Here is a 56,667-nt window from a genome sequence, read left to right as displayed (position 1 = left end):
CGCGCGGAGGACGCCCGCAAGGCGGCCGCGGCCCAGGGACGGGCAGCGGTGGACACCCCCCGCTGGACCTTCGCCATGGTCACCCACTCGGGCGATGGCGACACCTTCTGGGACATCGTCCAGAACGGCGCCAAGCAGGCCGCCGTCAAGGACAACATCAACTTCCTCTACGCCCACAGCGACGAGGCGCAGCAGCAGGCCCAGCTGATCGACTCGTACGTCGCCAAGGGCGTCGACGGGCTCATCGTCACGCTGGCCAAGCCGGACGCGATGAAGACCGCGGTGGAGAAGGCCGTGAAGGCCGGCATCCCGGTGGTCACGGTGAACTCCGGCGCCGAGGCGTCCAAGGCCTTCGGCGCCCTCACCCACATCGGCCAGGACGAGAGCGTCGCGGGCGAGGCGGTCGGCGACGAGCTGGACAAGCGGGGCCGCAAGAAGGCCCTGTGCGTCCTGCACGAGCAGGGCAACGTGGGGCACGAGCAGCGCTGCGCCGGGGCGAAGAAGACCTTCGGCGGCGAGCTGACCAACCTCTACGTCGACGGCACCAACATGCCCGACGTCCAGGCGTCCATCCTCGCCAAGCTCCAGTCCGACCCGTCCATCGACGCCGTCGTGACGCTCGGCGCGCCGTTCGCCGACGCCGCCGTCCAGGCGAAGAAGAGCGCGGGCAGCAAGGCCGAGGTCGACACCTTCGACCTGAACGCCAAGGTCGCCGACGGGCTCTCCGCCGGCACCCTCGGCTTCGCCGTCGACCAGCAGCCGTACCTCCAGGGGTACGAGGCTGTGGACCTGCTGTGGCTGTACCGCTACAACGCCGACGTCCTCGGCGGCGGCAAGCCGGTGCTGACCGGCCCGCAGATCATCACCAAGGACCAGGCCGCCGCGCTCAAGGGCTACACGGAGCGGGGTACCCGATGACCGCCGCCGTCCCGCCACCGGCGCCCGCCGACGGCCTGGACCACGTCGACGAGCGGCTGCTGCGCACCTCGCCGCTGAAGAAGCTGCTGGCCCGGCCGGAGCTCGGCTCGGTGGTCGGCGCGATCGCCGTCTTCGTCTTCTTCTCGCTCGCCGCCGACAGCTTCCTGAAGGCCTCCAGCCTCGGCACCGTGCTGTACGCGGCCTCCACCATCGGCATCATGGCCGTACCGGTGGCGCTGCTCATGATCGGCGGCGAGTTCGACCTGTCCGCCGGCGTGCTGGTGACCAGCTCGGCGCTGATCTCCTCGATGTTCAGCTACCAGATGACGGCGAACGTCTGGGTCGGCGTCGGCGTCTCGCTGCTGGTGACGCTCGCGATCGGCGTGTTCAACGGCTTCATGCTGACCCGCACCAAGCTGCCCAGCTTCATCATCACGCTCGGCACCTTCCTCATGCTGACCGGTCTGAACCTCGGCTTCACCAAGCTGATCAGCGGCACGGTCTCCACCAAGTCGATCGCCGACATGGAGGGCTTCCCCTCGGCGCGGAAGGTCTTCGCCTCGACCTGGACGGTCGGCGGGGTCGAGCTGAAGGTCACCATCCTGTGGTGGTTCGCCCTGGTGGCCGTCGCCACCTGGATCCTGCTGCGCACCCGCTTCGGGAACTGGATCTTCGCGGTCGGCGGCGGCGCGGACGCGGCCCGCGCGGTCGGCGTCCCGGTCTACAAGACCAAGATCGGCCTCTACATGGGCGTGGCCTTCTGCGCCTGGATCGCCGGCCAGCACCTGCTCTTCTCGTTCGACGTCGTCCAGTCCGGCGAGGGCGTCGGCAACGAGCTGATCTACATCATCGCGGCCGTCATCGGCGGCTGTCTGATCACCGGCGGCTACGGCTCCGCGATCGGCTCGGCGGTCGGCGCCTTCATCTTCGGCATGACCGGCAAGGGCATCGTGTACGCCGAGTGGAACCCCGACTGGTTCAAGTTCTTCCTGGGCGCCATGCTGCTCCTCGCGACGCTCCTGAACGCCTGGATCCGCAAGCGCGTGGAGGCCGTGAAGTGACCACCGAAGCCCCGGCGACACAGGCCGCCCCGCTCGTGGAGCTGGACGACGTCAGCAAGTACTACGGCAACATCCGCGCCCTCGAAGGGGTCTCCCTGGAGGTCCGGGCGGGCGGGATCACCTGCGTCCTCGGCGACAACGGCGCCGGCAAGTCCACCCTCATCAAGATCGTCGCCGGGCTGCACCGGCACGACGGCGGGACCTTCCGCATCGAGGGCGAGGAGGTCGAGCTCGCCAACCCGCGCGACGCCCTGGACCGGGGCATCGCCACCGTCTACCAGGACCTCGCGGTCGTCCCGCTGATGCCGGTCTGGCGCAACTTCTTCCTCGGCTCCGAGCCCACGCGGGGCAAGGGCCCCTTCAAGCGGCTCGACGTCGAGCTGATGCGCGAGACCACCCGGACCGAGCTGCTGCGCATGGGCATCGACCTGCGGGACGTGGACCAGCCGATCGGCACCCTGTCCGGCGGCGAGCGGCAGTGCGTGGCGATCGCCCGCGCGGTGCACTTCGGCGCCAAGGTCCTCGTCCTGGACGAGCCGACCGCCGCGCTGGGTGTGAAGCAGTCCGGGGTGGTCCTGAAGTACGTGGCCGCCGCACGTGACCAGGGCCTCGGCGTGGTCCTCATCACCCACAACCCGCACCACGCCTATCTGGTCGGCGACCGCTTCGTGCTGCTGAAGCGCGGGGTCATGGCGGGCAGCCACACCAAGGACTCCGTCACCCTGGACGAGTTGACCCGCCAGATGGCCGGCGGCAGCGAGCTGGAGGACCTGCGCCACGAGCTGGAGCGCCCCTCCGGACCCGCGGGACCGGCCGCCGCTTCGTAACGCGTCCCACACACCCCTCCTGGCAGAATCGAGCCGATGAGTACCTACCGTGACCTCACGCACCGCGGCTCGGCTCGCGGCACGGTCCTGCGGACCGTCGGCACCCGAGAGCGGCGCTCGCACCTGACCGCCCCCCGGGTGCCGACCGTCGGCATCGACATCGGCGGTACGAAGGTGATGGCCGGCGTCGTGGACGCGGACGGCAACATCCTGGAGAAGATCAAGACCGAGACGCCCGACAAGTCGAAGAGCGCCAAGGTCGTCGAGGACACCATCACCGAGCTGGTCCTCGACCTCTCCGACCGGCACGACGTGCACGCCGTCGGCATCGGCGCGGCGGGCTGGGTGGACGCCGACCGGGCCAGGGTGCTCTTCGCCCCCCACCTCGCCTGGCGCAACGAGCCGCTGCGCGACGCCCTCCAGGACCGGCTGGCCGTCCCCGTCATGGTGGACAACGACGCCAACACCGCCGCCTGGGCCGAGTGGCGCTTCGGCGCCGGGCGCGGCGAGGACCACCTGGTCATGATCACCCTGGGCACCGGCATCGGCGGCGCCATCCTGGAGGACGGCCAGGTCAAGCGGGGCAAGTACGGGGTGGCCGGCGAGTTCGGGCACATGCAGGTCGTCCCCGGCGGCCACCGCTGCCCCTGCGGCAACCGAGGCTGCTGGGAGCAGTACAGCTCGGGCAACGCCCTGGTCCGCGAGGCCCGGGAGCTGGCCGCGGCCGACTCCCCGGTCGCGTACGGGATCGTCGAGCGGGTCAAGGGCCACGTCCCCGACATCACCGGCCCGCTCATCACCGAGCTGGCCCGCGAGGGCGACGCCATGTGCGTCGAGCTGCTCCAGGACATCGGCCAGTGGCTCGGCGTCGGCATCGCCAACCTGGCCGCCGCGCTCGACCCCTCCTGCTTCGTCATCGGCGGCGGCGTCTCGGCCGCCGACGACCTGCTCATCGGCCCCGCCCGGGAGGCCTTCCGGCGCCACCTCACCGGCCGCGGCTACCGCCCCGAGGCCCGGATCGCCCGCGCCCAGCTCGGCCCCGAGGCGGGCATGGTCGGCGCCGCCGACCTCGCCCGCCTCGTCGCCCGCCGCTTCCGCCGGGCCAACCGCCGCCGGGTCGAGCGCTACGAGCGCTACGGCCGTTACGCCCAGGTCCTGCGCGGGACGCCCGCCGCGGACCGGGACGCCCGCAACCCCCAGGACCCGCCTTCATGACCCTGCCCCACCCGACGGCCCCCCAGGACGGAAAGCTCCCCGAGGACCGGCGGCACATGCTGCGCCGCCGCTGGCTGACCGCGATCATCATCGTGCTCCTGGTCGGCATCCCGGCCGGCTATCTGGTCATCTCCGCGGGCCAGAGCCGCGACAGCGGACGCGACAAGGAGCGCGAGTCCTCGGCCGTCGGCCTCCAGAACAACTGGCCCTCCCAGATGAAGCGCCGGGTCTTCGAGATCCCGGTCCCGTCGAACGCCTGGGACGTCAGCTACTACGAGACCAGCAACTGGAAGACCAGCCGGCTCTACGTCCAGTTCCGCACCACCGCGCAAGGCCTCGACGGCTACCTTCACGACAGCGGCACCAGCCGCGCCGCCCTGACCCCCGGGGTCACCGTCGGCTCCCACGACATCGAGGTCGTCGGCTGGTCCTTCCCGGGCGACCGCGCCTGGAGCGGCACGACCGTCGCCCGCGAGAGCCCCCGCCCGACGAGCGACATCACGGTCGACCTGACGGACCCGGCGTTCCCGCGCGTGTACGTGGTGTCGGCGACCTCGCCCTGACGACGCCCGACGAGTCTTGTGGGCGCTCCCCGGACAAAGTAATGTCCGGCATGGCTAATCAACTCGTTGAGTAATCTCATAGTCTCACCATCTCGTTGAGTATCGAGGGGGTACGTGTCCATGCACCCGTTCCGCGCGGCCGTCGAGGCCCGTGACGTCGCCGCCATCGAAGCGCTGCTCGCCGCCGACGTCGTCTTCACCAGCCCCGTCGCCTTCGCCCCGTACCCCGGCAAGGCGATCACCGCCGCCATCCTGCGCGGGGTGCTGCGCGTCTTCGAGGACTTCGCCTACGTGCGCGAGATCGGCGAGCCCGGCGCGCGCGACCACGCCCTCGTCTTCACCGCCACCGTCGGCGGGCGCAGCATCCAGGGCTGCGACTTCCTCCACCTCGACGAGAACGGCCTCATCGACGACCTCACCGTCATGGTCCGCCCGCTGTCCGCCGCGCACGCGCTCGCCGAGGCCATGGGGGAGCAGTTCGAGCGGATCTCCCGGGAGGCCGCGGAGCTTTCCTGAGCTCCGGGGAAGGGCTTACCCGCCAGCGTTCCCTTCCCGCGCGAAAGAGGTCCGGTGCCATGGATCCGGTGACAGACGCCCTCGAAGAGATCCACCGCAGGCTCGGCGGGCTGCGCGAGGGGCGGGTCGCCGACTACATCCCCCAGCTCGCCCACGCCGACCCGGACGCCTTCGGCATCGCCCTGGTCAGCATGGGCGGCAACACCTACCGGGCCGGGCGGGCCGACACCCCCTTCACCATCCAGTCGGTCTCCAAGCCCTTCGTCTACGCCCTCGCGCTCGGCGACCTCGGCCCGGCCGAACTGCTGCGCCACGTCGGCGTCGAACCCAGCGGCAACGCCTTCAACGCCATCAGCCTGGAGCCCGGCACCGGCCGCCCGGCCAACCCGATGATCAACGCCGGTGCCCTCGCCACCACCGCGCTGGTGCGCGCCGACGGGCCGGCCGAGCGCTTCGCCCGCGTCCTCGGCTGCCTGTCGGCCTTCGCCGGCCGCCCGCTCGACGTCGACGAGGACGTCTACGCCAGCGAGGCGGCCACCGGCGACCGCAACCGCGCCCTCGCCTACCTGATGCGCTCGGCCGGCTCGCTGCGCGCCGACCCGGTCGAGACCGCCGACACGTACTTCCGCCAGTGCGCGGTCCGGGTCACCGCCGCCGACCTCGCGGTCATGGCCGCGACCCTCGCCAACGGCGGGCTCAACCCGGTCACCGGCGTCCGGGCCGTCGCCGAACCGGACGCCGTGCGCACCCTCGCCGTCATGGCCACCTGCGGCATGTACGACGGCGCCGGGCAGTGGCTGCTCGACGTCGGACTGCCCGCCAAGAGCGGCGTCTCCGGCGGCCTGATCGCCGCCAGCCCCGGCCGCTTCGGCGTCGCCGTCCACAGCCCCCCGCTCGACGCCTCCGGCAACCCGGTCCGCGCGGTGGCCGCCCTCGGCGAGATGGCCCGGCGCTTCGGGCTGCACATCATGCACAACTCGGGGCTGCACGCCGCGACCGTGACCGGCGCCGAGCGGGTCGAACGCGCGGGCCGGAGCGTCGCCGTCGTCACCGCCCAGGGCGGCCTGGAGTTCACCGAGACCGAGGCGCTCCTCTACGCGCTGCGCGACCTCACCCCGCCCGCGCCCGGCCGGCTGGTCCTCGACCTCACCGGCGTCTCCCGGGCGCTCCCCGGCGCGGCCACCGCCCTGGCCGCCGTCCTCGCCGACCTCGTCGCCCGGGGCCACAGGGTCGCCGTCGCCGAGACCCTGCGGCTGGAGCGGGCGGCGGCGCAGGGGCGCGCGCCGACCTGGGCGGTGTTCGGCACCCGGGAGGCCGCGCTGACCTGGGCGGCGGGCGAGGACGGGGCCTGAGCCGGGGCGGCGGCGGGGCCTGGGCCGGGTCCGGACCGGTGCGCGGCGCTTACGACAACGGCATTGACGTGTCCCCGGCGCGGCGGATTTCATGGCGCCCATCCGGAGCGCGCACACGTCAACCCGCCGTCCCCATCGGGCCGTACGTCACAAGGAACTGGCACATGACCGACACCACCGAGCTCGCCTACCTGCCCGCCACAGAGGCGCTGCGCCGCTTCCGGGACCGCACCCTGTCGCCCGTCGAGCTGATGGGCGCCGTCATCGCCCGCGCCGAGGCCGTCGAACCCACCGTCAACGCCCTGGCCGAGCGCACCTTCGACGCGGCGATGGCCGCCGCCCGCGAGGCCGAGGCCCGGTACGCGGGCAAGGGCGAGCCGCCGCGCCCCCTGGAGGGCCTGGCCGTCGCCGCCAAGGAGGAGCAGCCGATCGCCGGCCGCCTGGCCACCGACGGCTCCCTCGCCTTCAAGGACGAGGTCGCGGACGAGACCCACCCGGTCGTCGAGCGGGTGCTGGCCGCCGGCGGCATCGTGCACGCCCGCACCACCACCCCGGAGTTCAGCAGCGCCGCCTTCACCCAGTCGCGGCTGTGGGGCGTCACCCGCAACCCCTGGAACCCGGCCTACTCGCCCGGCGGCTCCTCCGGCGGCGCGGGCGCGGCCCTCGCGGCGGGCGAGACCACCCTCGCGACCGGCTCCGACATCGGCGGCTCCATCCGGATCCCCGCCTCCTCCACCGGCACGGTCGGCTTCAAGCCCCCGTACGGGCGAGTACCGGCCATGGCGCCGTTCAACCTCGACACGTACTGCCACGACGGCCCGATGGCCCGCACGGTCGCCGACTGCGCCCTCCTCCAGAACGTCATCGCGGGCCCGCACCCGCTCGACGCCGTCTCGCTGCGGCCCAAGCTGCTCCTCCCGGAGGTCCACGCGGGCGCCGCGGGCGCCGCCGGGCTCCGGGTCGCGCTCTCCGTCGGGCTCGGCGACTGGCCGGTGGACCCCGAGGTCGAGGCCAACACCCGGGCGGTCGCCGAGGCGCTGCGGGCGGCGGGGGCGCTGGTGGAGGAGGTCGAGGTGCCGGTCACCCGGGCCCAGGTGCGCAAGGCGGCGATGATCCACTTCGGTTCGGTCTTCGGCCCCTACGTGGCCTCGGTCGCCGCCGAGCACGCCGGGCTGCTCACCCCGTACGCGCTGGCCTTCGCGGAGGACACCGCGCGGTACGTGGCCGAGCCCGGCGCCTTCCTGGAGGGCCTGGTCGTCGAGGGCGAGGTGCAGGCGGCGCTCGGCACCCTGCTCGACCGGTACGACGTGCTGCTCTGCCCGACCCTCGCGATCCCCGCCTTCGACGCCGACGACGACTACACGGCGACGAAGGTAGTGGTCGACGGGGTCACCCTCGACCACTACATGGACGCGGCCCTCACCACGGTGTTCAACATCGCGAGCCGCTGCCCGGTGCTCAGCGTGCCCTCGGGCCACGCCTCGACGGGGGTGCCGACCGGGGTGCAGGTGGTCGGCCGCACGTACGACGACGCGACGGTCTTCCGCGCCGCCGCCGCGATCGAGGCGGTCCGCCCCTGGGGCGGGATCCCGGCGCTCTGACGGCCTGCCGGGGGCCCGAGCCGGGGACCCGGGGCGGGGACCGAGTGGGGCCGGGGCGGGGACCCGGGGCGGGGGCCGGGCGGGGCCGGGGCGGTTCGGGGGGTCCGATAGGCTCCGCGGCCATGACCGCGACCGGATCCACTCCCGCGGCGGCCGACTGGCCGCCCACCGCTCCGATACGCACCGCCCGCCTGGTGCTCCGCCCGTCCGAGGCCCGCGACCGGCCCGGCTTCGTCGAGCTGTTCTCCTCGCCGGAGGTCGGCGCCGGCATCGGCGGCGCCCGGCCCCGCGCGGAGGTCGAGGCGGCGATGCCCGAGGTGCCCGGCCGGCGCCCCGGCGCCCTCGTGGCCGAGCTCGACGGGGAGATGATCGGCCTGGTCACCCTCGAAGCGCGCGACCCCGCCCGCCCGGACCAGGTCCGCCCGGAGGCGGGCGGCAGCGAGCTCGGCTACCTCTTCCTGCCGGGCGCCTGGGGCCGGGGCTACGCCGCCGAGGCGTGCGCGGCGGCCCTGGACCGCTTCGCCGCCGCGCGCCCCGGCGAGCGGGTGGTGCTGTGTACCCGCGTGGACAACGCCCCCGCCCTGCGCCTCGCGCGGAAGCTGGGCTTCACGGAGCTGGAGCGCTTCGAGGCGTACGGGGCCGAGCAGTGGTTCGGCGTCCGCTGACGGCCCGTAGGGGCGCGCCCCGCGACGGGCCCCGGCCGGGCGGCGCGGCGGCGAACAGGGCCTCGACGGCCGCGCGTCCGGTGCGGAGCCGGGACCTGTGACCCCCCGCGGCACGGGACCGACGACCCCGTAGCCGCCCGTCCGGCCCAGGTCGGGTCCTTCAGCGGGGGCCAGGGGCCCAAAGGCCCGGCCGCACGCCCCCGGGCGGTAGTTAGTTTCGCCTCATGAGCACGAACACGGTGGAAACTACCGCCCACGCCGGTGACACCCCCCACGCGCTGACGGCCAAGGTCCGCACCCTGCTGCCGGGCCTGGCCCAGGCGCAGCGGCAGGTCGCCGAGGCCGTCGTCGCGGACCCGGCGGGATGCGCGCGGATGACCGTGACCGAGCTCGCCGACCACACGGCGACCAGCGAGACGACCGTGGTCCGCACCGCCCGCCTCCTCGGCTACAGCGGCTACCGCGAGCTGCGCACCGCGCTCGTCGAACTGGCCGCCAGGGAACGCTCCGACGAGCAGGACCCGGACCGGACCGTCGGCGGCGTCGGCCTCGACGACCCGCTCGACCAGGTCGTCGCCAAGCTCGCCGGGGAAGAGCGCCAGGTCCTCGCCGACACCGCCGTACAGCTGGACATCGCCGTCCTCGACGCGGTGATCACCGCGCTGACCGGCGCCCGCCGCATCGACGTGTACGGGGTCGGGACCTCCGGCATCGTCGGCGAGGACCTGGCGGCGAAGCTCATGCGGATCGGGCTGGTGGCCCACGCGTACGGCGACCCGCACCGGGCCATCGCCAGCGCCGTCCAGCTCACCCCCGCCGACGTGGCCCTCGCGATCTCCCACTCCGGCACCACCGCCGACGTCGTCGACCCGCTGCGCCGGGCCGAGGCCAACGGCGCCACGACCATCGCGATCACCAGCACGCCGCGCTCGCCCGTCGCCCACCACTCCGGCCTCGTCCTCACCACCGCCGCCGCCCAGGGCAGCGACCTGAGGTCGCCGTCCATGAGCAGCCGCACGGGCCAACTGCTCATCGTGGACTGTCTCTTCACCGGAGCCGCCCAGCGCACCTACCACACCACCGCGCGGCGCGGACTCGCCGCCTCCTACCGGGCGGTGAGCCACCGGCACGGCGCCACCGCCATCGCCACACCCCCCGATCCCCGCCCCCACTCCTGACCGCCCCCGCCCCCGTCCCTCCCCGACCGGCGCCCTGCCTCGTCCGGCCCACCCAGCCCCCGCACCCACACAGAAGCCGACTCCGAGAAGCGGAAGGCAGCACGCCATGACCCTCACCACCGACCCGCAGCCCGCCGGCGCCCCCTACGGAGAGCTCCGTGCCCGCCTCGACACGCTGTCCACGGAGGCGTACCGCCCCGAACTCGCCGAGATCGACCGGCTGTCCACCCTGGACATCATCCGCGCGATGAACACCGAGGACGCGCTGGTGCCGGCCGCCCTCGGCACCGTCGCCCCGCAGCTCGCGCGGGCCGTCGACGCCGTCGTCGAGCGGATGCGCCGCGGCGGCAGGCTCATCCACGTCGGCGCCGGGACCGCCGGCCGCATGGGCGTCCTCGACTCGGCCGAGTGCCCCCCGACCTTCAACACCGAGCCCGGCCAGGTCGTCGGCGTCATCGCGGGCGGACTCGACGCCATGCTCGCCGCGGTGGAGGGCGCCGAGGACGACCCGGCCGCCGCCGTCGCCGCGCTGCGCGAGCTGGACCTGACGCCCGACGACGTCGTGGTCGGCATCTCCGCCTCCGGCCGCACCCCCTTCGCGGTCGGCGCGGTCCGCCACGCCCGCGCACTCGGCGCCCTCACCATCGGCCTGGCGTGCAACGAGGGATCGGAGCTCGGCGAGGCCGCAGAGATCCCTCTCGAAGTCGTCGTAGGACCGGAGTTCCTCACCGGATCGACGCGTCTGAAGGCGGGCACGGCCCAGAAGCTCACCCTGAACACCCTCTCGACCGTCGTGATGATCCGGCTCGGCAAGACCTACGGGAACCTCATGGTCGACGTCCGGGCCTCCAACGAGAAGCTCAGGGCCCGCTCCCGGCGCATCGTGGCCCTCGCGACGGGCGCGGAACCCGACACGATCGAGGAGGCGCTGACCGCCGCCGGCGGCGAGGTGAAGAACGCCATCCTCGTCATCCTCGGCTCGGTCGACGCCCCCACCGCGGCCCGCCTGCTCGCCACCCATGACGGGCACCTCCGCGAAGCCCTGCGCGCCGCGCCGGCGGACCGCTGACCCCCCGCCCCCGGATCGCCCCCACGCCTTCCCCCGACGACGTACGGAACGGCAGCACATCATGGACAAGCACACCCAGACCGCCCAGGACCTGCTCCCGCTGGTCGGCGGCGCGCACAACGTCACCTCGGTCGCGAACTGCATCAGCAGACTCCGGCTCGGCATCGCGGACCCCTCGAAGATCCGCGCACAGGAGATCAAGGACCACCCGGCCGTGATGGGCGTCGTCGAGGACGACACGTACCAGATCGTCCTCGGCCCGGCGGCGGTCGGCCAGGTCGCGACCGCGTTCCAGCGGCTGGTGGAGGACGAGCGCGCCACGGACCCCCCGCCTCCCGGCACCGGGGCGGACAGCGGCGTCGGCGCCGACTCGCTCGCCGCCAAGGGCGCGGCGATGAAGGCGGACCAGAAGCGGAAGAACGCCACCAAGGGCAAGCTCTTCATCCGGAAGATCGCCAACATCTTCGTACCGCTGATCCCCGCCCTCATCGCCTGCGGTGTGATCGCGGGCGTCGGCGGCATCCTCAACTCCATAGCCCTGTCCAGCGGTTCCGACGCCCTGTCGGGCGTCATCCCCATCACCACCGCGCTCGCCCAGGGCTTCATGTCCCTGATCGCCGTCTTCGTCGGCTACAACGCGGCCAAGGAGTTCGGCGGCACCCCGATCCTCGGCGGAGCCGTCGCCGCGATCGTCGTCTACCCGGGCGTCGCCAACATCACCAGCACCTTCTTCGGCGAACTCAAGCCCTCCCAGGGCGGTGTGCTCGGCGCCCTCGCCGCCGCCGTCCTCTGCGCCTACCTCGAACGCTGGGCCCGGCGCTGGGTCCCCGAAGCCCTCCAGGTGCTCCTCGTCCCCACCATCGCCGTCTTCCTCTCCGGACTCGTCGCCCTCCTCCTGCTCATGCCGCTCGCGGGCACCATCGCCAACGGCATCGGCGACGGCGCCACCTGGCTGCTCACCCACGCGGGCGTCGGCGCGGGCGTCGTACTCGGCGGACTCTTCTCCTCGCTCGTCATGCTCGGCCTGCACCAGGCGCTCATCCCCATCCACACCACCCTCATCGAGCAGCAGGGCTACAGCGCCCTCTACCCGATCCTCGCCATGGCCGGCGGCGGCCAGGCCGGAGCGGCCCTCGCCGTCTACTTCCGGGCCCGCCGCAACAAGTCCCTGCGCCGCACCATCAAGTCCGCCCTCCCGACCTGCGCCCTGGGCGTCAGCGAACCGGTCATCTACGGCGTGACGCTCCCGCTGGTGCGCCCCTTCATCACCGCCGGCGTGGGCGCGGCGGTCGGCGGCGGCCTCGTCGGACTCTTCAGCCAGCTCGGCGTCACCACCGGTTCGACCGCGATCGGCCCGGCCGGCCTGGTCCTCGTCCCCCTGCTCGACGGCAGCAAGGGCATCGGCCCGGCGGCGCTCATCTACACCGGAGCGTGGCTGGTCGCCGCCGGTGTGGCCTGCGCGGTGACGTACTTCTTCGGCTTCTCGAAGTCGATGCTGGCGGACCTGAACACCGACCCGGAGCCCGCGGAGACCGGTCCGGCCGAGGCCGCGGACCGGCCCCAGGAGGAGCCCGCCCCGGACCGGGACCGCACCCCGGCCACCCTCTGACCCCACCAGGGCCCGCCCAGGCCGCGCGTCCGCCCCGCCCCCCGGCGGCGGGCGCGCGGCCGGCCCGCTCCACCGAACGCCGAGGAACCCCCCATGGGACCCACGACCACCCCACGCCGCCGGCGCCGCCCGGCCGACCCCTACGACACCGGCGAGGAACCGGACCCCCGCTTCACCCTCGCCAACGAACGCACCTTCCTCGCCTGGCAGCGCACCGCCCTCGCCCTGATCGCGGGCGGCGTCGGCATCGAGGCCCTCACCGCCCACTCGACGGAGCGCGACCTCCTCGCCGTCCTCCTCGTCCTGGCCGGCGTGGCCTGCGCCGTCACGGCCCTGCGCCGCTGGTCCGCCACCGAGCGGGCGATGCGCACGGGCCGCCCGCTGCCCCGCTTCCGCGCCGCCCTCGCCTTCCCCGCCGCGATCGCCTTCGCGGGGGTGCTGGTCGTCCTGATGGTCGTACGGTGAAGACCCCGCCCCCCGCCCCCTGGGACCCCGGCCTCCAGCCGGAGCGCACGGCCCTGGCCTGGAACCGTACGGCCCTGGCGGCGGCGGTCGCCGCACTCGTCCTGGCCCGGCTCCTCACCCACCACCACCCGGCGGCCGCCACGGTGGTCTTCCTCACCGTCCCGCCGTGCACGCTCGCCCTCCTCGCCCTCACCGCCCGCCGCGCCCGGCGCACGGACCACCGCCTCCGCACCGGCGCCCCCCTGCGCCCGGGCACGCTCCCGGCGGCGCTGACCGCGACGGTGTGCCTCGTGGGCGTCCAGGCCCTGGTCTGGATCCTCGCGAACTGACCGCCGCGGCCCGGCCGGAGCGCCCGGAGACCTCGCCGCTCCGTCAGGCGTAGGTCACCGTCACCTGTTCGAAGCCGAGTGCGCGCAGGAGGCCCTGGAGCATGGCGGTCGTGTTGCGTTCGGCCCGTGCGGTCAGGTCGGACTGGCGGGCGGCTTCGCCGATGCGCTGGGCGGCGAGGACGTTGACGGCCCGTTCGCTCGCGGGGTTGTCGGAGAAGAGGTCTCCGAGGCGGTCCAGCAGGCCGCGCTGTTTGGACACGGCGTAGGACCGCCCGGGGTCGAGCGCGGGCGCGGCCAGCCGGGCGTGGGGCAGGCGCAGGGTCGCCGTCGTCCGCTTCGCGTCCACGGTGACGGCGTCCTTCCCGAGCCCGCCGAGCTCCACGTACGCGGTCACGCCACCGGTCGCCACGTACAGCGTGCGGGTGCCGCGGATGGCGTCCGGCAGGAAGCGGGCGTCCTGTTCGAGGTCGACCACGATCTGGTAGGTCCCGGCCGCTCCTTCGTAACGGCGCATGTCCTGGACGGACTTCAGGACGGCCGGACCGGAGCGGTCCTTCACGTCGGTGCCGAACACGTCCAGTCCAGGCCACCGCATGGCTTGCCCCACCACCATCAGGACGACGGCGACGAGGAGCAGGGCGACCGCGGCCGCGGGCCAGCGCCGACGGCGGGTCGCCCCGGGCCGGCTCTCGCGGGACGGGTCTCTGTTCGCGGTGTCTTCATCCATGAGCCGCTGGTGCCCCCACCCTCCGCCGATCATGCGCAACTCGCTTGTGGAGTGGGGCTGTTGTGAAACACGGCGCAAGACGAGGCGGCTGTTGGGGCATCCGGCGGCACGTCGGCAGGGGGACGGCCACCCGTCCTTGAGCCCGCCCCGTCCCCCCGCTTTCGGTGCACCAACGATGCGACTGGCCGACGCGGTGGCGGGGAGGGAGATTGAAGGGGCGGGCGGAGCACCACCGCTCCGTCCTCCCCACGGGAGGTGCCATGGCCCACAGGCTCGTACCACCACAGGAGACACCGCCCGCCGAGGGCTCCACGTCGTCCGCGCACCAGGAACGTCCGGACGGCGGCATCTGGGACCACCCCATGGTCTGGGTCGGCCTCATCGGCTTCGGCGCGGTGCTGGGGGCCCTCTTCTTCGCCTTCCGCATCGCGGGCTTCTGACCGGCGGCCCGCCGCCCGGGTCGCGGGATCGACACAGCAACGAGGTGACCTCATGCACACGTACACCCAGGCGGTACCCGCCCTCGCGGCCGGAGTCTGGCAGTCCGGTCTGGGCCAGGTGATCGGCGGGCTGGTCGTGGTGGCGGTACTGATCGGCGCCTTCGCCCTCGGTATCCGCGTCAGGGACCGCGAGCTCCCGCCCCCGGACCCGGAGTCGCAGCCCCACCGGCCGTCCACGGACCAGCCGCCCGGTGAGGTGACCGAGTACCGCAAGCCCTCCGAGGTCCCCTTGACGGACGGCGAGCACCGGCTCATGCCGTACAACCTGACGAGCGCCGGCGAGGCCGACCCCGGTCCGCGGAGCGAGGAGAGCCGCAAGTGGCGCGGCATCTCCAGCGGCGGCTTCGGCAGCGGAGGCACGGGCCACGGCGACTGAGCCCCGGCCACCCGGCCGGAGCCCCGCCTGCGGCCGGCGCCTGGGCCCCTCGGGGGAGCCCCGCCATCCCTCAGTCGATGATCTCTCCCCGCCCGCTCACCCCCGCTCGGCCACCCCCGGCGAGTGGTCCGCCCGGACCGCCTGCAGCGGCTCGGCGTCCCCGGGTGCCACGGACGCGGTGAGGTCGGCGAAGACTCATCGCGGCATCCGTCCGGACGCGGCGCCGCGGCCCGGCGGATCCAGGGAATGGCCGAAAACACACCGAGGGTTCGCAATGCGGAGCCCGGCCCCGCGAAGGGCCTCCCTCGCTCGTGCTGAGGCGCGGACCGCGTGGTCCGGCCCTTCGGGGCGCCGGCCCGCGGCTCCGCCGCCCCGAAGGGGGTGCGCCGGTCGCCGAACCATGCCGGAATTCGTCTCGTGACCCCGGCCGCCGAAACCCCCAGAAGGGGACGCGACGGGCATGGGGGCTCCGCGTCGCCCTGGAGGAAGACGGGACACAGGCGTGAGGATCTGCTCCATGTCATCCGAGAACACGCCTCAGACCGCCTCCTCGACCACTCCCGAAACGGGGCGGTGGACCCCGATCCACGGTCGGCCGTACCGTTCCGCCCCGTACCGGCCCGAGCGGATGCCGCAGCCGGAGTCCCTCTCCCGCTCCGCCGAGCTGCGGGTGCGGATGGACGAGCGGCGCACCGTGCGCCACTTCTCTCCCGATCCCGTACCCGAGCAGGTGGTCCGTGACGCCATCGCCTGCGCGGCGACCGCTCCTTCCGGAGCGCACCAGCAGCCCTGGACCTTCGTGCTGGTCAAGGACCCGGCGGTGCGGCAGCGGATCCGTGCCGCCGCCGAGCAGGAGGAGCGGCTTTCCTACGACGGCCGGCTGGGGGACGAGTGGCTCGCGGCGCTCCGTCCCCTCGGCACGGACGCGGTGAAGACCCACCTCACGGATGCGCCGGCGCTGATCGTCGTCTTCCAGCAGCGCTACTGGCTCGGTCCGGACGGCACGAAGCACAAGCACTACTACGTCGACGAGTCGGTCGGCATCGCGGTCGGGATGCTGCTGTCCGCTCTCCACCTGTCCGGGCTGGCGGCACTGACCCACACCCCGAGCCCGATGCGCTTTCTCTCCCAGGTCCTCGGCCGCCCGGAGAACGAGAAGGCCTTCGCGGTGATCCCGGTCGGATACCCGGCGGACGACTGCGAGGTGCCGGACCTGGTCCGTAAGTCCCTGGACCAGGTCCTGATCGAGCTCTAGGCCCGGTGTGGCGCGGACACGGGCGCGGGGTCGGGCGACCCGCTCCCGGCCCCCGCGCGGCCGTGTCTCAGTGGGACGCCGTCGCCTTGAAGCCGCGTGGGACCAGGGCGACGACCAGGAGGGTGACGGTGATGACGATGGCGACCGAGATCCAGGCCGTGGTCGTCAGGGCGGTGTCGAAGGCGCGGCGGGCGACGGCCATGACGTTCGGGTCGTTCAACTCGTGGGCGCTTCCGATGGATTCGGCTGCCTGGGCGGGCTGGCCGCTCATCTCGCGGGCGTAGACGGCTCCGTGGATCGAGCCGAGGAGCGCCACACCGAGGCCGACGCCGACCTCGTACGACGTCTCGGAGACGGCGCCTGCCTGGCCGGCGCGTTCGGCGGGGACCGAGGAGACGAGCACGGAGGCCGCTGTCGTGATGGCGAGGCCGTCGCCGAGGCCGACCGTGATGAGGACCACCGCGGCGTACCCGTACGTGGTCGGCGTCGGGGAGAGCGCGAGCACGAGGAAGCCGAGCGAGAGCGTGCCGAGGCCCAGGCCCATGATGGACCGGACGCCGATCCTCTGCATCAGCCAGGGCGCGATGAGGGAGCCGGTGAGTGCGGCCAGCGCCGCGGGCAGGGTGCGCAGGCCCGCCTCGGAGGGGGTGTAGCCCTGGACGTACTGAAGCCACAGGGACATCAGGAACAGTGCGGCGCCGATGGCGAGCATGGCCATGAAGGTGGCGAGTGCGGCTCCGGTGAAGGCCCGGTTCCGGAAGAGCCGTACGTCGAGCAGGGGGTCCGGCAGCCGGAGCTGGCGGCGGGCGAAGACGGCGAGGACGAGGACGCCGAGGAGCAGCACGGCCACGTCCATGAACCGCAGGCTGCCCTTGGCGACGTGCTTGATGCCCCAGGCGAGGGCGACGATGCCGATGACGGAGAGGACGGCGCTGAGCCAGTCCAGCGGGGTGTCCCCGGGCTCCTTGAACTCGGGGAGCAGGAGGACGCCGGCGATGACGGCGGCCACGACGACGGGGACGTTGACCCAGAAGGCGGCCGCCCAGCCGTACTGTTCGACGAGGATGCCGCCGATCAGCGGGCCGATCGTGGCCCCGGCCCCGGCGACGGCGGCCCAGATGCCGATGGCGAGGGTGCGCTCGCGCGCGTCCTGGAAGATGTTGCGGATCAGCGACAGCGTGGACGGCATGACCATGGCGCCGCCGATGCCCAGGAGCACGCGCCCGGCGATGAGCTGGGCGGAGGTGGTGGAGGTCGCGGCGACGACCGAGGCGACCCCGAAGAGGACGAACCCCGCGAGGAAGAGGCGCTTGCGTCCGTAGCGGTCGCCGATGGCTCCGGTGGTGATGAGGAGACCGCCGAGGACCAGCCCGTAGATGTCGATGATCCACAGCTGGGCGAGCGCGCCCGGGCTGAGGTCGTCGATGAGGGAGGGAAGCGCGACGTTGAGGATGGTCGCGTCCATGGCCACGAGGAGCAGGCTCGTGCACAGGACGGCGAGCATCGCCCAGCGTCCGGCACCGGCCTTTCCTTTTTCGCCCTGCGGAACCGGGTGTTCCTGGGCCGGCCCCTGGGGGCCTACCGAACGAGGCACGACGTTTGCATCCTTCCGGCGCGAGTTCTTCTCCCCTGACGCGTGACGCGAGTGCTTACGCGAGTTCTTCGAGGTGTGTTCCTCGTCGTGGCTCTGCGGAGGTTCTTCGCGGTTTTCGCGTACGGGGGGGGTGGACGGGCAGCGGGGGCGTCACTGTGACGTCCGCTGTCAGTATTCAGGCTTGTCTGTGTTCGTGCGCGGGATGGAGGGCGGGCGGAGTGGGCGGGGCGCCCTGGGATCCGCCTCCGAATGCCCCGCATCACGGCGGGAGTCCTGCCGGGTGCGCTCGCACCCGGCAGGACTCCCCTTTTCCTGGCTTCTTCCCGTGGAATTCAGGCGACCGCCACCAGGGGGTTCGGGGCGCCTTCCACGGGCTGGATGACGTCCCAGTGCTCGGCGATCTGGCCCTTCTGCAGATAGAAGACGTCGGCGGCCATGTATCCGGGGTCCTCCGGGCTGGTCTTCCAGTGCACATGGGCGAAGACGTAGTTTCCCTCCCGCACCATCCGCAGGATCGTGAGGGACGTCTCCGGGTTCTCGGCGAGGACCTTCTCGGTGCCCGCCACGAACGCCTCGCGCCCCGTGGGGGCGTCGGGGCCCGGGGCGGTGAGGTCGGGGTTGTGTTCCACGAAGTCCCGGGTGACGAAGGTCGCCGCGCCGTGGGGGTCGTGATGGTTCCACAGCAGGTCGAAAAAGGTGCGGACTACTTCTTTCCTGTTCATGGTTCTCCAGCTCCGCTCACGGCGGTGGGGTGGGTGGCCGACGGGCCGCCGTCCCCTGTCGGTCAGGGGGACGGCGGCCCGCCGGCCGGTCGTGACTGCCCGGCGCGCGGACGGGGCATCCGGGCGCGAAAAGACGCGCCGGTTTTCCCGCTGTCATGCGGAGGCTTTTCTCTCCGCCCCTCGACCTTCGCGTCCACCTATGCAGTCTGCTCGGGATCTCCCCGGTTTCAAGGGTGCCCTTAAAGTGGCGCCTTGCCGGATGGCTAGAAGCTAGCCGAGTTGTTAAAGGATTGGCAATCTGTGCCGGAGTGGAACGCTACGAATATCGCGGTCGCCGCCGCTGTGCCGGTGAAAGATGCCGGCTCTTCGGGCGTGGGCCGGGTGCCGTGAACCCGTACGCCCGAGGGGTTTCTGACGCCTGTGCACCCGCTGGCCGACGTCTTCGGAATCCGCAGGTCATCTCGGGGGAGGCGTGCCGCGGAGCCTATTCGGGCCGCGCCGGTGGAGTTCTCATCGGAAAGGGCGCGTTTATTCGGTGGATATCGAGCTCGGTGGGCCTGTTCCAGGGGTCGCCGACAGCCGGGATTCTCCGGCGCCTGGGTATTTCGGCTCCGGGCGGGAGTCCTTGGGCCTCGGCGGACCGGACCTCCGGCTCTTTCCTCTTCGGGGTCCGAGCGGTCCCCGTGTCCCTGTCCTCTTCCGGCTCGATCCTGGGAACGGTTTCCGTCGGCGACGGGCGGCCGGCGGTGCGGCGCGGCCGGGGGGCGTCCCCGGGGTGTCGATCATGGACTCGGTACCGGTCGAGCGCGGGGCCGGGCTCCGCTCCGCCGCCCCCGCCCGAGGTCTCGTTGCGTACCGCACGAGGAAATCGGGCCGCCTGCCTTCGAAAACCGCACACCGCCGGACGCACTCCCTGTCAATTGCCCCTTGAAGATACTTTTATCCTTTGGATCGAAGTGGGTGCTCCGGGTGGGCGCCCACGCCCGCGGAGCGGGAGCCGCTCGGTGCGACCCGGCGATGGTGGGAGAGCGCGAGAGATGAGAGGGTCTTGCGGGTGAGTGAGACACCTACGAACAACCTGCAATACCGCACCGACGGGCGAGAGGACGCGCCCGTGCTGGTCCTGGGGCCGTCCCTCGGTACCACCTGGCACATGTGGGACCGCCAGATACCCGAACTCACCCGCGAATGGCGGGTCGTCCGCTTCGACCTGCCCGGCCACGGCGGCGCGCCCGCGCAGCCCGCCGGGTCGGTCGCCGAGCTCGGTGACCGGGTCCTCGCCACGCTCGACGAGCTGGGCGTCCAGCGCTTCGGGTACGCGGGCTGCGCGCTCGGCGGCGCCATCGGGCTCGACCTCGCCCTGCGGGCCCCGCACCGGGTGGCGTCGCTCGCCCTGGTCGCCACCTCGCCCCGCTTCGGCACCGCCGACGAGTTCCGGCAGCGCGGGGTCATCGTGCGGGCCAACGGCCTGGAGCCCATGGCCCGCGCCGCGCCCGAGCAGTGGTTCACGCCCGCCTTCGCCGCCGCCCAGCCCGCCATCGTCGACTGGGCCGTGCAGATGGTCCGCACCACCGACCCCGGCTGCTACATCGCCGCCTGCGAGGCCCTCGCCGTCTTCGACGTCCGCGAGGCGCTCGGCCGCATCGGCGTCCCCGCCCTGGTCCTGGTCGGCGCCGACGACCAGGTCACCGGCCCGGCCGAGGCCCGCACCCTGGTCGCCGGGATCGCCGACGCGCCGCTCGCCGTCGTCCCCGGCGCCTCCCACCTCGCCCCCGTCGAACAGCCCGCCGCCGTCACCGAACTGCTCGTCGGGCACTTCGCCGGCCTCGCCCAGGACACCGGCTCGCTGAACGCCCCGCCGCTGCCGCCCGTGCCCGCCGCCCCGGCCGCGGCCCCCGGCGAGGGCGCCCCGGCCGCCGCCGAGGCCGAGGAGCCCGGGACGCGGCGACCCGACCCGTACGAGGACGGGCTGCGGCTGCGCCGGGAGGTGCTCGGCGACGCCCATGTGGACGGGGCGCTCGCCGACGGCTTCGGCGGCGAGTTCCAGCGCCTGTTCACCGGCTTCGCCTGGGGCGAGGTGTGGAGCCGCGAGGGCCTGGACCGGCGCACCCGCAGCGCCGTCACCCTCGCCGCGCTCATCGCGGGCGGCCACCCCGAGGCCCTCGCCGACCACACCAGGGCCGCGCTGCGCAACGGGCTCACCCCGGACGAGATCCGCGAGGTGCTCGTGCAGACCGCCGTCTACTGCGGGCTGCCGGCCGCCGAGAGCGCCCTGCGGGTCGTCGGCCGGGTCGTCGAGGAGGACACCACGCCGCGGCCCTGACCGGCCTATGGTGGAGGGCGTGAAGCTGACGAAGAACACGCACGCCTGTGTCCGGCTGGAGAAGGACGGGCGGTCGCTCGTCATCGACCCCGGCGCGTTCGGCGAGCGGGACGCCGCGCTCGGCGCGGACGTCCTGCTCGTCACCCACGAGCACCCCGACCACTACGACGAGGGGCTGCTGCGGGCCGCCCTGGAGGCCGACCCGGCCGTCGAGCTGTGGACCCTGCGGAGCGTCGCCGAGCAGCTGGCGGCGGCGTTCCCGGGCCGGGTGCACACCGTCGGGCACGGCGACGCCTTCAGCGCCGCCGGCTTCGACGTCCAGGTACACGGCGAGCTGCACGCCGTCATCCACCCCGACATCCCCCGGATCACCAACGTCGGCTACCTCGTCGACGGGGCCGTCTTCCACCCCGGCGACGCCCTCACCGTCCCCGACCACCCGGTGGAGACCCTGCTGCTGCCGGTCATGGCCCCCTGGAGCAAGATCTCCGAGGTCATCGACTACGTGCGCGAGGTCAAGCCGGTCCGCGCCTACGACGTCCACGACGCCCTGCTCACCGACCTCGCCCGGCCCATCTACGACCGCCAGATCGGCGCCCTCGGCGGCACCGACCACGGGCGCCTCGCCCCGGGGACCTCGACCGAGCTCTGAGCCGGTGCTCTGACCCCGGGCCGTGACCCGGGCCGTGAACCCGTGCCGGGGCCGGGCCGGGAGCCGGATCCGGGTGGCTGTCGGTGGGCGCGGCTAGGCTTGCGTCCATGCGCATCGCCACCTGGAACGTCAATTCGATCACGGCCCGCCTGCCCCGGCTGCTGGCCTGGCTGGAGAGCACCGGCACCGACGTGCTGTGCATCCAGGAGACCAAGTGCACGGCCGAGCAGTTCCCCGCCGAGGAGCTCCGCGCGCTGGGGTACGAGTCGGCGGTCAACGCCACCGGCAGGTGGAACGGGGTCGCCCTGCTCTCCCGGGTCGGCCTGGAGGACGTCGTCACCGGGCTGCCCGGCGGCCCCGAGTACGAGGGCGCGCAGGAGCCCCGGGCCATCTCGGCGACCTGCGGCGGCGTCCGCGTCTGGTCGGTCTACGTGCCGAACGGGCGGGAGGTCGAGCACGACCACTACGCGTACAAGCTGCGCTGGCTCCAGGCGCTCCGGGACGCCGTCGCCGAGGACGCGGCGGGCGCCCGCCCCTTCGCGGTGCTCGGCGACTACAACATCGCGCCGACCGACGACGACGTCTGGGACATCGCCGAGTTCGAGGGCCTGACCCACGTCACCGAGCCGGAGCGGGCGGCGCTCGCCGCGCTGCGCGAGACGGGGCTCGCCGACATCGTGCCCCGCCCGCTGAAGTACGCCCACCCGTACACCTACTGGGACTACCGCCAGCTCCGCTTCCCCAAGAACAAGGGGATGCGCATCGACCTGGTCTACGGCAACAAGCCCTTCGCCGACGCCGTCAAGGACGGCTACGTCGACCGCGAGGAGCGCAAGGGCAAGGGCGCCTCCGACCACGCTCCGGTCGTCGTCGACCTCGACGTGTGACCCCCACCCCGGACGATCTCCGCGTGCCGGGTGGTCGACCGGCACGCGGCGGTGCGACGCTGTTCGGATGAACATTCCTTTTCTGGACAACTGGCGCAAGAAACATGATGCGGGGCGTTCCCCCCTGCTCTCGGCCTTCGACCGGGACCCGGAGGGGGCCGCCGAACTGCTCGCCGAGTGCGAGCTGCTGCGCGCCCGTGCCCAGGACGCCGGAGTGGAGCTCGACGACACCCCCCGCTCCCTCGCGGCGCTCGACCAGCTCCCGCCGCGCTGGCGCGACGACCCCGAGGAACTGCCCTGGATCGGCAACGACGCCGGGCTCTACCTGGGCACCGTCATCGTCCGCACGGTCCGGGCGGCCGGCTGGCGGCTGCGCCCCGACGGGCAGCCGGTCGTGCTGCTGCCCTCCGGGCGCGAGGTGGACGTGGTCGGCGCCGGGCTCGACTGGGCCGTCACCGGAGCCCCCGAGCTCTCCCAGGTGTACGCGGAGTCGGCGGAGCACTGACCCCGTCCCGGGGTCCTCCCGGGCCTCCGGCCGGGTCCGCCCGGCGGCCTCCGCCGGTCCGTTCGGCGTACATACGGCTTATCTCGCTTATGCCGGTTCCATGCGTGTCGCCGGTGAAGTCCCTTTTCGAGCTGGATAGTTTGCGCAGACCTCGACACCAGCCGAGAGACACAGGGGCAGGGCAGCGTATGGCCGTCGGCGATGAACCGTTGATCGAACTGCGTAGTGTCAACAAGCACTACGGCAGCCTGCACGTCCTGCAGGACATCGACCTCACCGTCGGGCGCGGCGAGGTGGTCGTCGTCATCGGCCCCTCGGGCTCCGGGAAGTCGACGCTCTGCCGGGCCATGAACCGCCTGGAGACCGTCGAGTCCGGCGAGATCCTCATCGACGGGGAGCCGCTGCCCGAGGAGGGCAAGGCCCTCGCCCGGCTGCGCGCCGAGGTCGGCATGGTCTTCCAGTCCTTCAACCTCTTCGCCCACAAGACCGTCCTCGCCAACGTCTCCCTCGCGCAGATGAAGGTCCGCAAGCGCAAGCGCGAGGAGGCGGACCGGCGCTCCCGCGAGCTCCTCGAACGCGTCGGGCTCGCCGCCCACGCCGACAAGTTCCCCGCCCAGCTCTCCGGCGGCCAGCAGCAGCGCGTGGCCATCGCCCGCGCCCTCGCCATGGACCCCAAGGCGCTGCTCTTCGACGAACCCACCTCCGCCCTCGACCCCGAGATGATCAACGAGGTCCTGGAGGTCATGCGGCAACTGGCCCAGGAGGGCATGACGATGGTCGTCGTCACCCACGAGATGGGCTTCGCCCGCTCCGCCGCCAACCGCGTGGTCTTCATGGCCGACGGGAGGATCGTCGAGGACCGCGCCCCCGAGGACTTCTTCACCGCCCCGCGCAGCGAGCGCGCCAAGGACTTCCTGTCCAAGATCCTCAAGCACTGACCGGACCGGGAGCCATGCAGCGTACGAAACGAACCCTCGCCGCGCTCGCCCTGCTGCTCGCCGCCGCCCTCGGCGGCACGGCCGGCTGCGGCCGGGAGGGCAGCCCGCCCGTCAAGGGCCCCAAGCCCGGCCAACTCCCCGTCTACCAGGTCCAGTCGGGCTTCACCCTGCCGGACTCGCCGACCTGGGAGCGGGCGAAGCGGCGCGGCCACCTGGTGGTCGGCGCCAAGGAGGACCAGCCCTACATGGGCGAGAAGGACCCCGCCACCGGCACCTACTCGGGCTTCGACATCGAGATCGCCCGGATGATGTCCGCCTCGCTCGGCTTCGACCCCGCCACGATCAGCTTCCGCACCATCGCCTCCGCCAACCGCGAGACCGCCCTGCAGAACGGCCAGATCGACTACTACGTCGGCACCTACACCATCAACGACAACCGCAAGAAGCTCGTCGGCTTCGCCGGGCCCTACTACATGGCCGGCCAGTCGCTGCTGGTGCGCACGGACGAGAACGACATCCACGGGCCCCAGGACCTCGACGGCAAGCGGGTCTGCTCGGCCGCCGGATCGACCCCGTACCAGCGCATCCAGAAGGACTACCCGAAGGCCCAGCTCGTCGCGTACGACACCTACTCCGTCTGCGTCGACAACCTGCTCACCTACCAGGTCGACGCCGTCACCACCGACGACACCATCCTGATGGGCTACGCGGCCAAGGTCCCCGACGAGCTGAAGCTGGCCGGCAAGCCCTTCTCCAAGGAGCCCTACGGCATCGGCGTCCCGCACGGCGACACCGCGCTGCGCTTCGCCCTCGACGACGCCCTCGCGGTCCACGAGAAGAACGGCGACTGGAAGAAGGCCTATGACGTGACCCTCGGCCTGTCCGGGGTGCCCGCCCCGACCCCGCCCCCCATCGACCGCTACCCGGCCGGCTGAGGAAGGAGCACCGCCCCGATATGGACGTCCTGACCAAGAACTTCTCCACGTACGGCGAAGGCTTCCTCGGCACCGTGGAACTCACCTTCTACGCCTCGCTGCTGGCCCTCGTCCTCGGCTTCCTCATGGCCTCCTTCCGGGTCGCCCCGGTCGGCTCCTTCCGGGTCTTCGGCACCGTGTGGGTCGCCGTGCTGCGCAACACCCCGCTCACCCTGCTGTTCTTCGCGGTGATGCTGGGCCTGCCCCGCTTCGGACTGGTGCTGCCCTTCAAGCTGTTCGCGATCCTCGCGCTGGGCTGCTACACCTCGGCCTTCGTCTGCGAGGTGCTGCGCTCCGGCATCAACACCGTGCCGCTCGGCCAGGGCGAGGCCGCCCGCAGCCTCGGCATGAGCTTCGGGCAGACCCTGGGCGCCGTCGTCCTGCCGCAGGCCTTCCGCTCGGTCATCCCGCCGATCGGCTCCACCCTCATCGCGCTCGCCAAGAACTCCGCCATCGCCGGGGCGTTCAGCGTCACCGAACTCCTCGGCACCTACAAGACCCTGAGCGAGCTCGGCTACAACATCGTCTGGACCTTCGTCTGGATCGCCGTCGGCTACCTCATCATCACCCTCGCCATCAGCGCGCTCTTCCACTGGCTGGAGAAGCGCTGGGGAGTCGCCCGATGACCGCCACCGCCACCGCCTCCACCGCGCTCTACGACATCCCGGGCCCCCGCGCCCGCAAGCGCCACCTGCTGTACGGGCTGCTGTCGACCGCCGTCATCCTGGGCCTGGCCGGCTGGATCCTCTCTCTCCTCTTCGACACCGGCCAGTTCACCGCCACCAAGTGGGCGCCCTTCACCTACAAGGGCATCCAGGAGCTGCTGCTGCGCGGCCTCGGCAACACCCTCAAGGCCTTCGCGTACGCCAGCGTGCTCTCCCTGGCGCTCGGCGCGGTGCTGGCCGCCGGGCGGCTCTCCGAGCACCGGGTGTTCCGCTGGAGCTGCACGGTCCTGGTGGAGTTCTTCCGGGCCATGCCGGTGCTGGTGATGATCTTCTTCATCTTCGTGGCCCTCAAGGTGCAGCCGCTGCCCGCGCTGGTGGCCGGACTCGCCCTCTACAACGGCTCTGTGCTCGCCGAGGTCTTCCGCACCGGCATCCACGCGGTGGCCCGCGGCCAGGGCGAGGCGGCGTACGCGCTCGGGATGCGCAAGACCCAGGTGATGACGTACGTCCTGGTGCCGCAGGCGGTGCGGGCCATGCTGCCCGCGATCATCAGCCAGCTCGTGGTGGCCCTGAAGGACACCTCGCTCGGCTACCTCATCACCTACGAGGAGTTCCTGCACGCCGGCAAGCTGATCGCGTCCAACCTGGACTACGACCTGCCGTTCATCCCCGTGGTGATGGTCATCTCGCCCCTCTACATCGGGATGTGCATGCTGCTCTCCTGGTTCGCCACCTGGGTGGCCCGGCGGGAGCGGCGCGATCCGCGGACCAGGGCCGCCGACGTCGCCCCCGCCGAGCCGGTCACGGTGCCGCCGGGCCCGGAGTAGCCCGCCCCGCACGGGCCCTGCCCGCCCGGCGGCAGCCGGTGATCACTCCGCCCGCAGCGGAACCGACACGTACGACGGGTCGGCCGTGGGGGAGGAGAAGGTCAGCTGCGCGCCGGTCGGGTTGTGCTCGATGTAGAGCGGGTCGACGGTGTCGACGACCAGGGCGAGCCGGTGTCCGGCGGGCACGTCGTACGCGGTGGAGAACAGGTCCAGGTCGACGGCGAAGGGCTTCCCCGGCGTCCGGTCGTGGAAGGTGTACGGGGCGTTGGTCACCAGCTTGCCGACGCCCAGCGGGCCCACGTCGTAGAGGTAGGCGACGAAGGTGCCGCTCGACGCGGTCGGGGTGACCGTGGTGTGCAGCCGGGCCGTGCCGCGCACCCGCTGCGGCTCGCCGTACCGCTCGGACTGCCAGACGGCGGCGAAGGCGCGGGGGAGCAGCGGGACGGAGACGGCGGGCGGCGCCTGGAAGAACTGGTCCAGGAGGTTGGACAGCATCACGAGGCCGCCGTTGGCGCCGGAGTCGACGTTGGCCCACAGGTGCTCGGAGCCGGCGAGCGCGAACTTCCGCTGGTTCGCGTTGACCGACTTCCAGTCGGCGTAGCCCTCGTAGCCCGCGTCGGAGCGCGGCTTGAGCTGGACCGGCTGCTCGCGGTCCACGCCGTTGTCGGCGCCCTTGAGGTAGTGGTCGAACCAGCGCCGGGTGCTGGTCCAGGTGTCGTTGGGCAGCCCGAGCAGTCCGGTGGCCTCGGCGGTGGCGTGGTCGCCGGGGCGGAACTCCAGCCGCTTGGGGCCGCTGAGCTTCTCGTAGAAGCTCGCGAACTGGTTGGGCGGGAAGATGGTGTCGCCCCAGGCGTTGCCCAGCATGACCGCCGGGCGGTTGGCGTTGAGCGCGTCCAGGTAGGTGGCGGCGGAGCGCTGCCGCCCCCAGGCGATCATCTCGTCCTCCTTGTCCAGGTTGGAGGAGAGGAAGTCGCCGAGGATCCGCTGGAGTTCGGGTCCGGGGCGGCCGGTGAGGTAGCCGGCGCCGCCGAGCAGGGCGGCGGCCTGGAGGTGCTGGGTGCGCCCGCTGTAGATGGAGTCGATGAGGTCGGCCCAGCCGCTGAGCGCGGCGACCGCCTTGATCCGCTTGTCGTGGGCGGCGGCGAGCAGGCTGATCCCGGCGCCGTACGAGACGCCCGCCATGCCGACCTTGCCGGGGTCGGCCGGGGTGTTGGCCAGCGCCCAGTCGACGACCAGGGAGGCGTCGGCGATGTCCTTGGGGCCGGCGGTCTCGATCTCGCCGCCCGACTGCCAGAAGCCGCGGGAGTTGTAACTCACCACGACGTAGCCGGAGTCGGCGAGCTTCTGGGCCTGCGCCAGGTATTCGACCTGGGGCATGGCCCAGCTCGTGGGCAGCACGATGACCGGGTAGCGGGCCGAGGCGTCGGCGCCCGCCGGGGTGACGACGTTCGCCTTGAGGACGGTGCCGCCGTCCCCGGCGATGTCCACGAAGCGGAGGGTGGTGCCGGTTCCGGCGGCCTGGGCGGCGGGGGCGAGCCCGAGGGCCGTCCCGGCGACGAGGGCGGCCGAGACGGCGAAGGTCAGGGCTGTGCGCACGGGTCACTCCTCACTGGTTCACTGAGCTATGGGGGGCAGTGAAAGTGACCCGACGGTAACCGCGGCGGCTTACCTGAGGTAACTGGTCGGTAAGTTACGCGAGGGTAACGATTGCTGACGCCTTGCCCGGCGCGTCGTCCGGCGTCCCGCCTACCGCAGGGCGCTCTTCGTCCGCCACTCCTCCCACGAGAGGTTCCACTCGCCGTAGCCGTTGTTCAGCGCCTGCGTCCCCTTGGCGTCCGAGCCGGTGATCTCGAACGGGTCGCCCACCTGGACCTGGTCGTACACGGACCTGGCGTTCGCGTCGCTCATCCCGATGCAGCCCGAGCTCTTGTTGGCGTTGCCGAAGTAGGCGGCGTTCCACGGGGCCGCGTGCGCGTACATCCCCGACCAGGTCAGCCGCATCGAGTAGTCGACCATCTTGTCGTACGCGTCCCCGAGCCCCACCGTCTCCGAACGCATGTTGATGGTGCCCTCCTTGGCCATCAGCACCGTCTTCCCGCGCCAGGACGCCTTCTCGCCGCCCGGCGTGCCGGCCGACATCGGCACGTCCGCCACCTGCCGCCCGTCCCGCAGCAGCCGCAGCCGGTGGGCGTCCAGGTCGATCTTCACCACCTGGCTCTTCCCGATGGTGAAGCCGGTGGCGTAGTCGCGCACGAACCAGCCGCCCGCGCCCGAGTCGATCCCGTTGAGGTCCGCGTTCAGGGTCACCTTCGTGCCGGACTTCCAGTACTCCTTCGGGCGCCAGTCGACCCGGTCCTTGCCCGACCAGTCCCGCATCCAGCCCCAGGAGCCCACCGTGCCGTTCGAGGTGGTCACCTTCAGGTGCCGCTCGACCTCCGCCCTGTTCTTCACCGGGTGGTCGAAGACGATCGACAGCGGCTGCCCGATGCCGACCGTGGTGTCCTTCCCGGGGGCCAGGGTCAGCTTGTTCACCTTGTCGGCGGGTGCGGTGCCGAAGGTGGCAGTGGAGCTGCCCTTCTCCCCGATCCGCGCCGTCACCGAGTACGCGGTGCCCGGCGCGGCCGGCCGCTCCGAGGTCCAGCTCGCCCCGTCGGCGGCCAGCCGGCCGGCGAGCGTGCCGCCCCGGGAGTCCGTCACCGTGACCTGCTTCAGCGTCTGCCCCTCGGGCGCCTTCACCACGACCGGTGTGCCCGGAGCCGCCTTCGTCCCCGTCAGATTGACCGAGATGCGGGCCGGCGGCTCCTCGTCCCCGGCACCGCCCCGCCCGCCCGTGCCGCCGGAACCACCGGAGCAGGCCCCGAGCGTGAGCGCGAGGGCGGTGGTGGCGAGCAGGGCGGGCAGGGGTATGCGACGCAAGGGGAACGACCTCCGGTGATGATCTCTTACGGAGGAAGAGAGTAGTCCTGACGGGGGATGGTTCCGAAAATATGGACTATTTCCGGGACATCGGATGTGAGATCGGTGATACCGGACCGCCGGACAGCCCCGCCGCCTCCGCGAAGTCCCGCCGCGCCTCCCCGTACCGCTTCAGTGCCAGCAGGAACATCGCCCGGTCCGCCAGCGCCCGTGCCGTCGTGGTCCCGCCCCCGCCGGGCAGCGACCGGCCGAGCGCGACCCCCTCGTCGTAGGAGGGGAGCAGCGCCGCCCCGTCCCGGGGCCCCCACGCCTCCCAGCGCACCGCCCGCCGCACGGTCAGCCGCCGCTGGACGACAACCAGTCCCGGCAGCTCGCCCGCCGCGCGCAGGACCCCGGCCGCCCGCTCCAGCTCCGGGACCGCCGCGGACCAGGCCGCCCGCACGTCGGGGGACCAGCCGTGTCCCGCGTACGAGCCGAGCGCCGGCACCGGGGCCCCCGGCGTCGCCGCCGGTTCGTCCCGCCGCCCCGACAGCGCGAAGAGCGTGACCCAGGTGGCCCGGATGTCGCTCCAGCCCGCCGGCTCGCCGCCCGCCGCGAGCCGGTCGAGCACGTCCGAAGCCTCCCGCCGCGCCGCCGCCGCGTCCGCCGGCCGGCCCGCGTCCGCCAGCATCCCCGCGTAGTGGTGCAGCAGCCACACCAGCGCGGCCAGCGGGGTGCGGTCCGCCGCCGCGCGCCGCCGCCTCCCGTCCACCAGCCGCCCGAACACCTCGACGGCCCGCTCCGTCCGGCCCGCCGCGCCGAGCTCCGCCGCCCATTCGATGCGCGTCCAGTCGTCGCCGCCGGACGCTCCCGGCGCCCCCGGGCCCTCCGCGTCGGCGCCGCCGAGCCCCCGCTCGTACAGCTCCGCCGCCTCCGCGTGCCGTCCGTCCTCCGCCAGCACCGTGGCGAGCCGCCCGTACGCCCCCGTCCGGGCCAGCTCCGCGCACACCGCGCGGCCCTCCTCCCGCCGCCCCGCCGCGAACAGCTCGTGCTCGTACGCGGCGAGCGCCGCCGGCAGGACCCGCGCCCCGCGCGGGGAGTCCCCGGCGCACCGCCGGGCCGAGGCCGCCGCCTCCCCGGCCAGCGCCAGCCGGTGCCCGGGCGCCTCCGTCCGGGGGAGGTGGTCGAGCAGCGCCTCCGCCAGCCTCGGCGCGTACGCCCGAGGGCTCACCTCGGCCAGCACCCGGTAGGCCCCCAGCGCCCGCCACGGGTCCAGCTCCCCGGACTCCAGCAGCAGCACCCGCGCCCGCAGCACCGCGTCGTGATCGATGTTCCCCATGTGCCCCCTGTTCTCCGTCTGATGCACGACGGAGATTCTGGGATCCGCCGGGCAGCCCGGACAAGGCTCCCGAACTGTGCGTTCCGTCCTACGAAAAGCGCCGCTGACCTGTCATGATGGTGACGTCTTCACTCCGACGGGAGGCCCGGTGCGGGAAGCGAGCGGCACACCCGACGTCTTCGACCCGAGGCTCTACGCGGACGGCATCCCGCACGAGCGCTTCCGCGCGCTGCGCGACCGCCTTCCCGTCGCCCGCCAGGACGAGTACGAGGTGCTCGGCTGGCCCGCGGGACCCGGCTTCTGGGCGGTCACCCGGCACACCGACGTCACCCGGGTCCTCAAGGACCCCGGCACCTACTCCTCGTACCTGGGCGCCACCCAGCTCCGCGACCCGGACCCGGCCGACCTGCCGTTCATCCAGCGCATGATGCTCAATCAGGACCCGCCCCACCACGGGCGGTTGAGGCGCCTGGTCAGCCGCGCCTTCACGCCGGCCCGGACCGCCCGCTTCGCCGACACCGCCCGGCGGCGGGCCCGCGATCTGCTGGGCGCGGCCCGCGAGGCGGGCGGCGAGACCGATCTCGTACGGGCCGTCACCGACGACTACGCCCTGCTCAACCTCACCGACCTGCTCGGCGTCCCGCCCGGTGACCGGGGGCTGCTGCACGGCTGGACCGAGCGGGTCATCGCCTACCAGGACCCGGACGAGCCGCCCGTCCTGGACGCGGCCGGCCGGCCGGTCAACCCCCGCTCACCGGCCATGCTCGCCGACATGTTCGGCTACGCCCAGGAGCTCGCCGCCCACAAGCGCGCCCGGCCCGCCGACGACGTCATGACCGCGCTCGCCCACTCCGAACTCCGCGACGCGGAACTGGAGATGTTCTTCTTCCTGCTCACCGTCGCGGGCAACGACACCGTCCGCGCGGCGGCCCCCGGCGGTCTGCTGGCCCTGGCCGGGCACCCCGGCGAGCGGCGGCGCCTGTGGGGCGGCGCGGTGGACGTGGACACCGCCGTCGCCGAACTCCTGCGTGTCCACCCGCCTGTCCTGCACATCCGTCGCACCGCCGCCCGCGACACGGAGCTCGCCGGGGTGCCGATCGCGGCGGGCGACAAGGTCGTGGTCTTCCACGCCTCCGCCAACTTCGACGAGCGCGCGTTCACCGACCCCCACCGCCTCGACCTCGGACGGACCCCCAACCCCCAACTCGCCTTCGGTGACGGGCCGCACGTCTGTCTCGGCGCCCACTTCGCCAGGCTCCAGCTCCGGCTGCTGCACGAGGAGGTGCGGGCCGCCTGCGCGGAGCTGGAGACCGCCGGACCGCCCCGGCGGCTGGTCTCCAACTTCGTCAACGGGATCAAGTCGTTGCCGGTGAAGGTCGGCTGGCGGGACTCTCCGGACGCTCCCCGGGGGTCAGCGCCTGCCGGGTGACGTCGGCCACGAGCTCGACCACATCGGGGCCGTACGCCTGGGAGTTGACCACCCTGAGCAGCAGCACGAAGGAGCCGCCCCGGTGGGTGCGCGCGAGCCGCCGGTGGTGCCGGGCCAGATAGCGGGTGGCCGCCTGGTTGGTGATCGCCCGCTGGCCGCAGAACAGGAAGACCGGGCGCCCGCCCTCGCCCGCGGTGATCCGGGCGAGCAGCACGTACTCGCTGACACCCGGCTCCATCCGGTACGACTCGCCGCCGATCCGTATCGCCCCGCGCTCCTCGACCGGCTCCCGCTCCACGCTCATCGACAGGCCCGGCAGCAGGGAGGAGAGGTGGGCGGCCGTGCGCCGGTTGGAGCCGGGGCCGCCGACGCAGAACTCGGTGCGGTCGCCGAAGCCGAGCCGCGCCAGGTCGTGCTGCACGATCTGCGCGTGCGCCCCGCAGTCCTTGATGAGCGCGGCCAGTTCGAGCAGCGCCGAGACGTCGAAGCGGTGCACGGCCCCGTCGTTGCCCGCCTCCCGGTTGACGACCAGCAGGCACTCCGAGTGGCTGGGCAGCCCGAAGAACGCCTGCTTGCGGCGCAGCCGGCGCCGCCAGAGATGGGTGCGGGTCAGCCAGCCCAGGGAGCCGCTGACCCCGGTCGCCAGCACGCCCAGCACGATGTTGCGCAGGTCCTCGTTCATGGGCGCGCATGGTAGCGGGGGAGCGGCCGGTTGTTCGAGACGCCGGACGAACGCCGGGCGGCCCGGCACGGGCGTTCGCGTGAAGGTCCTGTTGCGGGCCGGACGCGCTCCTGACGGCGGGCGGGCCCAGAAGTTACGCTGCGCGGAAGGCTGTTGACTGGAGGTACGGATGCGGTCTCGGACGCGGTGGACCACCGCACGGAAGCTGTCGGTTCTCACCGTCGCGGCGACGGTCCTGTCGGTGGGCGCCGCCGCCCCGCCGACGGCGGCCGGGCACGGCGGGCCGCCGCCCGCCAAGGTGCCCGTCGCCAGCGGCTGGGGCGGGGCGGTGGCCAGCGTCGACGCGGACGCCTCCGCCGCCGGGATCGAGGTGCTGCGCAAGGGCGGCAACGCGGTGGACGCCGCCGTGGCCGTCGCCGCCGCGCTCGGCGTCACCGAGCCCTACTCGGCGGGCATCGGAGGCGGCGGCTACTTCGTCTACTACGACGCCGCCTCCCGTACGGTGCACACCGTCGACGGGCGCGAGACCGCGCCCCGCTCCGCCGGGCCGGACCTCTTCGTGGAGAACGGCGCGCCCATCCCCTTCGAGGAGGGCCAGACCAGCGGGCGCGGCGTCGGCACCCCCGGCACCCCCGCCACCTGGGCGACCGTCCTCGACGACTGGGGGAGCAGGCCGCTGGGCCGGCTCCTGGAGCCCGCCGAGCGGCTGGCCCGGGACGGCTTCACCGTGGACGCGACCTTCCGCGCCCAGACCGCCGCCAACGAGGCCCGCTTCCGGGACTTCCCCGCCACCTCGCGGCTCTTCCTGCCCGGCGGCCAACTGCCGGTCGTCGGCGCCACCTTCAAGAACCCCGACCTGGCCCGCACCTACGCGAAGCTGGGCCGCGAGGGCGTCGGCGCGCTCTACCGCGGCCCGCTCGCCCGCGACATCGTCACCACCGTCCAGCACCCGCCGGTGCGGCCGGGCGCCACCCGCGTGGTCCGCTCCGGCGACCTGACCGAGCGCGACCTGGCCGCGTACGGGACGATCCGGCGCACGCCCACGAAGGTCTCGTACCGGGGGCTCGACGTCTACTCGATGGCGCCCTCCTCCTCCGGCGGCACCACCGTCGGCGAGGCGCTGAACATCCTGGAGAACACCGACCTCTCCGCCGCCTCCCAGGCCCGCTACCTGCACCGCTTCATCGAGGCCAGCCGGATCGCCTTCGCCGACCGGGGCCGCTGGGTCGGCGACCCCGCCTTCGAGGACGTGCCGGCCCGCGGGCTGCTCTCCCAGCGCTTCGCGGACTCCCGGGCCTGCCTGATCCGCGACGACGCCGTCCTCACCAGCCCGCTCGCCCCCGGCGACCCGCGCCACCCGGCGCCCTGCGCGAGCGGCGGGACGGCCGCGCCGACCCCGTACGAGGGTGAGAACACCACCCACCTCACCGTGGCCGACAGGTGGGGCAACGTCGTCGCGTACACCCTCACCATCGAGTCGACCGGCGGCAGCGGCATCACCGTCCCGGGCCGCGGCTTCCTGCTCAACAACGAGCTGACCGACTTCTCCTTCGCCCCGGCGAACCCGGCCGTCCACGACCCCAACCTGCCGGGTCCCGGCAAGCGCCCCCGCTCCTCCATCTCGCCGACGATCGTGCTCGACAAGACCGGCCGCCCGGTCCTCGCGCTCGGTTCGCCGGGCGGGGCGACCATCATCACCACCGTGCTCCAGACCCTCACGGGTGTGGTCGACCGGGGGCTGCCCCTGGTCGACGCCATCGCCGCGCCCCGCGCCAGCCAGCGCAACCAGGCCACCACCGAGCTCGAACCCGCGCTGTGGAACAGTCCGTTGCGCGCGGAGCTGGAGGCGATCGGCCACGGCTTCCGGCAGAACCCGGAGATCGGCGCCGCGACCGGCGTCCAGCGCCTGCCGGACGGCCGCTGGCTGGCCGCCGCGGAGCCCGTCCGCCGGGGCGGCGGCTCGGCGATGGTGGTGCGGCAGGGACCCTGAGCCGGGACCGGGACACGGCGGCGGCCGATCCGGCCGCCGCCGGGACTTCGCCGCCGATCCCCCCGCCGGGGCCGTCGCCGGGGCCCCGCCGGGGCTCCGGCCCGGTGCGCGAGGGCCGGACACCCCTCAGAGCGCCGTCAGGATCCGCGGGCCCTCGTCGGTGACGGCCACGGTGTGCTCGGCGTGGGCCGCGCGGGAGCCGTCCAGGGTGCGGATGGTCCAGCCGTCGCCGGCCGTGTAGTGGTCGTCCCGCCCGCCGCCGATCAGCATCGGCTCGATCGCCAGCACCATGCCGTGCCGCAGCGGCATTCCCCGGCCCGGCCGTCCCTCGTTGGGGATGTCCGGGCCCTCGTGCATCGAGCGGCCCACGCCGTGCCCGCCGAGGCCGTCGGGGATGCCGTACCCGGCCCGGCGGCAGACCCGGCCGACCGCGTGCGCGATGTCGCCGATCCGGTTGCCCACCCGCGCCGCCGCGATCCCCGCCTCCAGCGCCTCGTACGCCGTGTCGATCAGGCGGGTGTCGGCGGGCCGGGCCGCGCCGACCGTGAAGCTCACCGCCGAGTCGCCGACCCAGCCGCCGAGGACCGCCCCGCAGTCCGCGCTGACCAGGTCGCCGTCGGCGAGCCGGGTGCCGTCCGGGACGCCGTGCACGATCGCGTCGTTCACCGAGAGGCAGACCACCGCCGGGAAGGGCACCGGGGCCCACTCCGGGCGGTAGCCCAGGAACGGCGAGCCCGCTCCCGCCCCGGCCAGCACCTCGCGGGCCGCCAGGTCCAGCTCGCCGAGGGTGACGCCGGGCGCCGCCTTCTCCCGTACGGCCGCGAGGGCCCGCGCGACCACCCGCCCCGTCTCGCGCATCGCGAGCAGATTCGCTTCCGTCTTGATCTCCACCATGCCAATTACTATACCGGTATTAGAATGGGTGGCATGGTACGCACCCCTCTCACCCCGGAAGAGCGCGAGCGCGGCGAGCGGCTCGGCACCCTGCTGCGCGAGGCCCGCGGCGGGCGCTCGATGGCCGAGGTCGCCGCGGCGGCCGGACTCTCCGCCGAGACCCTGCGCAAGATCGAGACCGGCCGGGCCCCGACCCCCGCCTTCTTCACCGTCGCCGCCCTCGCCGGCACGCTCGGGCTGTCCATGGACGAGCTCGTGACCCGCTGCGCGCTCGTCGTCGTGTAGCGCCCCCGGCGGGGAGGGAGGAGCCTGGAAGGAGGGCGGCCGGGTGCGCCGAGGGCGTTTCGCACGGAGCCTCCCGCCCGGCCGGGAAAGGCCGTGTCATGCGCATGTTGCTGAAGATCCAGATGGACACCCCGGCCTCCAACGAGGCCATCAGGCGGGGGACCCTCCAGGAGACGATGGAGAAGGCCCTCGACCGACTGCGCCCCGAGGCCGCCTACTTCACCGTCGAGGACGGCTGCCGGACGGCCTATCTCTTCTTCGACCTGGCCGACCCGTCCGAGCTGCCGGTGATCTCCGAGCCCTTCTTCATGGGACTCGACGCCAGGATCCACTACTCACCGGTCATGACCCCGGACGGCCTCCGCAAGGGGCTGAGCGCGATCCAGGACGCCGGCTGACCCGCCCCGGCCCCCGCCGGGCGGGGCGCTCCCCGGTGGCCTAGCAGCGGATGCGGGACCCGGGCCCCCGGGCCACCGTGGACGCGTGAACCCTCGTCAGACGCGTCTCGCCCTCGCCGCCGCCGGCTGCGCCGCGCTGCTGCTCGCCGCGGCCGGCTGCGGCTCGGGCCCCGAAGCCCCCAAGGCCGCCGCGCCGCCCGCCGGCACCGCGCCCGAGCACTTCCGGCACCCCGGCGTACTGGTCGGCGGCGCTCAGCTCGCGGCCGTCCGCGCGCACGTCGCCGCCGGGCGGGAGCCCTGGAAGTCCGCGTACGAGGAGATGGGCGCGAGCAAGTACGCCGCCCCCGACTACACCCCGCACCCCGCGAAGGTCGTCGCCTGCGCCTCCAACGCGGGCACCGACGCCTGCGTCGCCGAGCGCGAGGACGCCATCGCCGCCTACACCCAGGCCCTCATGTGGTCCGTCTCCGGCGACACCGGGTACGCCGACAAGGCCGTCGAGATCATGGACGCCTGGTCGAAGACGGTGAAGGAGCACACCCGCGACGACGCCGACCTCCAGACCGCCTGGTCCGGCTCCTCCTGGGCCCGCGCCGCCGAGATCGTGCACGCCGGCTACCCCGCCTGGAAGGCCCCCGAGGTCCAGCGCTTCAAGTGGATGCTGCGCAAGGCCTACCTCCCCGAGGTCACCGCGAAGGTCCCCGACTACAACGGGAACTGGGAGCTGGCGATGACCGACGCCGCCATCGGCATGGCCGTCTTCCTGGAGGACCGCACGGTCTACGAGGACGCCGTCCGCCGCTACCGCGCCCGCGTCCCCGCCTACTTCTACCTCGCCTCCGACGGCGCGCTGCCCAAGCGCCCGCCCGGCGGCACCATCGACACCGCCGACGAGCTCGCCACCTACTGGTTCGGCCAGCGCACCTACCGGGACGGCGTCGGCCAGGAGACCTGCCGCAACTTCATGCACATCGGCTACTCCCTCGCCGCCACCGCCCACATCGCCGAGACCGCCTGGCACCAGGGCCTCGACCTCTACCGCGAGGAGGCCGACCGGCTCACCGCCGCCCTGGAGTTCCACTCCCGCTACCAGCTCGGCGAGGCCGCTCCCCGCTGGCTGTGCGGGGGCAAGGTCACGCGCACCATGGGCCCGGACGTCGAGGTCGCGCTGAACCACCTCCAGGGCCGGATGCGCCTGAAGCTCCCGCAGACCGCGAGGCTCGCCCGGAGCCAGCGCCCCGGCGGCACCGACGACCTGTTCGTCGCCTGGGAGACCCTCACCCACGCGGGCAACCCGACCCCTGCGTAGGCTCCCGGGCATGACGCCCGACACCCCCCGCATCCCCGGCGAGCTGCGCCACGGCCGCTACGTCAGCCTCACCACCTTCCGCGCGAACGGCACCGGGGTCGCCACCCCCGTCTGGTACGCGGTCGACGGCGACGAGCTGTACGCCTGGACCCGCACCGACTCCTGGAAGGTCAAGCGGCTGCGCCGCGACCCCCGCGTCGTCGCCGCCGTCTGCGACGTGCGCGGCAACGTCGCCGACGGGGCCGAACGGGTGGAAGGCACCGCCCGGCTGGTGACGGGGGAGGAGCTGCGCCGGGTGCGCCGGCTGCTCTCCCGCAAGTACACCTGGCAGTTCTGGGCCGTCGACTGGCCCGCCACCCTCGCCCGCCTCGGCAAGCGCCCGCACACCGGGATCGTCGTGAGCTTCCCGGGCTCCTGAGCGAAAACTCCGCGTAGCGGTCCCGTAACACGACTGCGGTCCAATGCCCCCACTGCCCGCAATGCCCGCGGACCGAAAGGCAGTGGTATGACGGTGCGTCAACTTCCGGTGGAGCTGGTCACGTTCGCCGGCTGGCTGAGCGAGCTCGCCGGGCGCCTGCGACCCGGCGGGGGCTGGTACGGGGTCTTCGCCGCCCGCGACCCGGAAGGGCTGCGCGCCTGCTTCGACGGTACGGAGCTCCCGCCCTGGGACGTCGTCGAGTCCCTGCTCCAAGACCTCGGCGAACCCCCCGGCGCGCCCCGCGCGGTACGGGGCCGGGCCCTGCACCGCGCGGCGGCGGCCGCCCACGACCGGGTGCCGGGCGCCGTGGCGGCGCTCACCGCCCGCCGGGAGCTGAGGGAGCGCGAGGCCCACCGCGCCGAGACCCGGGTCCGCGAGCTCGCCGCGAGCCCCGGGCCCGAGCTGGCCTGGGCCCGCGACGACCTGAGCCGCGCCCGGGCCCGCGTCGCGGAACTGACCGCCCGGCTGGCCCGCGTGACACCGCCGGGCGCCGGTGCTGGGCTGGGTCCGGGGCCGGGTCTGGTGGCCGGTGTCGGTCCGGTGTCCGGTCCTGGCCTGGCGTCCGGTCCGGGCCTGGCGTCCGGTCCCGGGGCGGCACCCGGTCCCGGCCTGGTGTCCGGTGCAGGTCCGGTGTCCGCGCCCGGCCTGGCGTCCGCGCCCGGTCCGGCGTCCGCGCCCGGTCCGGCGTCCGCGCCCGGCCTGGCGTCCGCGCCCGTCTCCGGGAAGCGCCGCCCGCGCGGCGCGCGCTACGCGTGGCTGGACGGCGAGGTGGGGAGCGGCGAGGACGGCGGGGTCCCGGCGGCGGTGCCGGGCGAGCCCGCGCTGCCGGTCGGCGGGGCGCTCCCGCGCGGCGCGCGCTTCGGTGGCGCCGCCGTCGCCCCGGAGCCCGCGCGGGCCCGCCCGGCCGACCCCGGGCAGGGCGCCCGCGCCGCCGCCAACGCCGTCTACGCCCTGCGGCGGCTGCGCGCCCAGGGCCGCGGCGGCGACGCCCACGGACTGCTCTGCGAGGCGCTCGCCGGCCCGCCCGGCTGGCTGCCCGTGCTGGCCGACGAACTCCACCGGGCCGGTCTCGCCGCCGACTGGGCCACCCTGTTGTGGGAGGCCGCCTCGCTGCCCCCGGCCCGGCTGGCCGCCGTCGCGGGCGCCCTCGCCGACGCGGGCCGCCCGTACGACTGCGAGCAGTTGCTCCGGCAGGGCGTCGCCCGGCCCGTCGAGGAGCTGGCGGGCGCCTGCGCGGCCCTGTGCGCCGAGGGGCACGAGCCGGAGGCGCGGGCGCTGCTCGCCGCCTTCCTGCGGGTCCGCGCCCCCGAGGACGCGGCCCGGCTCGCCGCGCTCGACCCGTCCGTCCTCATCCCGTGCCTGCTCGCCGCCGCCGCCGCGGTCCCGTCGTCCCGCGCCCGGGACCTGCGGCACGCGCTCCGCGTCGCCGGGCTGGCCTGAGGCGGCCGGCCGGGGCGTTGGCCTGAGGTGGCCGGTCAAGGCTCTGGCCTGCGAAAACAGTTCGATCGACGGCTCCGCGTACCGGAGAATGCCGGCATGTCCACGCACGAGACCCTCGCCCTCATAGACGCCGACCTCGCCGCCGGCCGCGTCCCCATGGCGCGCCAGCGCCTGCGCGGGCTGGTCGGCTCCTTCCCCGCGGACCTGGAGCTGCGCCGCAGGCTGGCCGAGGTCTACCGGCTGTACGGCGAGCCCGCCGAGGCCGGCCGCTGGGCGTATCTGGAGGAGCGGCGGGACCCGGCGGAGACCGCCGCCTTCGAGGCGCGCTTCCATGCCCCGGGGCACCGGATGAAGGCCCTGGCCTGGCGCGGGTCCGAGGACGCCGCCGGGACGCCCGTCGCGCGGGCGCGGCTCGCCGAGGTGCGGGAGGAGTGCTCCCGGGCCCTGGGGCGGCGGGTCGACTGGGACACGCCGCCGGACGAGCTGCTGGAGCCGGAGTCCGCGCCCGTCGAACGCGGGACGACGCCCGGGGACGTCGCGTCCGGCGTCGGCTGCGTGCTCGCGGTGCTCGCGGTGCTCGCGCTCTGGGTGAACGGGATCGTGGCGCTCTTCGACTGAGGCCGGGCGCCCGCGCGGCACGAGGCCGGGCGCTCGCACAAGGGCGCGAACACGCGTAAACGGACGTGTCGGTACGTGTCCGACGTGGACCACTCGGGTATGAAACATGATCGACTCCGCCGGTTCACGGCAGTGGTCTTGCTCCGGGCTGTGACGGGGCTTACGTTCTCCTCCTACGCACCGCGTCTACGTGCGTAGAGGCTCTCTGACGCCGTGCCGAAGGAGCAGCTCATGACCGACGTCGTACGCGCCGCGCTCGTCCAGGCGACCTGGACCGGCGACACCGAATCCATGATCGCCAAGCATGAGGAGCACGCCCGCGAGGCGGCCCGGCAGGGCGCCAAGGTCATCGGATTCCAGGAGGTGTTCAACGCCCCGTACTTCTGCCAGGTGCAGGAACCGGAACACTACCGCTGGGCCGAGCCGGTGCCCGACGGGCCGACCGTGAACCGGATGCGGGAGCTCGCCCGGGAGACCGGGATGGTGATCGTCGTCCCCGTCTTCGAGGTCGAGGGCGCCGGGTTCTACTACAACACCGCCGCCGTCATCGACGCCGACGGCAGCTACCTCGGCAAGTACCGCAAGCACCACATCCCGCAGGTCAGGGGCTTCTGGGAGAAGTACTACTTCCGTCCCGGCAACGCGGGGTGGCCGGTCTTCGACACCGCCGTCGGCAAGGTCGGCGTCTACATCTGCTACGACCGCCACTTCCCCGAGGGCTGGCGCCAACTCGGCCTCAACGGAGCCCAGTTGGTGTACAACCCGTCGGCCACCTCGCGGGGCCTCTCCGGCTACCTCTGGCAGCTCGAACAGCCCGCCGCCGCCGTCGCCAACGAGTACTTCGTCGCCGCCATCAACCGGGTCGGCCAGGAGGAGTACGGCGACAACGACTTCTACGGCACCAGCTACTTCGTCGACCCGCGCGGGCAGTTCGTCGGCGAGGTCGCCTCCGACAAGGCCGAGGAACTCGTCGTCCGCGACCTCGACTTCGGCCTCATCGAGGAGGTCCGGCAGCAGTGGGCCTTCTACCGGGACCGCCGCCCCGACGCGTACGAGGGGCTGGTGCGCCCGTGAGCAGCCTGTACGACCGCCACCGCGCCGTCATCCCCGACTGGGTCGCCCTCTACTACCAGGACCCCCTGGAGATCACCCACGGCGAGGGCCGCCACGTCTGGGACGCCGAAGGCAACCGCTACCTCGACTTCTTCGGCGGCATCCTCACCACGATGACCGCCCACGCGCTGCCCGAGGTCACCAAGGCCGTCGCCGAGCAGGCCGGACGGATCATCCACTCCTCCACCCTCTACCTCAACCGCCCCATGGTGGAGCTCGCCGAGCGGATCGCCGCGCTCTCCGGCATCCCCGACGCCCGCGTCTTCTTCACCACCTCCGGCACCGAGGCCAACGACACCGCCCTGCTCCTCGCCACCGCGTACCGGCGCTCGAACCAGATCCTGGCGATGCGCAACAGCTACCACGGGCGCTCCTTCTCCACCGTCGGCATCACCGGCAACCGCGTCTGGTCGCCCACCGGCCTCTCGCCGCTCCAGACCCTGTACGTGCACGGCGGCGTCCGCCACCGAGGCCCCTACGCCGAGCTCACCGACGAGCGGTTCACCGACGCCTGCGTCGCCGACCTCGAAGACCTCCTCGGCCACACCCGCGACGTCGCCGCCCTCATCGCCGAACCCATCCAGGGCGTCGGCGGCTTCACCTCCCCGCCCGACGGCCTCTACGCCGCCTTCCGGCGCGTCCTCGACCGGCACGGCATCCTCTGGATCTCCGACGAGGTGCAGACCGGCTGGGGCCGCACCGGAGAGCACTTCTGGGGCTGGCAGGCGCACGGCGAGGCCGGGCCGCCCGACATCCTCACCTTCGCCAAGGGCATCGGCAACGGCATGTCCATCGGCGGCGTCGTCGCCCGCGCCGAGGTCATGAACTGCCTCGACGCCTCCTCCATCTCCACCTTCGGCGGCTCCCCCGTCACCATGGCCGCCGGCCTCGCCAACCTCGCGTACCTCCTCGAACACGACCTCCAGGGCAACGCCCGCCGCGTCGGCGGGCTGCTCATCGAACGGCTGCGGGCCGCCGCCGCGGCGGCCCCGTACGTGCGCGAGGTCCGGGGCCGCGGCCTGATGATCGGCATCGAGCTCACCGAGCCCGGCACCGACCGCGCCGCCCGAGACGCAGCCGGAGCCGTCCTGGAGGCCGCCCGCGCCGGCGGCCTGCTCATCGGCAAGGGCGGCGGCCACGACACCAGCGCGCTGCGCGTCGCGCCCCCGCTCTCGCTCACCGTCGCCGAGGCCGAGGAGGGCGCCACCGTCCTCGAACGAGCCCTCCGCTCCCTCTAGGGCCTGTCCCACCAGGCCGTCCCGTCCCGCCAGCAGGGGAGAAGTCCGTGAGCACCCGCACTCTCATCCGGGGCGGTCTGGTGATCACCGCCGCCGACGAGCTCCACGCCGACGTGCTGATCGAGGACGGCCGGATCGCCGCCCTCGCCACCCACGGCTCCGACACCGCCGCCGGCTGGACCGCCGGACGGATCATCGACGCCACCGACCGCTACGTCATCCCGGGCGGCGTCGACGCCCACACCCACATGGAGCTCCCCTTCGGCGGCACCGCGGCGTCGGACACCTTCGAGACCGGCACCCGCGCCGCCGCCTGGGGCGGCACCACCACCATCGTCGACTTCGCCGTCCAGAGCGTCGGACGCTCCCTGCGCGAAGGGCTCGACACCTGGTACGCCAAGGCCGACGGCGTCTGCGCCGTCGACTACGCCTTCCACATGATCCTGTCCGACGTCGACGAACGCTCCCTGAAGGAGATGGACCGGCTCGTCCAGGAGGGCATCACCTCCTTCAAGCTCTTCATGGCCTACCCCGGCGTCTTCTACAGCGACGACGGCAAGATCCTGCGCGCCATGCAGCGGGCCGCCGGCAACGGCGGGCTGATCATGATGCACGCGGAGAACGGCATCGCCATCGACGTCCTCGTCGAGCAGGCCCTGGCCCGAGGCGAGACCGACCCCCGCCACCACGGCGAGGTCCGCAAGGCCCTCCTCGAGGCGGAGGCCACCCACCGGGCGATCCAGCTCGCCCGGGTCGCGGGCTCCCCGCTCTACGTGGTCCACGTGTCGGCGGAGGAGGCCGTCGCCGAGCTGGCGGCGGCCCGCGACAAGGGCCTCCCGGTCTTCGGCGAGACCTGTCCGCAGTACCTCTTCCTCTCCACGGACAACCTGGCGGAGCCGGACTTCGAGGGCGCCAAGTACGTCTGCTCGACCCCGCTGCGCCCCCGGGAGCACCAGGCCGCGCTCTGGCGGGGCCTGCGCACCGACGACCTCCAGGTGGTCTCCACCGACCACTGCCCCTTCTGCTTCAAGGGCCAGAAGGAGCTCGGCCGGGGCGACTTCTCGAAGATCCCCAACGGGCTGCCGGGCGTCGAGAACCGCATGGACCTGCTCCACCAGGCGGTGGTGGACGGGCACATCACCCGCCGCCGCTGGATCGACATCGCCTGCGCCGCCCCGGCCCGGATGTTCGGCCTGTACCCGCAGAAGGGCACGATCGCGCCCGGCGCCGACGCGGACGTCGTCGTCTACGACCCGGGCGCCACCCAGACCCTCTCCGCGGCGACCCACCACATGAACGTGGACTACTCGGCGTACGAGGGGAGGACGGTCACCGGCCGCGTGGAGACCGTCCTCTCGCGCGGCGAACCCGTCATCGAGCGGAACACCTACGTCGGCCGCGCCGGGCACGGCTGCTTCATCCCCCGTTCCACCTGTCAGTACCTGAACTAGGAGAGCAGACCTTGGACTTCGGACTCGTCCTGCAGACCGACCCGCCCGCCTCGCAGGTCGTCGGCCTGATGCGCCGGGCGGAGCGCCACGGCTTCCGCTACGGGTGGACCTTCGACTCCGCCGTGCTCTGGCAGGAACCCTTCGTCATCTACAGCCAGATCCTGGAGCACACCACCAAGCTCCGGGTGGGCCCCATGGTCACCAACCCCGGCACCCGCACCTGGGAGGTGACGGCCTCCACCTTCGCCACCCTCAACGACATGTTCGGCAACCGCACGGTGTGCGGGATCGGGCGTGGCGACTCGGCGATGCGGGTCGCGGGCCGCCGCCCCAACACCCTGGCCCGCCTGGGGGAGGCCATCGACGTCATCCGCGACCTGGCGGAGGGCCGCGAGGCCCTGGTCGACGGCAGCCCGGTCCGGATCCCGTGGATCAAGGAGGGGCGGCTGCCGGTGTGGATGGCCGCGTACGGGCCGAAGGCCCTCGCCCTCGCCGGGCAGAAGGCCGACGGCTTCATCCTCCAGCTCGCCGACCCCTTCCTCACCGAGTGGATGGTGAAGGCGGTCCGGCAGGCCGCCGCCGACGCGGGCCGCGACCCCGGCTCCGTGACGATCTGCGTCGCCGCCCCCGCGTACGTCACCGCCGACGCCTCGCCCGAGGCCCTCGCCCACGCCCGTGACCAGTGCCGCTGGTTCGGCGGCATGGTCGGCAACCACGTCGCCGACCTGGTCGCCAAGTACGGCGAGCACTCCGGCATGGTCCCGGAGGAGCTCACCGCGTACATCAAGGACCGGCAGGGCTACGACTACTCCCACCACGGGCGCGCCGACAACCCCGACACGACCTTCGTCCCCGACGAGATCGTCGACCGCTTCTGTCTCCTCGGTCCCGCCGAGGCCCACGTCCGCAAGCTGCGGCGGCTGAAGGAGCTCGGCGTCGACCAGTTCGCCGTGTACGCCATGCACGACGACCGCGAGGGCACCATCGACGGGTACGGCGCGGAGGTCGTCCCCGCCTTCCGCTGACAGGAGGCCGGTGACGGGCGCGTGGTGACCGGATGACGGCTGTCCCGTCGTCGACGCGTGGCGGAACCCCGCCGTCATCCGCTCACGACAGGGCTCAGGGTGTCGTCAGTCCGACTCGATCACCCGGCTTCTTGGCCGGTGTGTCCGCCGCCGTGGGCTGTTCGGGCAGGATGCGGGTCAGCAGAGGGCCGGTGAGAGCGGTGGTCGTGACCGCCATCACGACCATCATCGAGTACAACTTGGCGTCGAGCAGGCCGAGTTCCAGGCCGACCCCGAGGACGACGAGTTCGGTGAGACCACGGGTGTTCAGGAGCGCCCCCATCGCGGCCGCGTTCCGGTTGTCGAGGCCGCCGAGGCGGGCGCCGCCGTAGGCGCCGAGGAACTTGCCGGCGATGGCCACGACCAGAATCGCGGCCAGCACGCCGAAGTCGGAGACGTTCAACTGGGAGAGGTCCACCTTCAGGCCCGACATGACGAAGTAGACGGGCAGCAGCAGGACGCCGCACAGCGGCTCCACGCGCTCCAGCACACCGCTCCGCAGCCGGCCCCCGGTTCCCTGCGGCATGACGGCGCCGAAGAAGAAGGCGCCGAAGATGTAGTGCAGCCCGAACCATTCGGTGGCCGCCGCCGAGAGCAGCAGTCCGCCGAGCGTGAGGGCCAGGAAGTGGGGGCTCACGCCGACCCTGCCCGGCCCCTGGGCGGACTTCAGCCGGGCGGCCCAGGACAGCAGCGGCCGTACGCCGGCGATCATGAGGGCCGCGTAGGGAAGGACCAGGAGCAGTCGCCAGTCCAGCTGATCGCCGGTGGCGAGGGCGACCACGAAGGCCAGCAGCGTCCAGGCCGCCACGTCCGTGATCGCCGCACAGGCGAGGGCCGTGGTGCCGATCCGGGTGTGTGCCAGCTTGCGGTCGGCGATGATCCGGGCCAGCACGGGGAAGGCCGTCACGGCCATGGACACGGCGAAGAAGAGGACGAAGCCGACGGGCTCCCGCGTGTGCTGGGACGGGATCAGGAGCAGGGCCAGTCCGGTCCCGAGGGCGAGCGGCAGCAGGGTGGAGCCGAGTGTCGTGGCAAGGGTGACGCGGCCGCCCCCCTTCAGGATCCCGAGGTCCAGCTCCATGCCGACGACGAACATGAACAGGGCGATGCCCACCACGGACAGGGCGCTGAGCAGGGGACGGACGTCGGAGGGGAAGACGGCGAGCGAGAGGTGGTCGCCGAACAGGGTGGGTCCGAGCAGGATCCCCGCGAGGATCTCACCGATCACGGCGGGCTGGCCGATTCTGCGGGCGAGGGAGCCCATGAACCGGGCCAGTCCCACGATCAGCGCCAGCGCCAGGAAGAGATGGATGGTCTGCTCCGCTGTCATCGCGTGTTCTCCGTCGCGACGACGCGCTGGTAGATGCCCTCAAGCGACTGTTCGGTGAGCAGCCGGCTCACCGGGAGGCGGTGGCCCAGTTCACGCTCCAGCGCCGTCGTCAGGCGCAGCACCTGGAGGGATTCCCAGTGCACCAGTTGATCGAAGTCGTCGTCCAACGCGGTCTCGGAGAGCGGGAGTTCAAGCTCGTCACGGACGATCGAAAGAAAGGTCTCGCGGCTGATCACGGCAGATTTCCTAGCGGTCGGTGGTGAGCGACACATGCTCAGGGGTGTCGGGTATCGCGTCGAGAGAGTGGTGGTAGTCCGTGGATCCGTCCCGGGTGGAGCGGGGGGTGAATCCCATGGAGGGATAGAAGTCCGCGAAGCGCCGGTTGCGGGCGGTCTCCCGGTACGTCCCCGTGACGCCGGCGAGTCCGGCGGCGCGGGCGCGGTCGAGCAGGGAGGCCATCGCCGTCTGTTCGATGCCCCTGTCGAAGACGCGGCAGCTCAACAGCATGTTCTCGACCTGGAGGGAGTCGCCTGACTTCCGGGCGAAGACGGCGCCGATCAGTCCGTTGTCCCCGAATCGGTCGGACGACCGGATGGAGAGCGTCATCGCATCCGGATCCTCCGACGCGGCACGGACCTCGGCCGTACCCAGTCGTTTGCCGGTCAGGTTGAACTGGTTTGTACGAAGGGTCAGTTGAGAGAGGCGGTCGAACTCGTAGGGTTCGGCCCGGGCGACCGAGACGGTGACGTCGAGCTGCCGCAGGTAGTCGCCGTCGGACGGCGACTCCCGGCGGAGTTCCGCGCGCGCGGCCAGGGCGCGATAGGAAGCGGCGCGCGTCCGGTCCTCCTCGGTCAGCCGCAGCGTGGTGAACCAGGGGTCCGCGAGCAGGCGGTCCGCGTGGAGGGCGGGTTCGTCGTCGAGGCCGATGACCGCCACCTGGGGCAGAGCAGCCGTCACCCGGGAGCGCTCGGCGGGGGAGTCGTCGGCGAAGACGAAGCTGGACAGGTCGAGGTCGAGGTGCGCGGCGATGTCGCGCAGATTGGCGTCCTTCGGATTCCAGTTCGCGTTGATCCGTACGAAGTCCCGCTCGCGCAGCAGCATGTCGGGGTGATCGCGCAGCACGTCGAGCACGGCGTCCTGCTCGTTCTTGCTCGACACGGCGAGCAGCACCCCTTGTGCGGCGATCTGGGCGACGAGCTGCTGGAAGGCCCCGAACGCCTCGCCTCGCAAGGTCGCGGCGGCGGCGATTCCGTCGGGGCCGTCGTCGCCCAGCACGCCGTCCCACAGGGTGTTGTCCAGGTCCAGGACCAGGACCTTCTTCGTCCGCCCGCGAAGGGCACGGAAGAGATGGCCGACCTCCCGGGCGTACTGGGCGAGCAGCTCGTCACCCAGCCGGATCTTCGCGTAGAGGGCGAGCCGGGGATCGTTCAGGGGGCCGCACGTCGCCACCAGCGGGTCCGTGTCGACGACCAGAACGCGCTCCGACCGGCGACTGAGCCTGAGTAGCCGGATGTTCATCTCCCGCCACAGCAGGCTGAGTTCGGTCCGCGAGGCGTGGTCGACGAGTCGGCGGCTCACCGAGAGGGGGAGCGGGATCGTATTGAGTACGAGATACCCGGAGCCCGCGTCGAGGAAGTGCCCGACCGCCTCCTCCAGTTCGGCGGCCGTCTCGGAAAGGGCTCGTTCGGCATCCGGCACGCCCCACGGTCCGGCGAGACGGTCGAGGACCACCTGGGCGTCGAGCAGACAGAGGACACCGTCCACGGGTGTGGTGTAGACCATGCTCCGTGGGTTCATCAGATCGCTCCGGTAGGCACCGAAGTCCCCCAGCCGGCAACGGAGGAGCATGCCGTGGCGTGCCACTTCGGCGGTGAGCGGGGCGACGAGGCCACCGAGGTGGGGGGCGCCCGTCACGGCCAGGGAGAGGACGTCCGTCCCGGAGTGGTGACGGAGGACCTCGTCGGCGTCCACTCGCTTGAGAAGCGTCCCGGCGCGCGCCAGGTCGGCCGGGCCTCCCGTCGATGCCAGCTCGGCCAACAGCCCTGGTACAGAGTCGAACTGCTCCGCGAGCACGCCGTCGTTGGCGAGCGCTCGCATCCGGTCGAGGGGGGTGGGACGAGAACTAGTGGTCACCTGCGCGGAGTTGTCATGGTCCTCTGGACGCACTACCAATAGCTCCTCGTGAAGTGGCAGCAACTGACGGGGAGTTGTGATCGTAGCCGGTCATCTTGTGGCTGGATGATTCCGAAGCGTCGGCTATCGGCCATGTAAGATCCAAAAGACCGCCCTACGACCGGTGGACTTCCGGGGCGCGGAGAGTACCTCCAGCAGCGAAGGGGGCGTTGAGGAGGCAGCCCGGTCGGTTGCGTACCCGAGACCAGCGGAGCACTCTCCTGCCCGGACCCTGACTCCGAGCGTGGACGACGCAGGCACGTTCCTGCCCATCGCCTGGTGGGCGCACTTCACCACGGCATGTTCCTCCCCATCCCTCATCGAGACGTGCCGTGGGCCAACCGGAAGGAAGAAGATGCTCTCGCGGAAGATAGCCGTCCACTCCTGCTTCGCGGAACAGACGATCGATGACACGTCACGGCCCGCACACGAACGCGTCCTCGCGGACCTGCGGGCGGACCGGGCCCGGGGACTGGCCGCGCGAAGCGGCGAGGGGGACGCCGGACGGATCTCCTGGGAGCGGCGCCGGTATCCCGTACTGGCGGCTCTCGCACCGGTGATGACCTCGGTCGAGGGGGAGATCACCTACCCCGGCGACCCCATGTGCCTGTACGCCGCGCTGTGCGTCACCGTGGACAACGCGCTGCGCTCGGCGCGGCACGGCGTCGGCGAGGCGTCACCGTTCGCCGACCTCTGCCCCGACTGGGGGAAGCCCGTCAGCAAGGCGCAGCGTCTCTCCGCCGAGCACGGTCTGCGCCCGTGGGACGCCGACGACAGCACGCCCGACCACACGGTCTTCGACCCCAGGGTCTGGGACGACCAGTCGCGCGCCGACCTGAGGGCCGAGCTGCGGCGGCGCCGGCCCCGGGTCTTCCTCATCGGCACGGTGTCGCCCGCCCACCGCTACGCCCTCGAAATGGCCGCCATCGCCAAGGAGGTCGTACCGGACTGCCTGGTGGTGTTCGGCGGCCGGCACATCGACGAGACGATGCGGTACCTTCCGGCCAAGCGGACGCTCGCGCTGGAGTACAGCAGCACGCTGCGGGCGATGGACGACGGGCGGGTCGGGCCCGTCGTGGACTTCCTGGTCGCGGGCGAAGGCTACTACGCCCTGGACATCCTGATGCGTGCCATCTCCCTGGCCATGGACCTCGGCCGGACCCGGGCGTCCGTGCCGGACGTGGTCGGCATGCTGGACCTGCTGGGCGCCGCCGGTGAGCGAATACCGGGCTCGTCCCTGATCTGCGCGGTCCAGCCGGAGTCGGTCGACGCGTTCCCGGTCCGCGGCCCGAAGTTCGATCTCTCCGACCTGCCCTCCCCGTACCAGGGGTTCGCGGTCCGCTCGCGCTTCCCGGTGTTCCCCCTCGGCGACGGCAGTCCGGCGCGCACGGCTCACATGATGGTGTCCAACGCGTGCCCCTACCACTGTGACTTCTGCTCGGAGTCCGCGGTCATGGCGGGCGGACTCAAGCGGTTCGGCGGCTCGCCCGCCGAATCCGCGCTCGAACGCGTCTGTGAGTACGTCAGCTACGGGGCGGAGGCCGTCTTCTTCGACGACTCCATCTTCTGGAGCGGCACCTTCCCGTCGATCCGTGCCTTCTGTACCGCGCTGATCGAGGCCCGTCGCGCCGCCGGCCCGCACGAGCTGCCGGAGCGATGTCGCAGGTGGATCGTCGACGAGGGGGACTGGCAGCGCCTTCGGAACCTTCAGTTCGGCTGCCAGGTCACGGCGGACCTGCTGACCACGCTGCACAAGGAGGACGAGGTCCGTGAGCTCCTCGGCCTGATGCGCGAGGCCGGCTGCACCTACCTCTACATGGGCATCGAGAGCATGTCCGCCGAGGTCATGCAGCACGTGCACAAGAACGTCAGACGCATCCAGGACTTCCCGTGGAAGGCCAAGGTGCGCATCGCCCTGGAGCGGATCCGCGACGCCGGCATTCCCGTCGGCAGCTCGGTGCTGTTCGGCCTGGAGGGGGAGACGGACGAGACCATCGAGGAGACGGTGGACGAGGTGGGGAACCTCATCGACGACAGCCTGCTCATGCTGGCGAGCCCCAACATCCTGACGTACCACCCGGGCACTCCGATCACCAGGGCGCACGGAATGACGGAGAAGCTCGACTACCACTCCCCGGACGTGGAGAACCACCCGCCCTACACCTTCTTCGAAGAGGCCTTCCCGGGCGTGGTGTCGCTGCGGCTCACCGAGGAGCAGGTCTGGTACATCCACGAGGCCACGGCGAAGCGCTGGGGCGCGATCAGGAATTCCGCCGAGCCGGACTCACGGCCGTCCGCGGCCATGGTGTGACGGCGAACCGTATCCGCTTGTGTACACAGCCTTGAAGGAGTGGAACAGCATGGAAAAGATCCTGGACACGCTGCGCTCGATCGTCGTGGAGCGGAGCGCCGGACTCCCGGACGAGGACTTCCGCCTGCGCAGTCTGTGGGGTGTGGACTACCGGTCCCAGCCGACGGAGTACGAACGGTTCATGGTCTACAGCTTCGTCATGGCCCAGACGGTCCGGCAGGGCTGTTGTTACGCCGACTTCGGGACCGTGGGCATCGGGGCGTCGCACGACGCGCTCATCGGCCGGGACGCGCGGGAGGTGCGGGGAACCACCGTCGCGGAGGACATCGCGATTCTCGACGCCGCGTTCGGCGCGTTGCCGCGTGACCCCTTCGCCTCGATGACCATCGACGGCGCGCCGGAGGTCAAGGCCATGAAGCGGGCCGAGATCGTGGTCGGCGAGGCGATGGAGCAGCTGCGCCGCGTCGGGGGCCGGAAGGTCGCGCAGGTCGGCGTGATGGGCAATCTCATTCATCTGCTCCAGGAGCAGCACGTGTCCGTCACCGCGAGCGACTTCGACACGGAGCTGATCGAGCGCGGTGTGCTCGGTGTGCCCGTCGTGTCGGGTGACGAGAGCGCGCGCATCGTCGCCGAGAGCGACGTGGCGCTCGTGTGCGGAGAGACGCTCGCCAGCGAGACGCTGGAAGAGCTGGTGCTGACGGCCCATCAAAACAACACCAGACTCGTGGTGTTCGCTGTCTCGGGCTGCCACTTCGCGGAGGAGTACTGCCGCACGATCGGAATCGATTCGGTCATCGCCGAACCGCAGCCCCAATACCTGTTCCAGGGGCCCTCGTTGCTGGAGGTGCACCGTCGCGACCGCACGTAAGGGGTTGTGTGAGCAGCGAATTGACGCTCCATCACCTTCGTGATTGTTGATCATCTGTAAGTTCGATGCTGATACGATCGCGCCGCATCCCGACTGCTTGCCCGCCCAGTATGTTCGTTTCGCGTGACTGATTTCGTACTAGGAGTCAACGGATGACCACCCCGCGCACAGTCGCCAAGAGCTCGCAGGGCGATGGCCGGATGAACCTCGGCGAACTGTTCGAGGAGCAGGCGCGTCGTAGCCCCTCCGCCATCGCGGTGGCGTGCGGTGACGAGCGGCTGACCTACGCGGAACTCGACTCCCGTGCGAATCGTCTGGCGCGGCTGCTGGTGGAGCGCGGTGCGGGACCGGGCGGGTTCGTCGCGCTCGCCATGGGGCGGTCCGTCGGCACGGTCACCGCGATGGTGGCCGTGGTCAAGTCCGGTGCGGCGTACGTGCCCATCGACCCGGAGTACCCCGCGGACCGGATCCGGCTCATTGTGGACGACGCGGCTCCGGTCTGTGTTCTCACGGACCGGAGCGTCGCGTCCACCCTGCCCGCGTTCGGCGTGCCGGCCGTCGTCGTGGACGACGCGGACACGACGGCCCGGCTCGCGCTGCTCGGGCCGGAGCCGCTGGACGCCGGGGAGCGGCCGGGTGAACGGGGCGGGGCCGACGCCGCCTACGTGATCTACACATCGGGTTCGACCGGTGTGCCGAAGGGCGTCGTCACCGCGCACGCCAACGTGGCGCGTCTCTTCGCCTCGGAGCGGCACTGGCTGGAATGCGGTCCGTCGGACGTGTGGGCGTGGTTCCACTCCTACGCCTTCGACTTCTCCGTATGGGAGATCTGGGGACCGTTCCTGACAGGGGGACAGGTCGTCGTCGTCCCGAGGAGCGTGACCCGTTCCCCCGGCGAACTGCTGGAGCTGCTCGACCGGGAGCGGGTCACGGTCCTGAGCCAGACTCCCTCGGCCTTCGACGAGCTGCTGGCGGCCGGGGCGGAGAGCGACGTCTGGGGCCGGCTCGCGTTGCGGCGCGTGGTCTTCGGCGGTGAGGCGCTGTCGGCCCGTGCGGTGACGGAGCTCAAGGCGGTGCTGCCGGACTGCCGCGCCGTCAACATCTACGGTCCGACCGAGACGACCGTGCACGCCACGACCTGCTACGTCGACCCGGACGGAAACGTTCCTTCGATCGGCCGGCCCGTCGACGGATCGCGGGTCTTCGTCCTCGACGCCTCGCTGCGGCCGGTGCTGCCCGGAGTCGTCGGCGAGCTGTACGTGGCCGGCTCAGGGCTGGGCCGGGGCTACCTGGCCCGGCCCGGACTGACGGCGTCCAGGTTCGTGGCCAATCCGTTCGGCAAGCCGGGCGAACGCATGTACCGGACCGGTGACCTGGTCCGCTGGCGCATGGACCGCCAGCTCGACTTCATGGGCCGGGCCGACGGGCAGGTGAAGCTGCGCGGCTTCCGCATCGAGCTCGGCGAGATCGAGGCGGCGCTGGCCGCGCACCCGGCGGTGGCCCGCGCCGCCGTCATCGTGCGCGAGGACCGTCCGGGGGACAGGCGGCTCGTGGCCTACGTGATCCCGGAGGCCGGGGAGGAGCAGGCGGAGCGGGGCTACGTCTTCGCCCGGCTCCTCAGGGGCTACCTGCAGGAGCAGCTCCCGGACCACATGGTCCCCGCCGCGTACACGGTGATGGACGCGTTCCCGCTGAACGCGAACGGGAAGCTCGACCGCGGCGCGCTGCCCGAGCCCGACGCCGGGGTCCTCCCGATGGGCCGGCGGCCGCGCAACCCGCAGGAGGAGATCCTGTGCGATCTCTTCGCCGAGGTGCTCGGCCTGCCGTCGGTGGGGGTGGACGAGAGCTTCTTCGACCTCGGCGGCCACTCGCTGATGGCCACCCGCCTGATCAACCGGATCCGCGCCACCCTGGGCGCGGAGCTGACCATCCGGATGCTGTTCCAGGCCCCGACCGTGGAGGGTCTGTCGCGCAAGGTCGACGGCACGGCGGCCGTCCGTCCGCCGGTCAAGCCGGTCGAGCGGCCCGAGCTGGTGCCGCTCTCGTTCGCGCAGCGCCGCCTGTGGTTCCTCCAGAAGCTGGAGGATTCGCCGGCCTACAACATTCCCCTCGCCCTGCGCCTGACGGGTCTCCTGGACCAGGAGGCCCTGCGCGCGGCGCTGGGTGACGTGATGGCCCGGCACGAGAGCCTGCGCACGGTCTTCCACGAAGTGGACGGCGTGCCGGTGCAGTCGGTCGCCAAGGAGGCCGAGGTCGACTTCTCGGTGGTGCCGGTGGGGGAGGGGGATCTGCGTGCGGTGTTGGCGGGTGCGGCGCGGCGCGGGTTCGATCTGGAGCGTGAGCTGCCGCTGCGCGCGGACGTGTTCGTGCTGGGTCCCGAGGATCATGTCGTTTTGCTGACGTTGCATCACATCGCGGGTGATGGGTGGTCGTTGGGGCCGTTGACGCGGGATCTGGCGCGGGCGTATGAGGCGCGGTGCCGGGGTGAGGTGGCGGTGTGGGAGCCGTTGCCGGTGCAGTACGCGGATTACACGTTGTGGCAGCGTGAGCTGTTGGGTGACGAGGCGGATGAGGGGAGTCTGCTGAGTGCTCAGATCGCTTATTGGCGTGGGGCGTTGGGGGGTCTTCCGGAGCAGTTGACTCTGCCGTGGGACCGGCCGCGTCCGGCGGTGGCGTCGTCGCGTGGTGGTGTGAGTCCGTTCGTGTTCGGTGCGGAGGTGCATCGGGGTGTGGTGCGGCTGGCGCGTGAGTGTGGTGTCAGTGTGTTCATGGTGTTGCAGGCGTCGTTGGCGGCTCTGCTGACGCGTCTGGGTGCGGGGACGGACATTCCGCTGGGGACGCCGGTGGCCGGTCGGACCGACGAGGCGTTGGACGAGCTGGTCGGGTTCTTCGTCAACACGTTGGTGCTGCGGACGGACACCTCGGGTGATCCGACGTTCCGGGAGCTCCTGGCGCGGGTGCGTGAGGTGGACCTGGCGGCGTACGCGCATCAGGATCTGCCGTTCGAGCATCTGGTGGAGGTGCTCAACCCGCAGCGGTCGCTCGCGCACCACCCGCTCTTCCAGGTCTCCCTCGCCCTCCAGAACACCCCTCAGGGCACGTTCGAGCTGTCGGGTCTCCAGGTGGCTCCCGAGGCGACCTCCACCGGCACCGCACGGTTCGACCTGTTCGTCAGCCTCTGGGAGCGGCGCGCGCTGGACGGCGGCGCCGAGGGCCTCGACGGCGTGGTCGAGTTCGCGACGGACCTGTTCGACCGGTCGTCGGTGGAATCCCTGGTCACGCGGTGGAGCCGGCTCCTGGAGGAGCTGGTGGCCGCCCCCGACCGCCGCGTCGGCGGCGCGGAGATCCTGTCGGCCGAGGAGCGCACCTCGCTGCTGGAGGGCGTCAACGACGGTGGCGAGCTCGCCGCGTGGGTGCCGCTGGCGCGGTCGGTGGAAGAGCGGGTGGCGCGTGACCCGCGGGCCGTCGCCGTGGTCTCGGGCGAGCTCTCGCTCTCGTACGAGGAGCTGAACGCGCGGGCGAACCGGCTGGCCCGCGTCCTGCTCGCCCACGGTGCGGGCCCCGATTCCGTGGTGGCGCTGGCTCTGCCCCGCTCCATCGACCTCGTCGTCGGTTTCGTCGCCGCGCTGAAGGCGGGCGCGGCGTACCTGCCCATCGACGTGGAGCTTCCGGCCGAGCGGATCGCCTTCATGCTGGCCGACGCCGCACCCGCCGCCGTGGTGACGAAGGCCGCGTGGACCGGCGTGCTGCCGGACACCACCACACCGGTCGTCCTCGACGATCCGGCGCTGCTGGCCGAGCTGGCGGCGTGCGCCGACTCCGATGTCAGCGACATCGAACGCGGCGTGGAACTGACTCCCGATCACGCGCTGTTCGTCCTCTACACCTCCGGCACCACGGGCACGCCCAAGGGCGTGACGATGCGGGCCGGCGTCTACGCGAGCATGCTCGTCTGGCACCAGTCCGTCGTCGGCGGTGGCGTCGGGCGCCGCGTAGCCCAGTTCACCGCGCTGACCTTCGACGTCTCCGTACAGGAGATGCTCTCGTCGCTCGTCGCCGGAAAGGAGCTGTGGCTTCCCTCCGAGGACGTGCGCCGCAGCGGTGAACTGCTGGCCCGCTGGCTGGACGAGAACTCCATCGCCGAACTGCACGCGCCGACCCTCGTCATCGAAGCGGTCTGCGAGGCGGCCAACGAGCACGGCCTGGCCATGCCCGGTCTGGCGCTGATGTCCCAGGCGGGCGAGGCGCTGAAGCTGAGCAGGAACATCCGGCGCTTCTTCACGGAGCACCCGGGGGTGGAGCTGCACAACGTCTACGGCCCCACCGAGACCTATGCCATCACGGCGGAGGTGCTCACCCGCGAGGTCGAGGAGTGGGAGGCGTCCGCCCCGATCGGTCTGCCCATTCCCGGGCAGCGGGTCTACGTGCTCGACGACCGGCTCGCGCCCGTGCCCGCCGGCGTGAGCGGTGAGCTGTACGTGGCGGGCCGGGGTGCGGCGCGTGGCTACGTGAACCGCTCCGGCCTGACCGCCGAGCGGTTCGTCGCCGATCCGTACGGTCCCGCCGGGGCGCGGATGTACCGGACCGGCGACCTGGTGCGCTGGCGCGGTGACGGCACGCTCGACTACCTCGGCCGGATCGACCACCAGGTCAAGATCCGGGGCTACCGGATCGAGCCGAGCGAGGTGGAGGCCGCGCTGACGGCCTGCCCGGGCGTGGACCAGGCCGTCGTGATCACCGACACGGACAACGGCCCCGCCCGGCTCCTGGCGTACGTGACCGTGGCGGAAGGCGCGGGCCTCACCCCGGGGACGCTCAGGGAGTTCGTCGCGGGCCGCCTTCCGGACTACATGGTTCCGTCGGCGATCACCGTGCTCGACGCACTGCCTCTGACACAGAACAAGAAGGTGGACCGGCGGGCTCTGCCCAAGCCGCAGCTCACGGCCGCCGGCCGGCGCCGGGCGCGCGGTCCGCGGGAGGAGATCCTGTGCGAGCTGTTCGCGGAGGTGCTGGGGGTCTCCTCGGTCGGTGTGGATGACGATTTCTTCGA

51 protein-coding genes (1 of these 51 only partly in view) are annotated in these 56,667 nt (G+C 72.5%); 40 read left to right on the top strand and 11 right to left on the bottom strand.

The window, feature by feature from the left end; translation table 11 throughout:
* The 14 genes from ACZ6J5_RS35090 to ACZ6J5_RS35025 all read left to right on the top strand — a co-directional run.
* A protein-coding gene (locus tag ACZ6J5_RS35090) for a sugar ABC transporter substrate-binding protein (RefSeq protein ID WP_469397999.1) crosses the window boundary here: on the top strand, nt 1-918 show its 3' portion. Its footprint begins 102 nt before the window's first position; the window shows 918 of its 1,020 coding nt (coding positions 103-1,020); its start codon lies off the left edge, out of view; its stop codon occupies nt 916-918.
* Nucleotides 915-1,979 (top strand): ABC transporter permease, encoded by a 1,065-nt coding sequence (locus ACZ6J5_RS35085; protein ID WP_469397998.1) that lies wholly within the window; start codon nt 915-917, stop codon nt 1,977-1,979. The genes ACZ6J5_RS35090 and ACZ6J5_RS35085 overlap by 4 nt, the downstream gene beginning before the upstream one ends.
* Nucleotides 1,976-2,806 (top strand): ATP-binding cassette domain-containing protein, encoded by an 831-nt coding sequence (locus tag ACZ6J5_RS35080; RefSeq protein WP_469397997.1) that lies wholly within the window; start codon nt 1,976-1,978, stop codon nt 2,804-2,806. The genes ACZ6J5_RS35085 and ACZ6J5_RS35080 overlap by 4 nt, the downstream gene beginning before the upstream one ends.
* A gap of 36 nt (nt 2,807-2,842) precedes the next feature.
* On the top strand, nt 2,843-4,021 hold the full coding sequence (locus tag ACZ6J5_RS35075) for an ROK family glucokinase (RefSeq protein ID WP_469397996.1): 1,179 nt from the start codon (nt 2,843-2,845) through the stop codon (nt 4,019-4,021).
* Complete coding sequence (locus tag ACZ6J5_RS35070; protein WP_469397995.1) at nt 4,018-4,584, top strand: hypothetical protein; 567 nt, start codon at nt 4,018-4,020, stop codon at nt 4,582-4,584. Before ACZ6J5_RS35075 ends, ACZ6J5_RS35070 begins: the two co-directional genes overlap by 4 nt.
* A gap of 120 nt (nt 4,585-4,704) precedes the next feature.
* On the top strand, nt 4,705-5,100 hold the full coding sequence (locus tag ACZ6J5_RS35065) for a nuclear transport factor 2 family protein (protein ID WP_469398011.1): 396 nt from the start codon (nt 4,705-4,707) through the stop codon (nt 5,098-5,100).
* A gap of 59 nt (nt 5,101-5,159) precedes the next feature.
* On the top strand, nt 5,160-6,452 hold the full coding sequence (gene glsA / locus ACZ6J5_RS35060) for a glutaminase A (protein WP_469397994.1): 1,293 nt from the start codon (nt 5,160-5,162) through the stop codon (nt 6,450-6,452).
* A 164-nt stretch (nt 6,453-6,616) separates the two neighbouring features.
* Nucleotides 6,617-8,053, top strand: a complete 1,437-nt coding sequence (locus tag ACZ6J5_RS35055) for an amidase (RefSeq protein ID WP_469397993.1) — start codon at nt 6,617-6,619, stop codon at nt 8,051-8,053.
* A gap of 122 nt (nt 8,054-8,175) precedes the next feature.
* A complete protein-coding gene (locus tag ACZ6J5_RS35050) occupies nt 8,176-8,718 on the top strand; it encodes a GNAT family N-acetyltransferase (RefSeq protein WP_469397992.1) in 543 nt (180 codons plus the stop codon).
* A gap of 224 nt (nt 8,719-8,942) precedes the next feature.
* Entirely contained in the window at nt 8,943-9,896 is a 954-nt protein-coding gene (locus tag ACZ6J5_RS35045) for a MurR/RpiR family transcriptional regulator (RefSeq protein WP_469397991.1), read from the top strand.
* Between the two features lie 106 nt (nt 9,897-10,002).
* A complete protein-coding gene (gene murQ / locus ACZ6J5_RS35040) occupies nt 10,003-10,965 on the top strand; it encodes an N-acetylmuramic acid 6-phosphate etherase (RefSeq protein WP_469397990.1) in 963 nt (320 codons plus the stop codon).
* 61 nt (nt 10,966-11,026) lie between these two features.
* The gene (locus ACZ6J5_RS35035; RefSeq protein WP_469397989.1) at nt 11,027-12,574 is read left to right on the top strand and encodes a PTS transporter subunit EIIC; all 1,548 of its coding nucleotides are present in this window, start codon (nt 11,027-11,029) and stop codon (nt 12,572-12,574) included.
* A gap of 93 nt (nt 12,575-12,667) precedes the next feature.
* Nucleotides 12,668-13,039 carry a YidH family protein gene (locus ACZ6J5_RS35030; protein WP_469397988.1) on the top strand — a complete coding sequence of 124 codons (372 nt, stop codon included), beginning with the start codon at nt 12,668-12,670 and terminating at the stop codon, nt 13,037-13,039.
* Nucleotides 13,036-13,368 (top strand): DUF202 domain-containing protein, encoded by a 333-nt coding sequence (locus ACZ6J5_RS35025; RefSeq protein ID WP_469397987.1) that lies wholly within the window; start codon nt 13,036-13,038, stop codon nt 13,366-13,368. The genes ACZ6J5_RS35030 and ACZ6J5_RS35025 overlap by 4 nt, the downstream gene beginning before the upstream one ends.
* Before the next feature lie 43 nt (nt 13,369-13,411).
* Here the strand turns inward: ACZ6J5_RS35025 and ACZ6J5_RS35020 are convergent, their stop codons facing one another.
* Nucleotides 13,412-14,095, bottom strand: coding sequence for a DUF4230 domain-containing protein (locus tag ACZ6J5_RS35020; RefSeq protein WP_469397986.1), 684 nt, complete (start codon nt 14,093-14,095; stop codon nt 13,412-13,414).
* A 260-nt stretch (nt 14,096-14,355) separates the two neighbouring features.
* Here ACZ6J5_RS35020 and ACZ6J5_RS35015 point away from each other — a divergent pair, with 260 nt between their 5' ends.
* From ACZ6J5_RS35015 to ACZ6J5_RS35005, 3 genes are all read left to right on the top strand, one after another.
* Nucleotides 14,356-14,535 (top strand): DUF6480 family protein, encoded by a 180-nt coding sequence (locus tag ACZ6J5_RS35015; protein WP_469397985.1) that lies wholly within the window; start codon nt 14,356-14,358, stop codon nt 14,533-14,535.
* 52 nt (nt 14,536-14,587) lie between these two features.
* A complete protein-coding gene (locus ACZ6J5_RS35010) occupies nt 14,588-14,971 on the top strand; it encodes a DUF6479 family protein (protein WP_469397984.1) in 384 nt (127 codons plus the stop codon).
* A 517-nt stretch (nt 14,972-15,488) separates the two neighbouring features.
* Nucleotides 15,489-16,226 carry a nitroreductase family protein gene (locus ACZ6J5_RS35005; protein WP_469397983.1) on the top strand — a complete coding sequence of 246 codons (738 nt, stop codon included), beginning with the start codon at nt 15,489-15,491 and terminating at the stop codon, nt 16,224-16,226.
* 67 nt (nt 16,227-16,293) lie between these two features.
* Here ACZ6J5_RS35005 and ACZ6J5_RS35000 read toward each other — a convergent pair whose 3' ends face one another.
* Both ACZ6J5_RS35000 and ACZ6J5_RS34995 read right to left on the bottom strand, forming a co-directional pair.
* Nucleotides 16,294-17,820 carry an MFS transporter gene (locus tag ACZ6J5_RS35000; RefSeq protein WP_469397982.1) on the bottom strand — a complete coding sequence of 509 codons (1,527 nt, stop codon included), beginning with the start codon at nt 17,818-17,820 and terminating at the stop codon, nt 16,294-16,296.
* Nucleotides 17,821-18,152: 332 nt separating this feature from the next.
* On the bottom strand, nt 18,153-18,542 hold the full coding sequence (locus tag ACZ6J5_RS34995; protein WP_469397981.1) for a nuclear transport factor 2 family protein: 390 nt from the start codon (nt 18,540-18,542) through the stop codon (nt 18,153-18,155).
* A 1,054-nt stretch (nt 18,543-19,596) separates the two neighbouring features.
* Between ACZ6J5_RS34995 and pcaDC the strand changes: the two genes are divergently transcribed.
* The 8 genes from pcaDC to ACZ6J5_RS34955 all read left to right on the top strand — a co-directional run bounded on the left by pcaDC (nt 19,597) and on the right by ACZ6J5_RS34955 (nt 26,313).
* The gene (gene pcaDC / locus ACZ6J5_RS34990) at nt 19,597-20,865 is read left to right on the top strand and encodes a bifunctional 3-oxoadipate enol-lactonase/4-carboxymuconolactone decarboxylase PcaDC (RefSeq protein WP_469397980.1); all 1,269 of its coding nucleotides are present in this window, start codon (nt 19,597-19,599) and stop codon (nt 20,863-20,865) included.
* 19 nt (nt 20,866-20,884) lie between these two features.
* The gene (locus ACZ6J5_RS34985; RefSeq protein WP_469397979.1) at nt 20,885-21,517 is read left to right on the top strand and encodes an MBL fold metallo-hydrolase; all 633 of its coding nucleotides are present in this window, start codon (nt 20,885-20,887) and stop codon (nt 21,515-21,517) included.
* A 107-nt stretch (nt 21,518-21,624) separates the two neighbouring features.
* A complete protein-coding gene (locus tag ACZ6J5_RS34980; protein WP_469397978.1) occupies nt 21,625-22,404 on the top strand; it encodes an exodeoxyribonuclease III in 780 nt (259 codons plus the stop codon).
* A 67-nt stretch (nt 22,405-22,471) separates the two neighbouring features.
* Nucleotides 22,472-22,909, top strand: a complete 438-nt coding sequence (locus tag ACZ6J5_RS34975) for a DUF6278 family protein (protein ID WP_469397977.1) — start codon at nt 22,472-22,474, stop codon at nt 22,907-22,909.
* Nucleotides 22,910-23,097: 188 nt separating this feature from the next.
* On the top strand, nt 23,098-23,847 hold the full coding sequence (locus tag ACZ6J5_RS34970; protein WP_469397976.1) for an amino acid ABC transporter ATP-binding protein: 750 nt from the start codon (nt 23,098-23,100) through the stop codon (nt 23,845-23,847).
* 14 nt (nt 23,848-23,861) lie between these two features.
* Entirely contained in the window at nt 23,862-24,782 is a 921-nt protein-coding gene (locus ACZ6J5_RS34965) for a glutamate ABC transporter substrate-binding protein (protein ID WP_469397975.1), read from the top strand.
* A gap of 20 nt (nt 24,783-24,802) precedes the next feature.
* Nucleotides 24,803-25,447, top strand: coding sequence for an amino acid ABC transporter permease (locus tag ACZ6J5_RS34960; protein ID WP_469397974.1), 645 nt, complete (start codon nt 24,803-24,805; stop codon nt 25,445-25,447).
* Nucleotides 25,444-26,313: an amino acid ABC transporter permease gene (locus tag ACZ6J5_RS34955; RefSeq protein ID WP_469397973.1), complete on the top strand. Its 870-nt coding sequence runs from the start codon at nt 25,444-25,446 to the stop codon at nt 26,311-26,313. Before ACZ6J5_RS34960 ends, ACZ6J5_RS34955 begins: the two co-directional genes overlap by 4 nt.
* Nucleotides 26,314-26,355: 42 nt before the next feature.
* On the opposite strand, the gene ACZ6J5_RS34950 is transcribed toward ACZ6J5_RS34955, so the two are convergent.
* From ACZ6J5_RS34950 to ACZ6J5_RS34940, 3 genes are all read right to left on the bottom strand, one after another.
* Nucleotides 26,356-27,909, bottom strand: coding sequence for a CocE/NonD family hydrolase (locus ACZ6J5_RS34950; RefSeq protein ID WP_469397972.1), 1,554 nt, complete (start codon nt 27,907-27,909; stop codon nt 26,356-26,358).
* Between the two features lie 150 nt (nt 27,910-28,059).
* Nucleotides 28,060-29,229: a L,D-transpeptidase gene (locus ACZ6J5_RS34945; protein WP_469397971.1), complete on the bottom strand. Its 1,170-nt coding sequence runs from the start codon at nt 29,227-29,229 to the stop codon at nt 28,060-28,062.
* A gap of 76 nt (nt 29,230-29,305) precedes the next feature.
* Nucleotides 29,306-30,547, bottom strand: coding sequence for a hypothetical protein (locus ACZ6J5_RS34940; RefSeq protein ID WP_469397970.1), 1,242 nt, complete (start codon nt 30,545-30,547; stop codon nt 29,306-29,308).
* Between the two features lie 148 nt (nt 30,548-30,695).
* Here ACZ6J5_RS34940 and ACZ6J5_RS34935 point away from each other — a divergent pair, with 148 nt between their 5' ends.
* On the top strand, nt 30,696-31,976 hold the full coding sequence (locus ACZ6J5_RS34935; RefSeq protein WP_469397969.1) for a cytochrome P450: 1,281 nt from the start codon (nt 30,696-30,698) through the stop codon (nt 31,974-31,976).
* Here the strand turns inward: ACZ6J5_RS34935 and ACZ6J5_RS34930 are convergent.
* Nucleotides 31,903-32,658, bottom strand: coding sequence for a hypothetical protein (locus tag ACZ6J5_RS34930; RefSeq protein WP_469397968.1), 756 nt, complete (start codon nt 32,656-32,658; stop codon nt 31,903-31,905). The two genes, ACZ6J5_RS34935 and ACZ6J5_RS34930, sit on opposite strands and share 74 nt — an antisense overlap.
* Nucleotides 32,659-32,827: 169 nt before the next feature.
* On the opposite strand from ACZ6J5_RS34930, the gene ggt reads away from it, so the two are divergent.
* Nucleotides 32,828-34,648 (top strand): gamma-glutamyltransferase, encoded by a 1,821-nt coding sequence (gene ggt / locus ACZ6J5_RS34925; protein ID WP_469397967.1) that lies wholly within the window; start codon nt 32,828-32,830, stop codon nt 34,646-34,648.
* A 126-nt stretch (nt 34,649-34,774) separates the two neighbouring features.
* On the opposite strand, the gene map is transcribed toward ggt, so the two are convergent.
* Nucleotides 34,775-35,542 carry a type I methionyl aminopeptidase gene (gene map, locus ACZ6J5_RS34920; RefSeq protein WP_469397966.1) on the bottom strand — a complete coding sequence of 256 codons (768 nt, stop codon included), beginning with the start codon at nt 35,540-35,542 and terminating at the stop codon, nt 34,775-34,777.
* Nucleotides 35,543-35,575: 33 nt separating this feature from the next.
* Between map and ACZ6J5_RS34915 the strand changes: the two genes are divergently transcribed.
* The 10 genes from ACZ6J5_RS34915 to ACZ6J5_RS34870 all read left to right on the top strand — a co-directional run bounded on the left by ACZ6J5_RS34915 (nt 35,576) and on the right by ACZ6J5_RS34870 (nt 44,897).
* Nucleotides 35,576-35,827, top strand: coding sequence for a helix-turn-helix domain-containing protein (locus ACZ6J5_RS34915; protein WP_469397965.1), 252 nt, complete (start codon nt 35,576-35,578; stop codon nt 35,825-35,827).
* A gap of 98 nt (nt 35,828-35,925) precedes the next feature.
* The gene (locus ACZ6J5_RS34910; protein ID WP_469397964.1) at nt 35,926-36,225 is read left to right on the top strand and encodes a hypothetical protein; all 300 of its coding nucleotides are present in this window, start codon (nt 35,926-35,928) and stop codon (nt 36,223-36,225) included.
* A gap of 85 nt (nt 36,226-36,310) precedes the next feature.
* On the top strand, nt 36,311-37,534 hold the full coding sequence (locus tag ACZ6J5_RS34905) for an alginate lyase family protein (RefSeq protein ID WP_469397963.1): 1,224 nt from the start codon (nt 36,311-36,313) through the stop codon (nt 37,532-37,534).
* A gap of 10 nt (nt 37,535-37,544) precedes the next feature.
* The gene (locus tag ACZ6J5_RS34900) at nt 37,545-37,952 is read left to right on the top strand and encodes a PPOX class F420-dependent oxidoreductase (protein WP_469397962.1); all 408 of its coding nucleotides are present in this window, start codon (nt 37,545-37,547) and stop codon (nt 37,950-37,952) included.
* A gap of 87 nt (nt 37,953-38,039) precedes the next feature.
* Complete coding sequence (locus ACZ6J5_RS34895; protein WP_469397961.1) at nt 38,040-39,452, top strand: UL36 very large tegument protein; 1,413 nt, start codon at nt 38,040-38,042, stop codon at nt 39,450-39,452.
* A gap of 96 nt (nt 39,453-39,548) precedes the next feature.
* The gene (locus tag ACZ6J5_RS34890; protein WP_469397960.1) at nt 39,549-40,070 is read left to right on the top strand and encodes a DUF6584 family protein; all 522 of its coding nucleotides are present in this window, start codon (nt 39,549-39,551) and stop codon (nt 40,068-40,070) included.
* 231 nt (nt 40,071-40,301) lie between these two features.
* On the top strand, nt 40,302-41,144 hold the full coding sequence (locus ACZ6J5_RS34885) for a nitrilase-related carbon-nitrogen hydrolase (RefSeq protein WP_469397959.1): 843 nt from the start codon (nt 40,302-40,304) through the stop codon (nt 41,142-41,144).
* Nucleotides 41,141-42,421, top strand: a complete 1,281-nt coding sequence (locus tag ACZ6J5_RS34880; RefSeq protein WP_469397958.1) for an aspartate aminotransferase family protein — start codon at nt 41,141-41,143, stop codon at nt 42,419-42,421. The genes ACZ6J5_RS34885 and ACZ6J5_RS34880 overlap by 4 nt, the downstream gene beginning before the upstream one ends.
* A gap of 47 nt (nt 42,422-42,468) precedes the next feature.
* Complete coding sequence (hydA, locus tag ACZ6J5_RS34875; RefSeq protein ID WP_469397957.1) at nt 42,469-43,872, top strand: dihydropyrimidinase; 1,404 nt, start codon at nt 42,469-42,471, stop codon at nt 43,870-43,872.
* An 11-nt stretch (nt 43,873-43,883) separates the two neighbouring features.
* Complete coding sequence (locus ACZ6J5_RS34870) at nt 43,884-44,897, top strand: TIGR03842 family LLM class F420-dependent oxidoreductase (protein ID WP_469397956.1); 1,014 nt, start codon at nt 43,884-43,886, stop codon at nt 44,895-44,897.
* A gap of 94 nt (nt 44,898-44,991) precedes the next feature.
* On the opposite strand, the gene ACZ6J5_RS34865 is transcribed toward ACZ6J5_RS34870, so the two are convergent.
* The 3 genes from ACZ6J5_RS34865 to ACZ6J5_RS34855 are packed head-to-tail and all read right to left on the bottom strand — an operon-like array spanning nt 44,992 to nt 48,363.
* Complete coding sequence (locus tag ACZ6J5_RS34865; protein WP_469397955.1) at nt 44,992-46,266, bottom strand: cation:proton antiporter; 1,275 nt, start codon at nt 46,264-46,266, stop codon at nt 44,992-44,994.
* Entirely contained in the window at nt 46,263-46,502 is a 240-nt protein-coding gene (locus tag ACZ6J5_RS34860) for an acyl carrier protein (protein ID WP_469397954.1), read from the bottom strand. The genes ACZ6J5_RS34865 and ACZ6J5_RS34860 overlap by 4 nt, the downstream gene beginning before the upstream one ends.
* A gap of 10 nt (nt 46,503-46,512) precedes the next feature.
* A complete protein-coding gene (locus ACZ6J5_RS34855; RefSeq protein ID WP_469397953.1) occupies nt 46,513-48,363 on the bottom strand; it encodes an HAD-IIIC family phosphatase in 1,851 nt (616 codons plus the stop codon).
* Nucleotides 48,364-48,793: 430 nt separating this feature from the next.
* Here ACZ6J5_RS34855 and ACZ6J5_RS34850 point away from each other — a divergent pair, with 430 nt between their 5' ends.
* The 3 genes from ACZ6J5_RS34850 to ACZ6J5_RS34840 form a co-directional block, all read left to right on the top strand.
* Complete coding sequence (locus ACZ6J5_RS34850; RefSeq protein WP_469397952.1) at nt 48,794-50,749, top strand: B12-binding domain-containing radical SAM protein; 1,956 nt, start codon at nt 48,794-48,796, stop codon at nt 50,747-50,749.
* 49 nt (nt 50,750-50,798) lie between these two features.
* Nucleotides 50,799-51,617, top strand: a complete 819-nt coding sequence (locus ACZ6J5_RS34845; RefSeq protein WP_469397951.1) for a Rossmann-like domain-containing protein — start codon at nt 50,799-50,801, stop codon at nt 51,615-51,617.
* Between the two features lie 152 nt (nt 51,618-51,769).
* Nucleotides 51,770-56,667: amino acid adenylation domain-containing protein (locus ACZ6J5_RS34840; RefSeq protein WP_469397950.1), on the top strand; the 4,898-nt coding region annotated here is incomplete at its 3' end.

It is taken from the genome of Streptomyces sp. NPDC042100 (genome assembly GCF_055582325.1).
This window is presented reverse-complemented; position numbering and strand designations above follow the sequence as displayed.

What these genes read in the sequence shown, in the direction of transcription:
- ACZ6J5_RS35035 (WP_469397989.1), top strand. Translation starts at nt 11,027, where the DNA reads ATGGACAAGCACACCCAGACCGCCCAGGACCTGCTCCCGCTGGTCGGC.
- ACZ6J5_RS34895 (WP_469397961.1), top strand. Translation starts at nt 38,040, where the DNA reads ATGACGGTGCGTCAACTTCCGGTGGAGCTGGTCACGTTCGCCGGCTGG.
- ggt (WP_469397967.1), top strand. Translation starts at nt 32,828, where the DNA reads ATGCGGTCTCGGACGCGGTGGACCACCGCACGGAAGCTGTCGGTTCTC.
- ACZ6J5_RS34980 (WP_469397978.1), top strand. Translation starts at nt 21,625, where the DNA reads ATGCGCATCGCCACCTGGAACGTCAATTCGATCACGGCCCGCCTGCCC.
- ACZ6J5_RS34975 (WP_469397977.1), top strand. Translation starts at nt 22,472, where the DNA reads ATGAACATTCCTTTTCTGGACAACTGGCGCAAGAAACATGATGCGGGG.
- ACZ6J5_RS34995 (WP_469397981.1), bottom strand. Translation starts at nt 18,542, where the DNA reads ATGAACAGGAAAGAAGTAGTCCGCACCTTTTTCGACCTGCTGTGGAAC.
- ACZ6J5_RS34910 (WP_469397964.1), top strand. Translation starts at nt 35,926, where the DNA reads ATGCGCATGTTGCTGAAGATCCAGATGGACACCCCGGCCTCCAACGAG.
- ACZ6J5_RS34940 (WP_469397970.1), bottom strand. Translation starts at nt 30,547, where the DNA reads ATGGGGAACATCGATCACGACGCGGTGCTGCGGGCGCGGGTGCTGCTG.
- ACZ6J5_RS34900 (WP_469397962.1), top strand. Translation starts at nt 37,545, where the DNA reads ATGACGCCCGACACCCCCCGCATCCCCGGCGAGCTGCGCCACGGCCGC.
- ACZ6J5_RS35085 (WP_469397998.1), top strand. Translation starts at nt 915, where the DNA reads ATGACCGCCGCCGTCCCGCCACCGGCGCCCGCCGACGGCCTGGACCAC.
- ACZ6J5_RS35050 (WP_469397992.1), top strand. Translation starts at nt 8,176, where the DNA reads ATGACCGCGACCGGATCCACTCCCGCGGCGGCCGACTGGCCGCCCACC.
- murQ (WP_469397990.1), top strand. Translation starts at nt 10,003, where the DNA reads ATGACCCTCACCACCGACCCGCAGCCCGCCGGCGCCCCCTACGGAGAG.
- ACZ6J5_RS34850 (WP_469397952.1), top strand. Translation starts at nt 48,794, where the DNA reads ATGCTCTCGCGGAAGATAGCCGTCCACTCCTGCTTCGCGGAACAGACG.
- ACZ6J5_RS34865 (WP_469397955.1), bottom strand. Translation starts at nt 46,266, where the DNA reads ATGACAGCGGAGCAGACCATCCATCTCTTCCTGGCGCTGGCGCTGATC.
- ACZ6J5_RS34845 (WP_469397951.1), top strand. Translation starts at nt 50,799, where the DNA reads ATGGAAAAGATCCTGGACACGCTGCGCTCGATCGTCGTGGAGCGGAGC.
- ACZ6J5_RS35030 (WP_469397988.1), top strand. Translation starts at nt 12,668, where the DNA reads ATGGGACCCACGACCACCCCACGCCGCCGGCGCCGCCCGGCCGACCCC.
- ACZ6J5_RS35010 (WP_469397984.1), top strand. Translation starts at nt 14,588, where the DNA reads ATGCACACGTACACCCAGGCGGTACCCGCCCTCGCGGCCGGAGTCTGG.
- ACZ6J5_RS35070 (WP_469397995.1), top strand. Translation starts at nt 4,018, where the DNA reads ATGACCCTGCCCCACCCGACGGCCCCCCAGGACGGAAAGCTCCCCGAG.
- ACZ6J5_RS34970 (WP_469397976.1), top strand. Translation starts at nt 23,098, where the DNA reads ATGGCCGTCGGCGATGAACCGTTGATCGAACTGCGTAGTGTCAACAAG.
- ACZ6J5_RS34960 (WP_469397974.1), top strand. Translation starts at nt 24,803, where the DNA reads ATGGACGTCCTGACCAAGAACTTCTCCACGTACGGCGAAGGCTTCCTC.
- ACZ6J5_RS35055 (WP_469397993.1), top strand. Translation starts at nt 6,617, where the DNA reads ATGACCGACACCACCGAGCTCGCCTACCTGCCCGCCACAGAGGCGCTG.
- ACZ6J5_RS35075 (WP_469397996.1), top strand. Translation starts at nt 2,843, where the DNA reads ATGAGTACCTACCGTGACCTCACGCACCGCGGCTCGGCTCGCGGCACG.
- ACZ6J5_RS34930 (WP_469397968.1), bottom strand. Translation starts at nt 32,658, where the DNA reads ATGAACGAGGACCTGCGCAACATCGTGCTGGGCGTGCTGGCGACCGGG.
- ACZ6J5_RS35015 (WP_469397985.1), top strand. Translation starts at nt 14,356, where the DNA reads ATGGCCCACAGGCTCGTACCACCACAGGAGACACCGCCCGCCGAGGGC.
- ACZ6J5_RS34965 (WP_469397975.1), top strand. Translation starts at nt 23,862, where the DNA reads ATGCAGCGTACGAAACGAACCCTCGCCGCGCTCGCCCTGCTGCTCGCC.
- ACZ6J5_RS35020 (WP_469397986.1), bottom strand. Translation starts at nt 14,095, where the DNA reads ATGGATGAAGACACCGCGAACAGAGACCCGTCCCGCGAGAGCCGGCCC.
- ACZ6J5_RS35005 (WP_469397983.1), top strand. Translation starts at nt 15,489, where the DNA reads ATGTCATCCGAGAACACGCCTCAGACCGCCTCCTCGACCACTCCCGAA.
- ACZ6J5_RS34855 (WP_469397953.1), bottom strand. Translation starts at nt 48,363, where the DNA reads ATGCGAGCGCTCGCCAACGACGGCGTGCTCGCGGAGCAGTTCGACTCT.
- map (WP_469397966.1), bottom strand. Translation starts at nt 35,542, where the DNA reads ATGGTGGAGATCAAGACGGAAGCGAATCTGCTCGCGATGCGCGAGACG.
- glsA (WP_469397994.1), top strand. Translation starts at nt 5,160, where the DNA reads ATGGATCCGGTGACAGACGCCCTCGAAGAGATCCACCGCAGGCTCGGC.
- ACZ6J5_RS34890 (WP_469397960.1), top strand. Translation starts at nt 39,549, where the DNA reads ATGTCCACGCACGAGACCCTCGCCCTCATAGACGCCGACCTCGCCGCC.
- ACZ6J5_RS35045 (WP_469397991.1), top strand. Translation starts at nt 8,943, where the DNA reads ATGAGCACGAACACGGTGGAAACTACCGCCCACGCCGGTGACACCCCC.
- ACZ6J5_RS34885 (WP_469397959.1), top strand. Translation starts at nt 40,302, where the DNA reads ATGACCGACGTCGTACGCGCCGCGCTCGTCCAGGCGACCTGGACCGGC.
- ACZ6J5_RS35065 (WP_469398011.1), top strand. Translation starts at nt 4,705, where the DNA reads ATGCACCCGTTCCGCGCGGCCGTCGAGGCCCGTGACGTCGCCGCCATC.
- ACZ6J5_RS34915 (WP_469397965.1), top strand. Translation starts at nt 35,576, where the DNA reads ATGGTACGCACCCCTCTCACCCCGGAAGAGCGCGAGCGCGGCGAGCGG.
- ACZ6J5_RS34955 (WP_469397973.1), top strand. Translation starts at nt 25,444, where the DNA reads ATGACCGCCACCGCCACCGCCTCCACCGCGCTCTACGACATCCCGGGC.